The organism is Mesorhizobium sp. M1078, assembly GCF_040318615.1.
Taxonomy (GTDB): Bacteria; Pseudomonadota; Alphaproteobacteria; order Rhizobiales; family Rhizobiaceae; genus Mesorhizobium.
This window is the reverse complement of sequence record NZ_JAMYMP010000023.1, coordinates 1-57,671: the sequence shown is the minus strand read 5'-3', so window position 1 is coordinate 57,671 and position 57,671 is coordinate 1. Positions and strand designations below refer to the sequence as shown.

Annotated in this window: 45 protein-coding genes and 1 pseudogene (1 of these 46 running past the window's edge); 24 read left to right on the top strand and 22 right to left on the bottom strand. The window is 58.6% G+C overall.

Features of this window, described 5'->3' with window-relative positions:
* Nucleotides 1-1,563, top strand: the 3' portion of a protein-coding gene (locus NKH38_RS24220) for an MFS transporter (protein WP_023669205.1). Its footprint begins 36 nt before the window's first position; the window shows 1,563 of its 1,599 coding nt (coding positions 37-1,599); its start codon lies off the left edge, out of view; its stop codon occupies nucleotides 1,561-1,563.
* Between the two features lie 515 nt (nucleotides 1,564-2,078).
* Here the strand turns inward: NKH38_RS24220 and NKH38_RS24215 are convergent.
* From NKH38_RS24215 to NKH38_RS24185, 7 genes are all read right to left on the bottom strand, one after another.
* Nucleotides 2,079-2,882 (bottom strand): MIP/aquaporin family protein, encoded by an 804-nt coding sequence (locus NKH38_RS24215; RefSeq protein ID WP_352764793.1) that lies wholly within the window; start codon nucleotides 2,880-2,882, stop codon nucleotides 2,079-2,081.
* Nucleotides 2,883-2,975: 93 nt separating this feature from the next.
* Nucleotides 2,976-4,382: a class II fumarate hydratase gene (gene fumC, locus NKH38_RS24210; RefSeq protein ID WP_023706331.1), complete on the bottom strand. Its 1,407-nt coding sequence runs from the start codon at nucleotides 4,380-4,382 to the stop codon at nucleotides 2,976-2,978.
* 53 nt (nucleotides 4,383-4,435) lie between these two features.
* Nucleotides 4,436-5,398 (bottom strand): enoyl-CoA hydratase/isomerase family protein, encoded by a 963-nt coding sequence (locus NKH38_RS24205; protein WP_084624951.1) that lies wholly within the window; start codon nucleotides 5,396-5,398, stop codon nucleotides 4,436-4,438.
* Nucleotides 5,399-5,686: 288 nt separating this feature from the next.
* On the bottom strand, nucleotides 5,687-6,355 hold the full coding sequence (locus tag NKH38_RS24200; RefSeq protein WP_023669210.1) for a response regulator transcription factor: 669 nt from the start codon (nucleotides 6,353-6,355) through the stop codon (nucleotides 5,687-5,689).
* 42 nt (nucleotides 6,356-6,397) lie between these two features.
* On the bottom strand, nucleotides 6,398-6,772 hold the full coding sequence (locus NKH38_RS24195) for a response regulator (RefSeq protein WP_023669211.1): 375 nt from the start codon (nucleotides 6,770-6,772) through the stop codon (nucleotides 6,398-6,400).
* Complete coding sequence (locus NKH38_RS24190) at nucleotides 6,769-9,207, bottom strand: PAS domain-containing protein (protein ID WP_156940629.1); 2,439 nt, start codon at nucleotides 9,205-9,207, stop codon at nucleotides 6,769-6,771. The genes NKH38_RS24195 and NKH38_RS24190 overlap by 4 nt, the downstream gene beginning before the upstream one ends.
* Nucleotides 9,204-9,356, bottom strand: coding sequence for a hypothetical protein (locus NKH38_RS24185; RefSeq protein ID WP_023669213.1), 153 nt, complete (start codon nucleotides 9,354-9,356; stop codon nucleotides 9,204-9,206). The genes NKH38_RS24190 and NKH38_RS24185 overlap by 4 nt, the downstream gene beginning before the upstream one ends.
* Nucleotides 9,357-9,789: 433 nt before the next feature.
* Between NKH38_RS24185 and NKH38_RS24180 the strand changes: the two genes are divergently transcribed.
* From NKH38_RS24180 to NKH38_RS24170, 3 genes are all read left to right on the top strand, one after another.
* Complete coding sequence (locus NKH38_RS24180; RefSeq protein WP_023669214.1) at nucleotides 9,790-10,386, top strand: redoxin domain-containing protein; 597 nt, start codon at nucleotides 9,790-9,792, stop codon at nucleotides 10,384-10,386.
* 94 nt (nucleotides 10,387-10,480) lie between these two features.
* The gene (locus NKH38_RS24175) at nucleotides 10,481-10,861 is read left to right on the top strand and encodes a nuclear transport factor 2 family protein (protein ID WP_023669215.1); all 381 of its coding nucleotides are present in this window, start codon (nucleotides 10,481-10,483) and stop codon (nucleotides 10,859-10,861) included.
* Nucleotides 10,862-10,963: 102 nt separating this feature from the next.
* Nucleotides 10,964-11,377 carry a DNA-3-methyladenine glycosylase gene (locus NKH38_RS24170; RefSeq protein ID WP_245265681.1) on the top strand — a complete coding sequence of 138 codons (414 nt, stop codon included), beginning with the start codon at nucleotides 10,964-10,966 and terminating at the stop codon, nucleotides 11,375-11,377.
* 391 nt (nucleotides 11,378-11,768) lie between these two features.
* Here NKH38_RS24170 and NKH38_RS24165 read toward each other — a convergent pair whose 3' ends face one another.
* The 4 genes from NKH38_RS24165 to NKH38_RS24150 all read right to left on the bottom strand — a co-directional run bounded on the left by NKH38_RS24165 (nucleotide 11,769) and on the right by NKH38_RS24150 (nucleotide 23,531).
* Nucleotides 11,769-12,134: a response regulator transcription factor gene (locus tag NKH38_RS24165; RefSeq protein WP_023669218.1), complete on the bottom strand. Its 366-nt coding sequence runs from the start codon at nucleotides 12,132-12,134 to the stop codon at nucleotides 11,769-11,771.
* A gap of 42 nt (nucleotides 12,135-12,176) precedes the next feature.
* Nucleotides 12,177-14,948 carry a PAS domain-containing protein gene (locus NKH38_RS24160; RefSeq protein ID WP_352764790.1) on the bottom strand — a complete coding sequence of 924 codons (2,772 nt, stop codon included), beginning with the start codon at nucleotides 14,946-14,948 and terminating at the stop codon, nucleotides 12,177-12,179.
* Nucleotides 14,949-16,068: 1,120 nt separating this feature from the next.
* Nucleotides 16,069-17,367 carry an epoxide hydrolase family protein gene (locus tag NKH38_RS24155; RefSeq protein ID WP_023669221.1) on the bottom strand — a complete coding sequence of 433 codons (1,299 nt, stop codon included), beginning with the start codon at nucleotides 17,365-17,367 and terminating at the stop codon, nucleotides 16,069-16,071.
* A gap of 695 nt (nucleotides 17,368-18,062) precedes the next feature.
* Nucleotides 18,063-23,531: a trifunctional serine/threonine-protein kinase/ATP-binding protein/sensor histidine kinase gene (locus NKH38_RS24150; RefSeq protein ID WP_032995840.1), complete on the bottom strand. Its 5,469-nt coding sequence runs from the start codon at nucleotides 23,529-23,531 to the stop codon at nucleotides 18,063-18,065.
* Between the two features lie 489 nt (nucleotides 23,532-24,020).
* Between NKH38_RS24150 and NKH38_RS24145 the strand changes: the two are divergent.
* The 7 genes and pseudogenes from NKH38_RS24145 to NKH38_RS24115 all read left to right on the top strand — a co-directional run.
* Nucleotides 24,021-24,209: pseudogene (locus tag NKH38_RS24145) on the top strand (DoxX family protein); the annotation flags it as partial.
* A gap of 340 nt (nucleotides 24,210-24,549) precedes the next feature.
* Nucleotides 24,550-24,810, top strand: coding sequence for a hypothetical protein (locus NKH38_RS24140; RefSeq protein ID WP_023698557.1), 261 nt, complete (start codon nucleotides 24,550-24,552; stop codon nucleotides 24,808-24,810).
* 1,835 nt (nucleotides 24,811-26,645) lie between these two features.
* Nucleotides 26,646-26,945, top strand: a complete 300-nt coding sequence (locus NKH38_RS24135; protein ID WP_023669226.1) for a DUF1236 domain-containing protein — start codon at nucleotides 26,646-26,648, stop codon at nucleotides 26,943-26,945.
* 324 nt (nucleotides 26,946-27,269) lie between these two features.
* Nucleotides 27,270-27,563: a helix-turn-helix domain-containing protein gene (locus NKH38_RS24130; RefSeq protein WP_084630682.1), complete on the top strand. Its 294-nt coding sequence runs from the start codon at nucleotides 27,270-27,272 to the stop codon at nucleotides 27,561-27,563.
* A 279-nt stretch (nucleotides 27,564-27,842) separates the two neighbouring features.
* Nucleotides 27,843-29,174 carry an adenylate cyclase gene (locus NKH38_RS24125; RefSeq protein WP_352764787.1) on the top strand — a complete coding sequence of 444 codons (1,332 nt, stop codon included), beginning with the start codon at nucleotides 27,843-27,845 and terminating at the stop codon, nucleotides 29,172-29,174.
* Nucleotides 29,175-29,455: 281 nt separating this feature from the next.
* The gene (locus NKH38_RS24120) at nucleotides 29,456-30,289 is read left to right on the top strand and encodes a thermonuclease family protein (RefSeq protein WP_280940452.1); all 834 of its coding nucleotides are present in this window, start codon (nucleotides 29,456-29,458) and stop codon (nucleotides 30,287-30,289) included.
* Nucleotides 30,290-30,528: 239 nt separating this feature from the next.
* Nucleotides 30,529-31,221, top strand: a complete 693-nt coding sequence (locus NKH38_RS24115) for an SOS response-associated peptidase (protein ID WP_023698562.1) — start codon at nucleotides 30,529-30,531, stop codon at nucleotides 31,219-31,221.
* 202 nt (nucleotides 31,222-31,423) lie between these two features.
* Here NKH38_RS24115 and NKH38_RS24110 read toward each other — a convergent pair whose 3' ends face one another.
* A complete protein-coding gene (locus NKH38_RS24110; RefSeq protein WP_031198691.1) occupies nucleotides 31,424-32,266 on the bottom strand; it encodes a plasmid partitioning protein RepB C-terminal domain-containing protein in 843 nt (280 codons plus the stop codon).
* A complete protein-coding gene (locus NKH38_RS24105; protein ID WP_352764782.1) occupies nucleotides 32,260-33,864 on the bottom strand; it encodes a recombinase family protein in 1,605 nt (534 codons plus the stop codon). The genes NKH38_RS24110 and NKH38_RS24105 overlap by 7 nt, the downstream gene beginning before the upstream one ends.
* A 113-nt stretch (nucleotides 33,865-33,977) precedes the next feature.
* On the opposite strand from NKH38_RS24105, the gene NKH38_RS24100 reads away from it, so the two are divergent.
* From NKH38_RS24100 to NKH38_RS24090, 3 genes are all read left to right on the top strand, one after another.
* Entirely contained in the window at nucleotides 33,978-34,379 is a 402-nt protein-coding gene (locus tag NKH38_RS24100; protein WP_023669231.1) for a type II toxin-antitoxin system HicB family antitoxin, read from the top strand.
* Nucleotides 34,380-34,578: 199 nt separating this feature from the next.
* Nucleotides 34,579-34,896 carry a YMGG-like glycine zipper-containing protein gene (locus NKH38_RS24095; RefSeq protein WP_023669232.1) on the top strand — a complete coding sequence of 106 codons (318 nt, stop codon included), beginning with the start codon at nucleotides 34,579-34,581 and terminating at the stop codon, nucleotides 34,894-34,896.
* 522 nt (nucleotides 34,897-35,418) lie between these two features.
* On the top strand, nucleotides 35,419-35,586 hold the full coding sequence (locus NKH38_RS24090) for a hypothetical protein (protein ID WP_352764779.1): 168 nt from the start codon (nucleotides 35,419-35,421) through the stop codon (nucleotides 35,584-35,586).
* A gap of 217 nt (nucleotides 35,587-35,803) precedes the next feature.
* Here the strand turns inward: NKH38_RS24090 and NKH38_RS24085 are convergent, their stop codons facing one another.
* A complete protein-coding gene (locus NKH38_RS24085; RefSeq protein WP_352764776.1) occupies nucleotides 35,804-36,682 on the bottom strand; it encodes a YihY/virulence factor BrkB family protein in 879 nt (292 codons plus the stop codon).
* A 277-nt stretch (nucleotides 36,683-36,959) separates the two neighbouring features.
* On the bottom strand, nucleotides 36,960-37,169 hold the full coding sequence (locus NKH38_RS24080) for a hypothetical protein (protein WP_023669236.1): 210 nt from the start codon (nucleotides 37,167-37,169) through the stop codon (nucleotides 36,960-36,962).
* An 803-nt stretch (nucleotides 37,170-37,972) separates the two neighbouring features.
* On the opposite strand from NKH38_RS24080, the gene NKH38_RS33450 reads away from it, so the two are divergent.
* Complete coding sequence (locus tag NKH38_RS33450) at nucleotides 37,973-38,527, top strand: DUF982 domain-containing protein (RefSeq protein WP_156940630.1); 555 nt, start codon at nucleotides 37,973-37,975, stop codon at nucleotides 38,525-38,527.
* A 22-nt stretch (nucleotides 38,528-38,549) separates the two neighbouring features.
* On the opposite strand, the gene NKH38_RS24075 is transcribed toward NKH38_RS33450, so the two are convergent.
* On the bottom strand, nucleotides 38,550-39,260 hold the full coding sequence (locus tag NKH38_RS24075) for a hypothetical protein (protein WP_352580030.1): 711 nt from the start codon (nucleotides 39,258-39,260) through the stop codon (nucleotides 38,550-38,552).
* Nucleotides 39,261-39,802: 542 nt separating this feature from the next.
* On the opposite strand from NKH38_RS24075, the gene NKH38_RS24070 reads away from it, so the two are divergent.
* The gene (locus NKH38_RS24070; RefSeq protein WP_023822760.1) at nucleotides 39,803-40,240 is read left to right on the top strand and encodes a hypothetical protein; all 438 of its coding nucleotides are present in this window, start codon (nucleotides 39,803-39,805) and stop codon (nucleotides 40,238-40,240) included.
* Between the two features lie 103 nt (nucleotides 40,241-40,343).
* Here the strand turns inward: NKH38_RS24070 and NKH38_RS24065 are convergent, their stop codons facing one another.
* Nucleotides 40,344-40,550: an ATP-dependent DNA ligase gene (locus NKH38_RS24065; protein ID WP_023707304.1), complete on the bottom strand. Its 207-nt coding sequence runs from the start codon at nucleotides 40,548-40,550 to the stop codon at nucleotides 40,344-40,346.
* 1,592 nt (nucleotides 40,551-42,142) lie between these two features.
* Between NKH38_RS24065 and NKH38_RS24060 the strand changes: the two genes are divergently transcribed.
* Nucleotides 42,143-43,180 carry a UDP-glucuronic acid decarboxylase family protein gene (locus NKH38_RS24060; protein WP_023670638.1) on the top strand — a complete coding sequence of 346 codons (1,038 nt, stop codon included), beginning with the start codon at nucleotides 42,143-42,145 and terminating at the stop codon, nucleotides 43,178-43,180.
* Nucleotides 43,180-44,259, top strand: coding sequence for a UDP-glucose 4-epimerase GalE (gene galE / locus NKH38_RS24055; RefSeq protein WP_023670637.1), 1,080 nt, complete (start codon nucleotides 43,180-43,182; stop codon nucleotides 44,257-44,259). The genes NKH38_RS24060 and galE overlap by 1 nt, the downstream gene beginning before the upstream one ends.
* A 64-nt stretch (nucleotides 44,260-44,323) precedes the next feature.
* On the opposite strand, the gene NKH38_RS24050 is transcribed toward galE, so the two are convergent.
* From NKH38_RS24050 to NKH38_RS24040, 3 genes are all read right to left on the bottom strand, one after another.
* Nucleotides 44,324-44,893, bottom strand: coding sequence for a DUF995 domain-containing protein (locus NKH38_RS24050; protein WP_245260687.1), 570 nt, complete (start codon nucleotides 44,891-44,893; stop codon nucleotides 44,324-44,326).
* A 229-nt stretch (nucleotides 44,894-45,122) separates the two neighbouring features.
* Nucleotides 45,123-47,138: a sulfatase-like hydrolase/transferase gene (locus NKH38_RS24045; protein ID WP_198031448.1), complete on the bottom strand. Its 2,016-nt coding sequence runs from the start codon at nucleotides 47,136-47,138 to the stop codon at nucleotides 45,123-45,125.
* A gap of 746 nt (nucleotides 47,139-47,884) precedes the next feature.
* Nucleotides 47,885-48,403: a hypothetical protein gene (locus NKH38_RS24040; RefSeq protein WP_245276013.1), complete on the bottom strand. Its 519-nt coding sequence runs from the start codon at nucleotides 48,401-48,403 to the stop codon at nucleotides 47,885-47,887.
* 336 nt (nucleotides 48,404-48,739) lie between these two features.
* Here NKH38_RS24040 and NKH38_RS24035 point away from each other — a divergent pair, with 336 nt between their 5' ends.
* Both NKH38_RS24035 and NKH38_RS24030 read left to right on the top strand, forming a co-directional pair.
* Complete coding sequence (locus NKH38_RS24035; protein ID WP_198029278.1) at nucleotides 48,740-51,304, top strand: DUF6212 domain-containing protein; 2,565 nt, start codon at nucleotides 48,740-48,742, stop codon at nucleotides 51,302-51,304.
* Between the two features lie 201 nt (nucleotides 51,305-51,505).
* Complete coding sequence (locus NKH38_RS24030) at nucleotides 51,506-51,745, top strand: hypothetical protein (protein ID WP_023670631.1); 240 nt, start codon at nucleotides 51,506-51,508, stop codon at nucleotides 51,743-51,745.
* Between the two features lie 36 nt (nucleotides 51,746-51,781).
* Here the strand turns inward: NKH38_RS24030 and NKH38_RS24025 are convergent, their stop codons facing one another.
* Nucleotides 51,782-52,795, bottom strand: a complete 1,014-nt coding sequence (locus NKH38_RS24025; RefSeq protein ID WP_031214298.1) for a glycosyltransferase family 2 protein — start codon at nucleotides 52,793-52,795, stop codon at nucleotides 51,782-51,784.
* A gap of 128 nt (nucleotides 52,796-52,923) precedes the next feature.
* On the opposite strand from NKH38_RS24025, the gene NKH38_RS24020 reads away from it, so the two are divergent.
* The 4 genes from NKH38_RS24020 to NKH38_RS24005 all read left to right on the top strand — a co-directional run bounded on the left by NKH38_RS24020 (nucleotide 52,924) and on the right by NKH38_RS24005 (nucleotide 57,417).
* Nucleotides 52,924-56,226: a DUF6212 domain-containing protein gene (locus tag NKH38_RS24020; protein WP_352765438.1), complete on the top strand. Its 3,303-nt coding sequence runs from the start codon at nucleotides 52,924-52,926 to the stop codon at nucleotides 56,224-56,226.
* A gap of 84 nt (nucleotides 56,227-56,310) precedes the next feature.
* On the top strand, nucleotides 56,311-56,805 hold the full coding sequence (locus NKH38_RS24015; protein ID WP_023707298.1) for a hypothetical protein: 495 nt from the start codon (nucleotides 56,311-56,313) through the stop codon (nucleotides 56,803-56,805).
* Nucleotides 56,802-57,086 (top strand): OmpA family protein, encoded by a 285-nt coding sequence (locus tag NKH38_RS24010; RefSeq protein WP_023670627.1) that lies wholly within the window; start codon nucleotides 56,802-56,804, stop codon nucleotides 57,084-57,086. Before NKH38_RS24015 ends, NKH38_RS24010 begins: the two co-directional genes overlap by 4 nt.
* A gap of 40 nt (nucleotides 57,087-57,126) precedes the next feature.
* Complete coding sequence (locus NKH38_RS24005; RefSeq protein WP_023670626.1) at nucleotides 57,127-57,417, top strand: hypothetical protein; 291 nt, start codon at nucleotides 57,127-57,129, stop codon at nucleotides 57,415-57,417.
* Between the two features lie 94 nt (nucleotides 57,418-57,511).
* Here NKH38_RS24005 and NKH38_RS24000 read toward each other — a convergent pair.
* Nucleotides 57,512-57,671, bottom strand: a 160-nt coding sequence (locus NKH38_RS24000) for a M20/M25/M40 family metallo-hydrolase (protein ID WP_352904543.1), incomplete at its 5' end; no start/stop codon positions are given.

Below are 57,671 nucleotides of genomic sequence, written 5' to 3'. Positions count from 1 at the left end.
AAGCCCGAGGTGCTCGGCGCCGCGATGGTCTTGACCGGAGTTGTACTGACAGCCGTCATGGATTCGATCGCCAGCACGGCGCTCTCTATTGGGCGCTTGGATATGCTGGGCGACATACATGCCACGACCGACGAATTCGCGACTTTCGACATCGCATTTCTCGCGGCCAAGCTGACCGGCTTTTTGGTCGCGCCGCTGTTTGTTGCAGCGCTAAAGCCTACGCCCTGTTTGCGCGCCGGCACGGTCGCGCTTCTCTTGGCATCTGCCGCAATGATCTCTTCCGTCGATATTGCCTGGATTGACGTCTGCCGCATCGTTCAGGGTTTTGCCGGCGCGACCGTGCTCGTGGCAGGCCAGACACTGCTGTTCCTTCGTTTCCCGAGCCGTCAGCAACCGATTGTGCAAGCTCTCTTAGCCCTCGGCTCCGTCATGGCCCCAACGACATTGACACCAGCGCTCCAAGGTTGGGTTGTCGACCACCTTTCGTGGGACTGGATATTCCTGAGCAACGTGCCGATGGGCATTCTCGCCCTCGTCATGCTCGCGGCGGACCGCGGACAAACGGTCCGCCACAGAATCCGCATCCCCTACATCCAGATCGCGCTGGCTGGAATCGCCGCAGCCTCTTTGACCTATGTGTCGCAACAAGGCAGCAGGTTCAATTGGTTCGACGACGGGCACATCATCCTTCTCACCCTGACCGGTCTGCTGGCGGTCATCCTGCTGCTGCTGTGGGAGTTCCAATTTGCATCGGATCGTCTGATACTTCCCGCGTCGCCCTTAGGCGATCCCGACTATTGCTTCGCCCTTGTCGCCAGTCTGGTAGCCGGATTTGCCCTATCCGGCAGCGCCTTTCTCATCCCCGCCTTTGCCTTGAACGTCCTCAACTTCACAGCTACGGATGCTGGAACTCTTCTCCTGCCGAGTGGAGCAATGTTGGGCTGCTCGCTGGTAATTGCAGGAATCGGCGTAAAAAAAAGCGGAATAAGTCCGTTTGCTCTGGCTCCTGTCGGGATCGTGTTTTTCGCCTCGTCAATGTGGCTCATGTCGGGTTCGACAAGCGACAGCGGAGCTGTGGATTTGGAGTTTCCACTGCTCCTGCGCGGCTTTGGACTGGGTTTCCTGTTCGTGAGCTTGACGCTGATTGCGTTCATGCAACTTCCTGCGACAGCGCTGCCCTTCGGCATCGGTCTTTTCGATCTTGGCAAGCAGGTTGGTGGTCTGGCTGGCACGGCTCTCCTGCAGACTTATCTCGATCGACAACTTGCCTATAATCGGACGGTACTGGCATCGCACCTGGATGTTGGCGATGTTGTCCTCGAAGAGCGCCTGAAGGCAGTGGCGGGCCAACTTGGAGCTAGGGGGCTCGACGGTGTTGCTGCTGGTAAAGGCGCACTGCTGGTTCTGCGGCAGGCCGTGGACAGGCAAGCCGTCACCATTTCCTTCAACGAGGCCTTCTTGGCGATTGTGCTGTTGTTCTTGGTCGCGGCGCCTTGCCTTATCCTCTCCAGGAGGTTGCTTGGCCGTCGATCCTCAGTCCCGGTAGGTGGATCGAGGGTCTGATGCATGTCGCGCAAAAGTGCGCAGCGGTTTTGTGATGACGACATGCATGAAAACAGATCCTAAAGCGCGTCGCCTGAATCCGTTCAAACGTGACGCGCTCTTGGCCGCTATCGCTGCCAACCGTCGGGTCAATAGCTCTTACGCCTCAAGGAGGTTTCGCACTTAGAAAGCGGCCTGTGAGATACTACCTTGGTGCCGTGGCGGCGCGCTCCAGGCTGCCGGCTGGATTGGCCAAATCGACGAAAGCGAATTCAATGTTCGGTTTCGTGGTCGGAGTAATCCCGATTGCGGTCCACCGGCGAGGACGAACGGAATGGCGCCTCGAGGCCAGAAAGGTCTTTCTTGCCGAGTTATGCGTCTTCGCTAAGATCAATAGCTCCTTTGCGGACTGGATGGTGTTGGTCCGCAGAACGCGTTCTCCAGCGTGAGCACGTCAAGGGACCCAGATCTGCTCAAAGACCCTACGGGTTATGACATCCTATCCTCGACGGATGGCGCGAAGGTCCGCCGAATGCTCAGGCCTCACCCCGCGGCGTTCCCATTGCTGCCTGGGCTTCCTGAGCCGTGGCCGGGCCGCGGAGCACGTTGGCTACCAGAACGGCAACAATTGTGCCGGTCACCGGTCCCAAAACATAGACCCACCAGGTGGACAGATCGCCGCGGGCCAGGTCGGGACCGAAGGCGCGGGCGGGATTCATCGCGCCTCCTTCGTACGGGCCGCCCAACGTCCCGAGCGACATCACGTAAGCACCCACCGCAATGGGGATGAACTGGCCATTAAGCTTAGGGCCATTTGCCATCGAAAGCACCATCAAAACCATGCCAAACGTAAGGATGGCCTCGAAGAAAACCGCCTGCATGGCCTGCCCAGCTTGCGGGACGCTGGCTGCCAGGTTGCCTTCAATGCCAAAAAACGAGCGGGCAAGAAATGATCCGGCTGCGGCCGCGACTAACTGCACAACGACATAGGCCGCGCACATTGGCCAACCCATGTCGCCGCGCAATGCAAAGGCAAATGTCATGACAGGATTGAAGTGCGAACTGATATCACCGAGGAAATAGATGGCCACGACCAGCCAAAGCGCGGAAATCGCCGATAGGATAAATGCAGCGATGATGGGCTCAACCTTTATTCCGCCGTACAGTACGAGGATGGCAGCGCCAGCCGACAATACGAAGGTCAATCCTGCCGTGCCGATGAACTCGGACAGCAGGCGCCGAAATCGATGCTCGGAACTTTTCCAGTTGGCGTTGAATCGAGGTTGACCAATCTGCAACGCGAGTGCCGCCTCGCCGAACACGACAGGGGGGATGCTCATGGGTCCTCCTAGAAATCCTGGGTTGAAGTGATGACTGCCTCTGCCGAGGCCGGCAGCGGATCCGAATCCCGCGTCTGACGAACTGACGCGATCCTAGGCGCAGGTTGCGACGAAAGGTTTGACCATTTTCTCCGGGTCAACCACTCGGTCGAACAACGCTTCGGAAACGAAGCCGAGCTTCAGCGCGGCCGCCTTGAGCGTCATATCGTTGTCCATCGCATAGTGCGCGATCTTCGAAGCCTTATCATAGCCGACAACAGGCGAGAGCGCGGTCACGAGCATCAGCGACTCGCTCACATATTGGGCGATCTTGTCCTTGTTGGGCTGCGTGCCCTCGACCAGAAACTTGCGGAAATTCGTGCAACTGTCGGCCATGATCGTGATCGAATGAATGATGTTGTGGATGATCAGGGGCTTGTAGACGTTCATCTCGAGGTAGCCGCTCGCTCCGCCAAATCCGACCGCGACGTCATTGGCCATCACTTGCACAGCCACCATGGTTAGTGCTTCGGCCTGGGTGGGATTCACCTTGCCTGGCATGATGGACGAGCCCGGCTCGTTCGCCGGTATTATGAGTTCGGCGAAGCCGGCCCGCGGTCCGCACGACATGAGACGGACGTCGTTGCCGATCTTGTACAGGGAAATTGCCAGCGTGCGCATCGTGCCAGAAAACTGCACAAGCGCATCGTGAGCGCCCTGAACGGCGAACTTGTTCGGCGCCGTTACGAAGGGAAGCCCGGTCAGCCTCGCGATTTCCGCTGCGGCCGCTTCTGCGAAACCTGGTGCCGAATTGATCCCCGTGCCCACCGCGGTACCGCCAAGGGCGAGGCGATAGACGCCATCCAGCGAAGTCTCGAGCCGATCCAGATCGTCGGCGAGCATTTCGGCATATCCCGACCATTCCTGGCCCAAGGTCAGCGGCGTCGCATCCTGCATGTGGGTGCGGCCGATCTTGACGATGTCCTTCCATTCCTCCGATTTGCAGCGGAGAGCTTCGTAGAGCTGCTTGACCGCCGGCATCAGTCGCTGTTTGGCATTGCTCGCCGTAGCGATGTACATCGCGGAAGGGAATGAATCGTTCGACGACTGCGCCATGTTGACATGGTCGTTCGGATGTACCGGTGTCTTGCTGCCAAGGACCGTCCCGACCAGCTGGCAGCACCGGTTAGAAATCACTTCATTGACATTCATATTGAACTGGGTGCCGCTACCCGTCATCCAGACATGCAGGGGAAACATGTCTTGATGTCGCCCGGCAAGGATCTCGTCACATGTCTGGACGATCAGTCGATGGACCTGATCATCGAGTCGCCCACCAGTGTAGTTTGCATTGGCAGCGCCTTTCTTAAGGACGGCATAAGCCGCGATCATCTCGCGAGGGATCAAATCCTTCCCTATGGAAAAGTACTCGAGAGACCTTTGCGTTTGGGCTCCCCAGAGCCTATCGGCTGGCACATCCACCTCGCCCAGACTATCAGTCTCCTTGCGCATTTGAATCATGATCAGTCCTTTTCACACGCCTCACGTCGCTCCATCGAATTCCACGTTGCAAATTACTCCTGATACTTGGCGGTATATTGCTCCAGGTTCTTCTCGACATCCCCAGGCTGCTGCAGCCCTTCATCGACAAGGACCTTCACACGCGCCTGAGCCGCAGGTCGTTGTACAGAAGTGATGAATGCGTCCCAGCCCGGCTGCATTTCGGAGTCCGGGGGCAAACTGGCCTGGTTGATCAGGTTCTTGGTGTCGGCAATCGCCTGCCCATCGAACGAAGCAATGCGCGTCGCCAAGGCGTCGACAAAACCGTCCAATTCTGAATCGGGCAGCGCCCGGTTCACATAGCCGTAACGCTCGGCAAGTTCGCCATCAAAGCCCTCGGCACCGATTAACATTTCTATAGCGCGGCCGCGGCCGACCAACCGAGGCAGTCGCGCCATAGGGCCGCCCCCAGGGACGAAGCCGGCGCCAACTTCAAACTGCGACACGACCGCCTTTTCCCGACTTGCAAAGCGCATGTCTGCCGCTAGCGCAAGCTCGCTCCCGATGCCACTCGCCCGTCCGCGAATTGAAACAATCGTCACCGCCCTCAGGCGGCTGAGGCGCACCATGATATCCGGCACGGGATGCATGCCCGTTGGCCCCGGCTTCATACCGCTGGAGTCCTTAAGAGGACTCAAAAGGTCGTAATGAGCGATGAAATAGTCCGGCACCGCGCTGTCAAACACCACGACCTTGACCCTCGGATCCGCTTCGATCTGGCCCACAATTTTTGCAAGCTCGCGGACTTCGGACGGGCCAACTATATTGAGCGGCGGATTATCGAAAGTGACTTCCCAGTAGGCCTCACTCTTCCGCGTCAGGCGGATCTTCGCCGTCTTCGTAGTTGGCGTCGTTGCAAGCAGCGTGCTATAATCACTGGATTGCTTTGAATTCTGCCCGAACACACTAATTGAGAAGCATAACAATGCAATAATGGAAAACAGTATCACTGGTTTTCTAGGTTTAGAGTTGTCCATTGCTATCTCCACCTCATTGGTCGTCGAGATCGACACCGTTGAAAGAGATTAACTTTCGACACCGATATTTAACAATGCCAAACACCATCTCTCTCGAAAATACTGACGAACACCCCCCTGCCTCGCCAGCCGGTCTGCCAACAATTCCACATTACTTCGAAACTATGGATATAGGTGCAGGAACATTGTCGCCAAAGCGATAGGACGATGGTGTCGCCAATACCTTGGCATTGATGAGACTTCTCACCGCGATGGCGATTGCACGATAGTTCGCGCGCGGAGAAACCTCTACTCAGTGATGCGCAGTCGGGCCGCCATGTTCACCAATTCGGCCAGCGAGCGGGCCTGCATCTTCCGCATAGCCTGGCCACGGTGTGCCTTGACTGTGATTTCGCTGATGCCAAGCTCAAAGCCGACCTGCTTGTTCAAGAGACCACGCACGACCAGCGTCATAACCTCTTGCTCGCGTCGGCTGAGCGATACATAACGATCCCTAAGGACGTGCAACTCAGAGTCCAGAGCAAGTGCGGTCTTACTTCTTTCGAGTGCCAGCTTGATCGCACCCAAAAGTTCCTCGTCGTTGAATGGTTTGGTGAGAAACTCGGCAGCCCCAGCTTTCATCGCTTTTACCGTCATCGGTACGTCGCCATAGCCGGTTATGAAGATGATGGGCATGTCGGTACGGTCGACAGATATGAGCTTCTGCAGGTCGAGCCCACTCAGATCAGGAAGATTCACGTCGAGGATCAGACAGTTCGCAACCAGCGAACGTGACCGCTCGAGGAATGCCTTTGCTGAGGCGAACGTCTCTGGTCGCCAGCCCACAGAGCAGATGAGTAGTTCCAACGATTCGCGTACCGAAACGTCGTCGTCGACAATGAATACGACAGGTGTTTCGTCCGACATGGTTGACGATCTCGCCGCACCGTCTCGTTGAACCGCCAGATAAGAGTACATCGCAAATTATCCTCCTGAGATGGCATTAACAATCTACCAGGTTCAAGGATCACGGAGCGCCGAAATAAGCGCGTCCTGAAGAACCTGATCGCTGAACGGCTTGAACAGACACTCCACTGCACCCTGTTCGATGAGACGCTGGCGGATCGTGCTATCCCTTTGCGCGGTGATATAGATGATCGGGATCATCTTGCTGCGACGTGCCAGCTCGACTTGCAGCTCGGGTCCCGTCATGCCAGGCATGGCAACATCGAGAATGAGGCACTTGGTCTTATCGACGGCATCAGATGCGAGGAACTCCTTCCCTGAAGAGAATGCCTTCACGCTAAAGCCGAACTCCTGCAGCAAATCTGGTAGGGACTCACGTACGGATTGATCGTCATCGACCACCGACACGAGTGCATGCGTAAGCTTCATCTAACCCCCACACTGACCTTTGAGCGTCGCCGACCTCGGACACCCGCGCTTAGAGCCACGTCCCCTGCTGACAACTGGCACTTGGAATACTCGGGTACGGAAAACGTAAACGTAGCCCCCGGGCCGTCATTCGCTGCCGCCCACAGGCGCCCGCAATGGTTATCGATAATGGAGCGGCTGACGGACAAACCTATCCCCATGCCTTCATTCTTGGTTGTGTAGAAAGCCTCGAATACCCGCTCCGGACCATCGGCGCCGAACCCCGTACCTGCATCTTCTACCGAGAGACGCACAGAATCCTCTCCGTCGGGTTCAGTTTTAATCACCAACCGCTTGGGCCGATCTTCGACGCCGCTCATCGCATCCGCAGCATTTCGCAACAGGTTCATAATCACTTGCTGAAGTTGAACACGGTCGCCTGCGACGAGGGGAAGCCCCTCAGGGAATTGGGAGGTCAGAACCACGCGACTTCTCTGAAGGTCGCCCGCCGACAATGCTATTACCTCGCGTGCAGCCTCGTTCAAATCTACCGGCTCGATCGTAGGGGCTTGTTTGCTGAAGAGCGCACGCAGTCGCGCGATCACATCGGCGGCAAGGTTGCCGTCGCGTATCGTGCGACGTGCCGTCACACGTGCGCCGTCAACATTTGGCGGATCGGCGGCCAACATCCGAAGGCAGGTGCTCGCGTTGGTGATGATGCCCGACAGCGGCTGATTGACTTCATGTGCTATCGAGGCGGTCAACGCTCCGAGACTCGTAACCCTGGTGACATGTGCGAGTTCAGACCGAGCCTTGCCAAGGGCTTCTTCCGCCTGCCGGCGCTCTGTGACGTCCTGAACTGCAGTAAGGCATTCCATCCGGCCATCCTGATGACGGATGACCCGGCCGAAAGTGCGGAGATACTTTACCCTGTTGTCCGACATCCGTAGCCGAATCTCGTAGCCCAGATAGCTCTGACCGCTGCGAATCCGGGTCATTTGCGTAGTTAGTGACGGAATGTCGTCCGCGTGGATTCGCCCACTGATGTGGTCGAGCGTCACAGGGACATTCGGGTCAAATTCAAAGATACGATAAAGTTCCTCGGAAAATGCGATCTCGTCTGTGTCCAAGCGCCACGAGAACGCACCAGTTGAACTCAGACGTTGAGCTTCCGAGAGCAAAGTTTCGGTCCGCTTAAGCGCTGCTTCGGTCAGGGAACGCTCGATAGCGATGCTGGCGATCTGCGTTGCGTGCGCAATGAGATCCTGGTGGTGCGGCGATGGGGCCGCTGGCTTTCGTTGGACGATGCAAAAGGTGGCTAACACCCGCCCTTCCCTGGAACAGACCGGCGTACTCCAGACCGATCTGTATCCGTGCTGCAGAACATGGGACCGAACAGGCGACGTATACCAGCGCGGATCGGATTCGATGTCCACCGCTACCACCTGTATCTTTTGAGAAGCCGCTATGCCACATGGCAAAAGCTCACCGCTGACGGGCATCCCCGCAATCGGGTCGCTGTAGGCGGAAGGCAGAGAAGGAGCCACGGCATATTCAAATGTCGAGTTGCTCCAATTGATCAGGTGAACATCACATACGCAATCAGGCGCGGCCCCTTCAATAAATTCGCACAATGCGCTTAGAACATCGCGAAGCAAACTGCCCGATGCGATCATCTCCAGCAGTTGCTTTTCGCCCGCGAGGAACGCTTCCGCCTGCTTTCGACCCTCAATATCATGGCTCATGCCGTACCAGCGGGTCACTTTACCGGCGTCGTCGTGGAGCGGCACGCGACGGGCCATGTGCCAGCGATACGTACCATCGACCGCTCGCACTCGGTATTCATGTTCGAACGGTTCTCCAGCCGTGACACATGCGCGCCATTTGCTCTCTTCAAGTCCGATGTCATCTGGGTGGATTGCGCCTCTCCACCTACCATTCGTCACATCCTCAGCAGAGAGCCCCGTGAACTCGCGTCCCCGCCTGTTGATAGAAATTCGCGAGCCATCCGCGTTATAGGTCGCAACCAGCGCCGGTATGCCGTCGATAGTCCGTTGTAGCTCGCCCTCAGCTTCGATGGCCTTGTCCTCAGCCCGCTTCCGCTCATCGATGTCAGTGTTCGCCCCATACCATTTGACGATGTTGCCAGTCTCATCCCGCAACGGGTTAACGCGGATAAGAAACCACCGATAACTTCCATCAAATCGGCGCAATCGCGCTTCGGTCTCCCCGGCCTTACCCGAGGCTATGATTGTCTGCCATATGGTGATCAGCCCATCCAGGTCGTCAGAATGGACCGCGGCCGTCCAGCCCCAACCCCTCGCCTGCTCAATGGATTGACCCGTGTACTCAAGATAGGGATGGCTTAGAAACTCAATGGGGCCGTCGGGCCGAGCTGACCACGCCATCGCAGGAATGGTATCGATGATGAGTTTAAAATTGTGCTGACTTGTCACGACCACTTCTTCGCTTTTGCACAGTGCTTCTTCTGTTCTGCGGCAATCACGCGAAACGCCTCGTCATCGCCGTTGAAGAAAGCACGGCCATGACGCGCTCCGCCGAGTTCATATCCGGCGAAGGAAGCGGATGCGTCGGTTTTCTCCATGGCCGTTGTCGCCTAACAGAACGGGTCTACGTCGTGGCGGACCATGCCCCCGGACAACACGAACGTCTATTATGCCTTGGTGTCGATTTTGGTGACGGAGATCGAAACGCGCGATGGGAAAAAGCCAACTCAAACGCTTCAAGGCAATGACGGGCAATGTCTGCGACCCGCGATGCATTCACCATCAAGTGGAGCAAACCCTGAACAAGCCGGCGGCCGGCGCCGAACCTTTGGCTTGGCAAGCGGTGCATTGTGCTAAGACTCAGCAACCTCAGCCTTAGCCTAGCGACCTATATTCGATGCTGGAGTAACCATTATTCCATGGTATCGGCGACACCATCGGATAATGGATTTTGATACCTCTTCCGGCTTTTCATTGGTCCGTCCGGCCAAAATGGTTCTCAACCTCCGGGACACTCAGTGAGGCTTTCAGATGCGTTCCGACATCATTCCAGGATCGATTTTTCCGGATTATGAGTTACCGGATCATGGCGCCGTGCGACGAAGGCTTTCCGAATTGCAGGGGGAAGACCCCATGGTCCTGGTTCTCGGCAGAGGTGGGTACTGTCCTAGGGACCGACGGCAGGCGGAAGGGCTTGTTCAGCTCTATCACGAAATGGCGGTGGGTTATTGCCGGCTCGTCACCATCACCACGGATAATCTCCTAGAGACAAACGAGTATCGATTGAGCGCTGGCGCTCATTGGCCTTTTCTTTCCGACTCGCGGCGCGTGATCCAGAAGGACCTCGACATCGCCGAGTACACGGATCCCGCGCACAACCCCATGATCCCTCACGTTATCGTCATGGAACCCGGCCTCATCGTCTCCAAGGTCTACAATGGGTATTGGTTTTTCGGGCGACCCACCGTGGAGGAACTGCGGCAGGACATGCGAGCGGTGACCGTGAAATGCCGACCGGATTGGGACATCACCAGCCCGGAACTCAAGGCTGCGTGGCAGACGGGTCGTAAGGAGCTCTTCTATCCCTATGGAAAGACGCGCGCTCAAACACTTCGCGAAATGAAATGAATTCGAAGATTGTCGGGGCGCGAGAGCGGGCTGGCAAGGTGACGAGCTTTAGTCGCTGTGCGAGGTTAGGCCTTAGGGGGTAAGAAGATCTGATATGGAAGACCGGGAGATACGAGCGGCTCTGGATCGCCACTGGGCCGCCTCCGATGCGAACGATCTCGAGGCGGAACATCAGGTTTATCGGGAGGACGCGGTGCTCGATTATCCGCAATCGGGCGAGCGCATTCGCGGATTGCGATGCATTCAGTCGTCCCGCGCCGCGCAGCCGAACAAGAAACGCTTCACGGTGCGGCGCATCATCGGCACGGGCGACCTCTGGGTCACGGAATTTGTCCTGACCTATGACGGGCGGCCGTCCTACGCAGTGAGCATCATGGAGTTTCTCGATGGCAAGGTGGCTCGCGAGACCCAGTATTTCGGCGATCCGTTCGAGCCGGGGCCTTCGCGTGCGGAATGGGTCGAGCGGATTCCCTGAACCCTGGCCGCCATAAAGGATGGTCATCCGCCGCCCACTCGCCCGCCCCCGGAGCTGCCGAACGATACGGCCGCCCTCGCCCGCTATCTCATTGGCAAGTTAGTGGTTCGCGAGTTGCCGGAAGGCGTCGCCAGCGGTCGCATCCTCGAGACCGAAGCCTATGTCATCGGCGACGCCGCCGGCCACGGCTATCGCGGGATGACGCCGCGCAACCGCTCGCTGTTCCTCGAGCGCGGGCATGCCTATGTCTATCTCGCCTACGGCACCTTCTATGCTCAACGTCTCGAACGAGACGCCGGGCACCGGCATCGGCGTCCTGATCACGGCGTTCGAGCCGCTCGAACGCATCGAGATCATCCGGGCAAATGTCGAAGCATTGAGCGCTTGCGCGACTTGGCGCGAGGACCGGGAAGGCTCGCCCAAGCGCTGCGGATTGATCGTTCGCTCGACGGGCTCGATCTTTGCCGGAAGGCCTCGATGACTTGGACGCGATCACCACGGCATCGCATGCGGTAGCCATGAACCCGGTGAAATTGGGCAGAGCAACGCGATCGGCATTTTGAAGGATGCGAGCGCCTGCCGCGATTTTTGTGTCAGGGAGAGTCCGTTCGTCAGCGACCCAGGAGTACGGGGGAAAAGACGGCCGCCCGTGCTTCCCAAAACGAAAAGCCGGCTTGAAATTCCCATGGCCCGAAGGCGAACCCTCTCACTAAATGAAATCCTTGGCTGCACAATGCTTCAGTGCCATCCCGCCGAGTAGGATCGGTCATCGCGAGGCGCAGAACGACATGTCCGCGGCCATTCTCCGCGTCAACAATCATGACGGCGAAGACTTCGCGAAAGTTTCGGAGGTACTTGGGCAGCGGTTAGAGCACGGGTCTGCGACGTCCGCAACATCCTGAACCGGTCAGTGGAGAACAGCGTTGAGAGCATCAAGCAGCGCAGTGTCAGTAAACGGTTTTAGCAGACATTCGACTGTCCCGCTCTGACGCAGACGCTGACAGACCCGGTCATCACCATGTGCTGTGATAAAAACGATCGGAATCTGCCGACCTTGGAGCGCCAGCTCGCGTTGGAGCTCGATGCCGGACATACCAGGCATTGCGATGTCAAGAACCAAACACTTAGTTTGATCGACCCGTTTAGAAGCCAGGAATTCCTCCGCCGAGGAGAATGCCTCGGCCTCATGCCCAAAGACACCGATTAGATCCGGCAGAGACTCGCGAACGGACTCATCATCGTCAACAACAGCGATGTAGGCTCGTGGTATCATTGTGCATTTCCAGAATTATCGCCCAAACTCGGCGGAACGTGTTTAAGAATTGGTGACGGATATTCCCGCAATCAGAGAAGGAACGGAGAAGTAGAATGCGGAGCCAAGGTCATCATTACGTTCGGCCCAAACACGCCCCTGATGATTCTCGATTATGGTTTTGCTAACCGACAAGCCGATGCCCATTCCGTTGCTTTTGGTCGTATAGAACGAGCCGAAGAGCTTCTCGGCTACAGCAGGATCGAAACCGCCGCCCGCGTCCTTGACCGAAACCCTAACATGGCCCGTTCGTTCCAGCTCCGTCGAGACCAACAATTCTCTCGGCCGATCCATTACTTCATCCATCGCTTCGGCGCCATTCAGTATGAAGTTTAGGATTACTTGCTGCAGCTGAACGCGGTCACCCATAACGTGTGGCAGATTTTGGGTAAAATTGACGCGAAGGCTTACATTGCGTTTATGTAATTCGTTCGATGATAGTGCAACTACCTCTTGTGCGGCGGTATTCAGATCTACGACCTCAGAAATCGTGGTTCTTTTGGTGAAGAGGGCCCGTAGCCGAGAGATTACCTCCGATGCGCGCTGAGCATCTCTGATTGTTCTCGTTGCGGTTTCACGAGCTCCGTCGACGTTCGGCGGATCGGCGGTCAGCATGCGCAGGGCCGTACCGGCGTTCGTCATGATGCCGGCCAAAGGCTGATTTAGCTCGTGGGCAATCGATGCTGTAAGCTGACTCATGGTCATCACGCGCGTTAAGTGAGCGAGCGCCGCCTGGGTCTCGCGGAGTTCGTCTTGCGCCTCTTTCCAATCATGCATGTCGACACATACGCCATGCCACTTGAGGATACGCCCTTCTTCATCACGCAGCGGCAGGCCTGTGGTTAGACACCAGCGAAACGAACAGTCGGCAGCGTGGACGAGGCGCGCTTCCACCTGATATGGCGTTCCAGTCTCGATACTCGTGGACCACGCGCGCGCAGTTTGGGCGAGATCATCGGCATGAACGACACTTTTCCAACCGTCGCCCGTGATTTTGCCGGCAGCCAATCCGGTATAGTCGAGCAAACGCGTGTTGCAGTAGTCAATCGCCCCGTCAGGTCTGGCGCTCCATAGCATCTGAGGAATGGTCTCCGTGAGATGACGCAGATTCCATTCGCTGGCGCGCAACCTTTCCTCTGCACGCTTCAATTCCTCGATATCTATCGTAACTCCGAACCACTTGACGGCTCCCGCTCCATCCCGAAGCGGATTTGCCCGAAACAAAAACCAACGGTACTCCCCATCGAAACGACGGAACCGGGCTTGTACTTCACCAGCGCGCCCCGAAACCAACAAGTCCTTCCAAACACCGGCGCTTGCCTCACGATCGTCCGGATGGACCACAGCCGACCAGGGCCAGTCCTGCATCTGATCCCGCCCAACTCCGAGATATTCGAGATAGCCGCTACTGAGAAAATCGGTGCTACCATCGGCACTAGCCGACCAAACGTAGACCGGAATCGTATCGATGATTTGTGCGAGGGTCCGCTCGCTCGCTGCAATAGCTGATTCAGCCTCCTTTCGATCATGGATGTCGATACAACTACCGTACCATCGCAGGATTCGACCGAAGTCGTCATGGAGTGGCAACGCATTGGTCAAGACCCAGCGATAACTGCCGTCGGCAGCATGAAACGTCCGCACTTCGACCTGATAGGGCGCACCATTCTCAATGCAAGCAAGCCACACTTTGCGGGCCCGTTCGACATCGTCGGCGTGTAGCATTTTGGTCCAACCACCGCCGATGATTTCATCGACCGAGAACCCGGTGTAATCCAACAAACGCGCATTGCAGTAGTCAATGGATCCATCCGGCGTAGCGCTCCACAGCATCTGAGGGATGGTTTCGGTTAGCTGACGAAGGTTCCACTCCCCGGCGCGCAACGCTTCCTCGGTCTTTTTGCGATCTTCGATGTCGACGTTGACACCAAACCATTTGACAAGGCCGCCGGCCTCGTCGTGCAGAGGATTTGTGCGAAACAGAAACCAGCGGTACTCCCCGTCGAAGCGCTTGAGCCGAGCCTCCGCTTCGCCCGCCTGACGTGAAGCCAACATTGCATGCCAACTCGCAATCAACCCCTCTAGATCCTCCGGATGAACTGCCTTCACCCAGCCCGCCCCAAGCGCCTCGTCGACCGTAAGCCCAACGTAGTCGAGGTAGTGCTGGTTGAAGAACTCGGCCGAGCCGTCGATCCGGGCCGACCACGCTAGACCGGGAATCGTGTTTAGGAATTGTGCAAGATTACGTTCGTTTGCAGCGAGCGCTTGCTCTGCATGGGCAAAGCGTTTCTGTTCGCTAATTTGTAAAGCCGCCTGCAAGCCGATCGTCGCCTGGGCGGCCGCGACTCTCAGGAGAACTGTCTCGGTGTCGCGCGGGAAATCCTCCCGCCGCGATCCCGTCACCAGCAGCCCGAACTCTCCAAGCACGCCGAGGCGCATAGGCAGGATCGTAAGAACACTGCCGCCAGCCGTAAGTCGTTGCGGCGCCTCGGCGGTCGTCAAGGGCGCGAGCATCGCCCCGAAATTCTCCGATGTGGCCACGCTGCGCGCCCATTGTGACAGCCGCGTTACCTTTAGTGGCGAGTCGTTGCTGGCGCTCTTCAAGTGTAAGTGTGCGAAGTCGAGGTCCAACATGCCGAGGACTAACTCGAGGAATTGACCGGCGATCAGGGATGACTCGCCGCCAACCCAGTCGCTGGACAGCGCCATAACACTGCCCAAGTCCCTGAGACAGCGCTGAAGCCGTTTATTCTCGGCGAGAACATCGGTATACATGATCAGCTTGCGGTTCGGTGCGAGAGCGCTTTGTCGGTACCGCGTTGCAGAAGTCCTTGAAGAAACTCCTGCGTGGTGGCTAAGAACGGATTTTGCTCAACGATATCGAACTGACCGACGCATCGGTCGGCGCCAGCAGCTGTGCGAGGAGTCAACTCGTCAATGCGCTCCGTCGACATGGCGTCGATCCCGTCGGGATCCCATTGGCAACTAAGGTGACCAGGACCACAAAGACCCGCCATCTGAACCACTCGATGGTCGCGGTCAAAGCGATTCTTTATCCATGGCATGAAAACGCGATACCCTTGGTCCCCGCATTGAAGAATACACAAACACTAGCCACTCGATACAGTTGAGCGCCCTAAAAGCACCATAGGCTACGCTGACGTACCCACGCAACTCCACAAGCACTGGACTTTAATGCGCCAATGCTAACGCTGGCCCCTGCTATTCCGAAAATCCATAGCACCTTGGTATTGGTCTGGGGTTTTTTGTCGGTCGACGGGCAAACGCTCGATCAAAAAGGATGCAAAAACGTTCGCGTCCTCTCTCCCACTCTTTAGGAGATGATTTCCTTGAGACGCAGCATTTCCGCTGTTCCCGTTTCAAACGCATCAATCGGAGCCAACGAAATTGCCAAATATGGCAACGTTCGAAAATCCGGCCGAGGAGGCCAAGCACCTTCAGGGATCGATGAGAGATCTTCTCAATCTCACAGCGCTTAGCCTCGCACATTCGCTGGAAGGACCCTTCGGCCAGGCGAGATTTGGCACTGGCGTCGTCCGGGCGCCCGAAGGCTTGTTATACAGTGACCGGCTGTCGGACGTATCGACGTTGGCGACGCAGAGTTCTCGATCGCGACAGTGCACAATGGGGGAGCGAGCATCTCATTTGCCATTCCTTACATCGGGAACAAATCCGCATGAAACCGCTGCATACGCAAAACCCGGCTACCCAGTCACACCTTTAGAGGACAGCGCCGTTGACCAACCATCCGCCGATGACGATTCATCGACGATGACGTCATGAAGCAGAGGCCGCCGCCCCGCCTACAGGACGGCGGGCCGCCGCGCACATCTCCCTTACCTGGGCCCGAGGCAGGTCTGCAGCGGCGCACTGGTCAGGCGCTACGCAACGACCCGAACGCGGCCCGAAGCTCGCTGGCGAAAACCTGCGGCTGTTCCCAGGCCGCGAAATGACCTCCCTTCGGGAGACGGTTGTAGTAGATCAGCTTGGGATACGCCTTCTCGGTCCAGCTCCGCGGCGCCGTGTAGATCTCGTCTGGAAACGCACTCACGGCGGTGGGCAGGGGTACGCCTTTCGGCGCGAAGAAGGCGAGCTTGCTTTCCCAGTAAAGGCGCGCCGATGAGACCGCGGTGTTGGTCAGCCAGTAGAGTGCGATGTTGTCGACGACGTCTTCCTTGGACAGACCCTCGGACTTTCCGTCGAAGACGCGGGCAATCAGGTCATAGCTGCGTGCATCGTGGTCGAGCATCCAGGCTGCCAGCCCGATAGGTGAATCGGCCAGCGCGTACAGCGTCTGTGGCCGGTTCGCCATCTCTTGGGCGTAGGCCAGCCCATGCTTCCAAAAGAAGTCAAGCTGATCCCAGGCATAGCGTTCGTCGGCCGATAACCCCGACGGCGCGAGGCCACCCGCAGCAAGCGCACTCGATACTTCATCGGGCAAGGTGGCCGGCATATTCGTGTGGATGCCGACAAGACCCGGCGGCGTCTGCAAGGCCATCTGCTCGGTGACGGCATTTCCCCAATCGCCGCCCTGCGCCACATATCGCGTGTACCCTAGGCGCGTCATTAGTTGGCCCCAGGCTCGCGCGACCCGGATTGGGTCCCAGCCCGCCGCCGTCGGCTTCCCCGAGAAGCCGTGACCCGGCAGCGAAGGGATGACCACGTCGAAGGCGTCGGCGGCGCTGCCCCCGTGGGCCGTCGGATCGGTCAGGGGGCCGATGATCTTCAGCTGCTCGATGATCGAGCCGGGCCACCCATGGGTAACGATGATCGGCAATGCGTTGGTATGCTTGGAGCGGACGTGGATGAAGTGGATGTCCAGCCCGTCGATTTCGGTAACGAATTGCGGCAGCCCGTTCAGATAGGCCTCGCATTTGCGCCAGTCGTATTCGGTCTCCCAATAATGCGTAAGCGCCTGCATCGTCGCGAGCCGAACGCCTTGGGTGGTGTCGTTCACCGTCTCGCGCTCGGGCCAACGCGTGGCTTTGAGACGCCGCTTGAGGTCGACGAGATCGGCGTCCGCAACATGGATACGGAACGGGCGGATGGCGGCAGATCCGCCACTCGTCGAAATCGTCCCGGCGACACCCGCCGAGGCAATCATTGCAATAGCCCCTGCGGCGGATGCTACGAGAACTTCCCGGCGCGTGGACATTGAAGATAATGGTGACATCTGTACCTCCTCATAATTTGGCGAAAGCTGCTCGCGTCGAGCCAGCATCAACCCATGAGGCCAGTAAGTGCCGGTCGGCTCTATTGGACGTTGGTATCGCCGATACCTTGGTATGCTCCCGCGTCAAGCGCATCTCACCGCACCCCGAGGCTCCGCCACGTGACCTCTGGACTGATGCCTGAGGCGCTTGCGGCACGACAGCGCCAAGGGCGGGCGCATCCACGCCGTCCTCGTCGGTACAAATGTATCGGCGATACCTGGGGTCCAATGGATGCGTGTCTGGCGGCGCGCGAGGCCAAACGTTGTGCGCTCGCATGGCCGAGTGGTCACCTGAATGCTGGTTCTGTCAGCTTCTGTCACGGATTGTAGAGCCGAGCCATTGCGCCATCGAGCTGGCGCGCTGGCATAGGCACGGAATATATGCGGCGGCACGGTTGCCGTACGGGTAGCCCCCGGCCTCCAATGAAAACGTATGGCCTCTATCTGCAACTGGAGCTGTGCTTACGCACTGTCGTCATCGCCCCGGCAACCTGTCATCGGTTTGAGGAAAGGGCTTTTCTGGAATCGTGAGGTCGCTGGCCGTAGTCAGAGCGTTACAGCTGGCGCGAATTCCAACTAGCACGCCGCTGATTTCGGTAGTTTCGGCGGCCCAACCAGTTGCGTTCGCCTTTAGCGGCCCTAGCCGCAGATGGGTTCTAAGCCGATTCTTTTCCGATTGGCAGCATCACGCAAAACACGGCGCCACGAGGTTTGTTAGGCGTTGCCCAGAGACGGCCGCCATGCGCTTCCACGATCGAGCGGCAGATCGGCAATCCCATCCCTAAACCGCTGGACTTGGTCGTGTAGAACGCCTCGAAGATGCTATCGGGATTGGCCTGAGACAGACCCGGACCCGTATCGCTTACCGCGACCAGCACTCCGTCTGGCTCAGCCTTGCTGGTCCTGATCGACAATTCGCGCAGTCCCTGCCCAACCTCGCTCATCGCTTCGATGGCGTTCATGATCAAGTTCAGGATCACTTGCTGCAATTGGACTCTGTCCCCCAAAATGTGCGGCAGGCCCTCTGCCAGTTGCATCTTCTGCAAGACCCCTCTCTCTGACATTGGGATGCGGGCTAGGGCCGCAATTTCCAAAATTGCTTCGTTGACATCCAAGTCTTCCTTTCGTGCCGGCGCATTCCTGGAGAAGTCACGAATCCGGCTCACAATATCAGCGGTTCGCTTTCCGTCCCTGATAATCCGGTCGATCGCGTACTTGGCCCCTTCCAAATTTGGCGGCTGACGGTCGAGCAAGCGCATCGCGGTTCCAGCATTCATAAGCGTAGCAGCAATAGGTTGATTGACTTCGTGGACGATGGACGCGGCGAGTTGGCCCATCGTTGCCACGCGGTTGGCGTGCACCACCTCTGCCTCGGCGCGTTTTCGCTCCGTCAGGTCCAAAACGAAGGCCACGCCCTGATGTCGGAGTTCGTCGAAGGTCGCCCCACCCACAAGCACGGGCACGAGGCTGTTGTCTTTCCGAACAAGGTCCTTTTCGTAAGGTCTGCAGGTGCCAGTAGAAGCCATATCCGCCAAGGCTCGTTCGTCTGCTCCCCTCCATTCGGCCGGAGTCAAGGAGCTCCAGCTCAGGCTGCCCGAAATAACAACTTCGCGGTTATATCCCACGAGCTGAAGAAAGGCCTCGTTGGCCTCCAGGATGGGGCCGTCAAGATCAAAGATGCATATCCCAATTATATTGGAGTCGACAAGGCGTCGAACCTTCGCCTCCCGTTCTTGGAGATCGCTATAGAGGCGTGTGTTCTCGAGCGAGATCGCCGCTTGCGCCGCCAGCATTTCCAACACAGTAATTCGTGCCGGTGTGAACGCGTGTGAAGTCAGCGCATTTTCAAGGAGAAGAATTCCGGTCAACTCTCCTTGTTTGATGAGCGGCACGCAGAGGATAGACTTCGATTGTCGTTTACGCAGATAGTCATCAACGGAGAACAGGTTGGGTTTGGAGGCATCATCGAGAATCACGCTTTCGCGTGTACGGATGACGTATCGGACGAGCGATTCTGGACAGGTGATCGGTGTGATCGGTTCTTGACGCATCATGACGTCGATCTGATCTGCGCTCGCTCGCGCCTCCGCTTGGATCAGATATTCATCCCCTGATGGCAGAATCAACAGGCCGCGATCCGCGCCTGCATTCTCGATTAAGGTCTTCATCAGCCGCTCGATCAAACGGGGCAACTCGATCTCACTGGACAAAGCCTGAGAGGCTATTACGACACTCGCAGCATCCAGATGTTGAACCGGCGAGCCAACGATTGCGGCATCATGTTGTCCTTCTGGGGCGGCCAGGTGTGGATAAAGCCGATCGAGCTGCGCCGTCTTGCCGTGGGCGCCCCAGCGGAGATAACAACGCCGGGCCTTGTGCAGATGGGCATTGGCGGATGTCTCGGAGCCGCGCGCGTTGTAAAACCCGGCCGCCAACTCATAGGCCAGCCCCTCGTTCTGTACGAAACCTTGGTCGCGCGCCGAGGAAATAGCCCGCTCGTAAAGGTGCATGGCCGCGGCGTCCCGTCCTTCAATACGGGCGATCTCCGCAGCCAGCAGTGCATGCCTGTCACCGAACGTTGGTGGGTATATTTCGGCCCACTCTCTCAGTTGCTCCAGATGCACCGCCAGGAGATCATCCCATGTTCGCTTCTCGCCGGCGGAAGCGTTCTCATACAATGATGCCATCGCCAGCGCGCTGTAATAGAAGTAGTCGAGCCGCTGGAAATGAACGGGTGCGGCCCAAAGCAGTTCTTTCGCCCGCTCGGCTGACGCTAGCGCCTCGACGCAGTCGCCCGACAGAAACCGGGATTGTAACTTGAGGACCCAGTATAGGCACGCCGCGGTCGCCGTTGCGTCAGCCGCGATCTGCGTTTCGAAGTCCGCTTCGTCAAACTGCGCATCACTGAAGGTGGAGAAGGTGAAGGTACGGCCCTGCATAGTAGCAATGAAGCGTTGCTGGGCCACGATAACGGTAGCGACGTCGTGGAACCGAGCTTTCCGGACAAAGTCCAGGGCCATTTCCGACTCACGCCACACCGCGTCGAGCGGATCGTTCCGCATCAGAGAATTGGTGACGGACTTGTCCATGCAGTAGCAGGCGACGGTCAGGTCACCGGTGTCGGTCGCTATGCGAAAGGCCGTTCGCAGAAAATCTATCGAGGTTGAGATCGGTTGCGTCCAGACGGCGACTACACCTTTCGCGTGGTAGGCCTTTCCACGGTACGCCGCGAAGTTGTGTCTATCAACGATGTGGCAGGCGAGCTCCGCGAATCGATAACCCTCGCTGTAACGGCGAAATACTGGTCCAAGGATTTGACCGAGATCCGCAAAGCCATGGGCAGATGCGCCGCTTGTGCCGTGCTCCATGGTCACCTTCGCTATCCGGCACGCGAGTAAACACCACAAATGGAAGTCAGTATGGTTAGCTGGGGAGAGGAGCACTGAGAGCACGTCCATCGCGGCCAGCATTTCTGGATCCGTCATCAGTGGCAGATCAAGCAAGCTTTCGATCGGGCGTCCGCCGAGGGTCTGCCAGACCATCTCGTATTCGGCCTGGACCTGCGCCGGGGTTGGGTGCGCCGCGACGTCAATGCCGAACAGCCGCAAACACGAGAGTGCGCTCTCGACTGCTTGGGCGTTTTCCGATTTCAGAGTGTGGAGAAGGACTTTCAGACGGTAGGTGATCGCAAGATCGACTTTCGACGCCGCGCGTTGCGAAAATTCTACTAACAATTGCTCGGCTTCTTCGAAATCGCCGATCAAAAAATTGCACTCCGCACGTTCGAGCCAGAGGCTGAACGTCAGCTCGTACAGGCTGTCCCAGCTTTTTTCGTCAAGCATGGCCAGTCCGGCTGCAAGATACACGCCCGCAGACGCATAGGCAGCCGACGCTTTGGCCTTTCTCCCGGCGCGCAGGTTGAGTGTCGCCAGTTGGGCTTTCTCCCGCGAGTCGGTCAGCACTGCAGCGCCCCGATTGAGCTGAGCAACGACATTGAACAGATGGTCGGCGAGTTGATCACCCGACATGTTCGCCAGCAGCTTGCGGCCGATGAGTAGGTGGGTGTCAACGCGGTGCTCGTCGGGAATGAGCGAATAAACCGCCTGTTGAATTCGATCATGCAGGAACCTGTACGCGCCATCCAGCTGATCGATAAGACCAGTATAGACAGCCTCCCGGAGTGTCGCGTGCATTGCTTCCTCTGGTCCATTCTGTACCAGAGTCAGGGTGGCGGTGTCGGCGACGTGGCCTAAACAAGCGAGTTGTTTCAGCACTTCCAGGGTAGGCGGAGAAAGACGCTTCAGCTTTTCCACCATGAGATCCACCACGTTGTCAGTATAACCCTTTGCGTGGATGCGATCGAGTTCCCAACGCCAAGCTTGCGCGACGGGGTCAAACATCAGCAGACCCTCATCAGCCAACTCGGCCATGAATTGGATTGCAAAGAATGGATTTCCGCCAGTCTTTTCCTGAACGAGCTGCGACAACGGCCGTGCCCGCTCGATGTCACACTGCATCGCACTCGCGATAAGCTGATCGACGTCTTTTAGACCGAGGGGAGCCAAGATTATCTCACCCACCCTCGCATCTGTTTTTTTGATTGCAACCAGTGTTCGCAAAAGAAGGTGTGCGGGACCGACCTCGTCATCCCGATAGGCGCCAACCAGTAGAAGGTGGCGCACTTCCGAATGCGTGATCAAATGCTCGATGAGGTCGAGCGTGGCCGTATCCAGCCATTGCAGATCATCGAGGAACAAGACGAGCGGATGATCCGGCTTGGCGAACACGCAAAGGAAGCGGCGGAACACCACCTTAAATCGATTCTGCGCTTCTTGGGGTGGCAGGTCGGAAACGGCCGGTTGTTTGCCGATGAGGAACTCGACTTCGGGAACGAGGTTGACGATCAGCTGTCCGTACGATCCAACCGCCTCAGCCAAGGCACGCCGCCATTGGTCCACTTCCGATTCGCTTTTGACGAGAATCTGCCGGACCAGATTCTGGAAGGCCTGTGCGAGGGTCGAGTATGGGATGTCGCGCTTGAACTGGTCGAACTTGCCTGCTGCGAAAAGTCCGCGCGACGGGACAAGGACCTTATGCAATTCGCTCACCACGGAGGATTTGCCGACGCCGGAATAGCCCGATATCAGGACGAGTTCCGAGACTCCTTCGGCCACGACCCGATCAAAGGACGCGATCAAGGAATTGATTTCACGTTCCCGCCCATAGAGCTGCTCCGGGATCATCAACTGGTCCGACATGTCGTGCGCGGCGAGCGAGAATGGTTCGATGCGACCATGCAGCTGCCATTCCATCAAACAGCGACGCAGGTCAGCCTCGACACCCCCGGCGGTCTGATAGCGTTCCTCTGCGGTCTTCAGGAGAAGCTTCATCACGATTGACGAAAGCACCTGTGGAATTTGGCTTATCCTCTCACTGGGCGAGTCGGCGCGCCTCGCAATGTGGCAATGAACCCACTCCATCGGATCTGAAGCGGTGAACGGGAGCCGGCTGGTCAAGACTTCGTACAGCGTGACACCCAGAGAATAGAGATCACTCCGAGAATCGATAGAACGGTTCATCCGCCCGGTCTGTTCGGGAGCCATATATGGGAGTGATCCAGCGATAAATTCGGGCGCCTCGGGCGCCTGACGCTGGCGGGGGACCCGCGACGCGACCCCAAAACCGGTGAGCCACACGCGACCAAAGTCGTCCACAAGTGCGTTCGCCGGCCTAATGTCCCTATGGATGAGGCCTTGCCGGTGGACTTGACCAAGCGCGGCTGCCAGGCCGATGGCTACATGCAGGCAGCGGACCAGGTCGATCGGGTGTCCCTTGTGCTGCTCAACTGTCTGATCCAGGGGTTTACCACCTGGGTCCTCAAGAATGAGGAGCATTCGGCCTTGAAGACGAATCATTCCGAGGGGCAGAGCCGCCCACGCTGAATCGAGTTCGCTCGCCAACGAGTATTCGTGTTCGAGCCGCCGGAGATTCTGAATCGACGGCTGCTCACCAGCTACCGTTACCGCCAAGATCGGCATGTGGTTGCCATGCTCTCTTCCGCGGTAAAGCGTGAACTCCGCGCCTTCTCGAAGCAACTCTAACGCGTACTTCGAACCCTCAGGCATCACGATTCTTCTTGCTATGGGATGAGCCGTTGTCCACACAGTGAACTCGGCCGCGCAAATTCGCAAATCCCGTGTGGAGCTTCAGCCAATCTGGCGAAGCGATCAACCGTGAAATTCTGCGAAGAGTAGGCGTAATCAGGCTTTAAGTCTTTCAGGACTTAGGTCCATTTGGAGGTTCGGCGGAAAGGCTACCATGATCGCCGCGACCGCAACAGCGAACAAGGTCAATGCCTTGGCGTACGTTCCCGTTGTCGCCCTGTCGAAGTGCCCGCCAGTCACCAGAGCTACGGCGGAAGCCCGCCCTCGCCTGTACCCTAGGAGGGGCTGGCCCAGGGTTTCGCTCAGGACGCAGCCGACGGCCGGCGGCCCGATCCCCCGGCGGGCAAGGGGCGCGCTAAGTTGCCGCGGCCAACCTGCCGCAGAGCCTCGCCCGAGGCATAGCCGACGAGCCCGCCAGAACCGGGATCCCCAGCACGGTCCCGATCACACCATTTCGAAAAGGATCTCGCCATAGCGGGCGGCATGTTCGTCCTGGCCATAGCCGGCGCCGGCGCGATATCTCTCGACAGGGTGCTGAACGGCCTCGTGAAGCGCCGGCAACAGGACAGAGAGACGGTTGCGGCGCTGATAGCGGCCGGTAGGCCTCTCTCGGTCGGCGAAATCAAGCTTCCATTCTAAACCGGCCAACACGCCGGCATCATACAACCCGACCGCCGATCGGCACCCAAGTACACTGCCTTGTGACGTCACCTCAGGGCATACCTTGATGTTATCAGCGATTACCCGTCGGCCAAGGCACCGGTTTTGAAATTCGCTTGATGGCGTCCCTGCCCTTGCCCTTCAACTCCGTCGAGTCCTTGTGTGTCAATTTGTTGCGACGAGAGCTAGTCCCTGTCGTGCTGGTCCGTCTCGTCTCATCTCCTGGCTCTGCAAAAACCGTAGCAGCATGTTCGCAACCTGTTCACCCATGTTGATTTCACGAGTTTCCGAGTGTCGGCATATAAGAGGGAGAGGTCCGATGGATTTCAAGTTGATGGTGAACATTGCCGGCGGCATCCTTCTGGCCATCGCGATCCCCTCGGTGTGTCTCGGCGATGGCTGTTTTGCCGTTCCGGATCGGAACGATTTGAAAGGCGAAAGCTGTGACAATGAAAAGCCCGCCACCGTGCCAGACCAGAAAACTCATATTTTAGCACCTGCGAAACAAAGCTCGTTATTCCGCGTTGAGGCTCGTCGAACAACGGAGCTTCACGAATGGATCCGGCAACTGCAGCTGTGATGATTTTGCTTTCTTGCAGTCCCGCCCAGAGAGTCTGCAAGCCACTCGACACATCACCGTCCATGTTCGGATCGCTTGACAGATGCCAGTTGGCGTTAGCCGTGAGGCTCGAGGGCGCTCCCAACGGGGAGATCGTGGGGCGATGCAGTTCGATCGATCCCTCCGCTACAGGTTCCGTTCCAGCCGGGTATAGCACGATTGTCGTCACGCGGGGCACAGGGGCGGGTGCGGTGAGCAGTCGCTACATCGTGCCACACAAAAACTGAAGCCAGCCACGGTGAGGCAGCGGGCTGCTCATTCTCGACCGGAAAGTTATAGGCCTTGCCCTCCCTCTATGAACCCAGGGCAATCATAATCGGCATCGTCGGCTTCGGGCTCGTCGTCGCCTTCCCTGTCATCGGTGCCGACGACTTCGATGCCACCGGACAGATACGGTTCAAGATCCGTGTCGGGGCTCTACGAAGTCGAGCAGTGAGATCAGGCGTTCAATCTCATCTTCCATCGAGCGACGGACCGCCATGTCCGAAAGGCGAAGGTTCGTGGCTGGATAACGAAGAAGCGCACACGCCTTCCCTTCATTCGCATGGTTCGCAGAGATTAGCATGATCACATACTCTCATCTGATCCGGCGTCGTCTCCCTCAAAGCAGCGCCGGTAAGGCTCGGCGCCCTTCTTGGTCTGTCCCCGTGTGTCAGAAGGAGGTCGCCGGGCCTACCCGGCCCGTTGCTCATCGTTTGCGGGGTGCTCCTGATGGCTGCGCTTGGCCCCGCGGCCTAACGGCCAGAATCAAGCTTCCGAAAACCTTTCGCTGCATAAGAGCATCGTCAGACCGCTCCTGGCGCACCACAGCGACACCCCAAGAGCACAGCGACACCCCAAGAGCTGTACGTCAGGCCCACCGGCCCTGCTGATGAGTGCCCTTGGACAGATGGATTGCGTTTGTCACCAAAAGGAATCGTACCGGCCCGTTCTCAGCACGTTAGCCGGAACGGGCCATGGGGAGAACAGCCAACTCGCTAAAATCGCAAGACGACCGAAGGACCACGTCGGCGATAGCACCGGACCCGACGGCGCCCGTGTCGCCAGTAACTACGGCAGACTCTTCTCCAGCCCCGCCGGCGGCGGCGGCGCCGGTGGTAGTAATCTGGGTCGTAGTCTGGGTCGTAATCTTGGTCGTAGTAGCGCCGATGGTTGACCGGCTCCACTTCCGCGTGAGTACCTTCGTTGTCGAAGGCGTCTGGCGCGTCGAGTTCTTCGAGAATACCGCTTTTGGCCGCTGGAACACCGGCCAATGCGTTGATAGGCCGGACCGCGCTTGCAAAGGCTGCTGCCCCGGCAACGCCACATATCGCTGTCAAAAAGGATCGCCGATCCATAGTAAACCTCCCAAGTTACATGAGATGAACGAAGCGCCCCGCCTGCTGAAGGAGCAGGCCTAGCGCACTTAAAATAGAGGATTCGCCAGCCGCTCAAGCAACTCGCGAATCCTATCAGCGCAGGAAGGGACCTGGCTGCGCCGATCCAAGACATGTCAGCTAAGGACGACCGCCATTACCAGAAAGGTAACGGCTGTTGCAAAAATCGGTGCGAGCAACCAAAGCGCCTGGCCAACACTTTGATCCATTTGTTCTCTCCCGTTGTGGAGAACCAACAACCTGAAGCCCTAATCCGTTCCGCCTAGTCCAAAGGTAAGACCATTGCGTTGTACGGTCGGACTTTAGACCATTCGGATTAGACAAAGGTGCGTAGGCGGGAACGTTTACCCCGGTTCAAAGTTGGTTGCCGGGCAGTGCGGACGATGATCGTCGTGTGCCGGTCCTTGCAGGAGAGAAGATATGAAGATGCACTTTGTGAACACCGCCGCAGCCATGTTGCTCTTGGCGGGGATCGGCTCCGCCGCCGCTGACGACATTATCATCCAGCCGGAACAGGACACGGTCATCCGTGAGTATGTCAAGAAGCAGCCCTTGGCTTCGGTGAACCTTCCCGGCGTGGAATTGAACGTCGGGACAGCTCTGCCGGAAACTGTGGAGATCCACGAGGTCCCGAACGTCAAATACCGTTACGTGGTGGTCGACAACCGCACGGTCCTGGTCGATCCGGGCACCCGCAAGATCGTGAAAGTTTACGACTGAGATTTCGAACGAACCCACGCTCGCCACCCTTGGGTGGCGAATGTGTGCATTCAAACGCTACTCAGCCGGACAAATTCAAATTGCCACTCAGCTGGACAATGAACATGACGAACCCTGAACTCGAGAGGACGCAAGCCCTGGTTGCCCGCTTGGCTGATCTCCAAGCAAGAATGCAGGCAGCACGTCTTGTTGGAGCCGAGGTAACAACCGTCCGAAAGGTTGCAGCTACAATCAATGACGGCTTGCGACAGGCCGGCCTCACACCGTTAGAAATCGCAGAGGGTCAAGAGGAACAGTTTAGCGATACTAAATGTTCGACTTGCTATGGAACGCCGAACTCTCCTCTCAGCAGATCAAGTCAGAGCGGCACGAGCCCTACTGAACTGGCCGCGTGTGCGACTTGCCGCCAAGGCCAATCTTAGCGAGATGGTGATCAGCGATCTTGAGAACGGATACAGGAAACCGCGTCCCCACAACATGGCCGCCATCCGCAAAGCGTTTGAGGATGCCGGAATCGTTTTCACCGTCCAAGGCACTCCATCGTTAACCCGCTCAGAAGGTGATAGCGGCCTAGCCGCCGATAATAGACGGTGGCGCGGCCGGGAGAAAAAAGGATAAAGGGGAAAAGCCCGTGTACCCTCTGCACCCGATCTCTAAAGCGGCCTCTAACAAGGGCGGTTGTTCACTGACTTTGTGCTGGCGCTCACCTTTCTGAGGTGCCGCTCGAATATGGCCAGCTTCTCTTCGTAGCCGAGCCGCACTCTGGACCTGCAACTATCGCATTTGAAACCGGCAATCGTTTTCAGCCAGGATCCCCTTCTCACCATTGGCTCGAACAGGAGGGGCATTGGAATTCTATAGGTACGTCGCGCAGTTCATTTGATAGAGGCACTGTGCATGTTCGCCTCAGCGGCACGGCCACTGCAACAAAGTAGAAGGAGAAATGTTTCCGGCTACGGCCATTTGCGCGGAGCAATCAGACGTAAGTCCTGGCCGGGAACCGCCGTTGAGGAAGGCAACCTTACGGTCCAAATAGCGACACTGAGAAAGGCACTCGGTCCGGCTGACAACGGCGGCGAGTGGATCGCCACGGTGCCTCGCGTCGGCTACCGCTTCACCGGGACTGTCGAGCCGGTGGCGAGCGCATCCCGCAGACCGATACCAGGGTCCGGCAAGCCGTCGATTGCGGTCCTGCCTTTTGCCAATTTGAGCGGCGATCAGGACCAGCAGTATCTCAGCGATGGCATAACCGAGGACATAATTACGGAGCTGGCCAGGATCCGCTCCCTCCTTGTCATCGCGCGGAATTCATCTTTTCAGTTTCGCTATCCGGCATTGGACATTGCCGAAGTCCATCGCAAACTCGGAGTTCGCTACCTCGTCGAAGGCAGCATACGAAAGCTCGGTGATCGCATTCGGATCACCACACAGTTGATTGACGCTTCCACCGGTACCCACCTGTGGGCCCAACGCTACGACAGGGCCCTCGACGACATCTTCGCATTGCAAGACGAGGTTGCGGTTCTCATCGCCTCGATGGTCGAAGGCCAGGCGGAGGCCGATTCGACGAGCAGGACCAGACGCAAGCCTCCGGCCGATTGGGATGCATACGACTGCTACCTGCAGGGGCGCGCACAGTTCTACCGGTATGAACTGGACATGGCCGAGCCCCTATTCGTCCGGTGTGTCGAGCTCGATGCGACGTTCGCTCGAGGCCACGCCTTCCTCGCGCAGGCGCTCGTCGGCAGATTTTGGTACGACAACGATCCGCGGACGCTACAGAACGCCTGGGACTCGGCACGAACGGCGCTCGCTCTCGACAGGAGCGATGGCGTCTGTCACCAGAGCATGGGCCTGGTGCTTACGCACATGCGCCAGCACAGCGACGCGGGAGTGCATTTCGAGCAAGCGCGCTCATTAAACCCGTTGGACGTGAACATAGCGGGGGACTACGCAAGCTGGCTCAACTACGGCGGCCGGGCCGAGAGCGCGCTGAACGTGCTTGAATCTGCGCTGCTGCGCGACCCGTTACCTCCAATATGGTTCTGGGAGGTGAAGGGCAGCTCCCTCTTCCTGCTAAGAAGGTACTCGGAGGCCGTCGGTTCGTATCAGAAGGCCGGCGACCAATTCTTCATTCATGTCTTTCTCGCAGCGGCGTACGCTCATTTGGGGGAGACGCAGAAGGCGCGTGCTGAAGTTCAGGAAGCACAGATGAGGAACACGACCTGACTATCCGGCTAATTTCACGTCTCCCGTTCGCCCACCAAGTCGACCTCGAGCTTTTCACGTCAGGCTTCAGAAAGGCCGGTTTTCCCGCGTGAACGCACCTTCGGCGCGCGCCGGTCAGGCCCGACAGCCGAATGCACCCCAACAGGTCATCGAACCCCCTTAACCGAGATCGAAGTCGAGGGGGGCGTCGGCACGCATCGGCTTCGGGGCTAGCATTCCGCGCGTCTCGTCTTCTGGACTCTTCGTTGAAACAGTCGCATCCTCTCTGCGGGGATGAGGGCGTGGACAAATACCGATACGACAATCGATCTGATCGCTGGCGAAAGCGAACCGGTGCCAAGCATAGCCGTGCGCACCGATGGGCGAATGTGCCGCGGCGCCTGATTTTGGTGACTGCGGTAGCGGCTGGCGCTCTGGTCGCGCAAACCGCCATCCAGCACAGCGAAAGTTTGCCAGAGATCAATGCCTCGAATTGGTTCGGCTCGAAGCCGGCGCCGATCGCCGGTGTCGCGTCTGTGATCGACGGCGACACGATCGAGATCCACGGACAGCGCATCCGCTTCAACGGCATCGATGCGCCCGAGAGTAAGCAATATTGCGAAGACGCTAAGGGCTTCGAATACGCCTGCGGGCGCCATGCTGCCCAAGCCTTGGACGAGTTCCTGGCTGCATCGCGTCCGTTGCATTGCAGCTTTGTTAACCGAGACCGGTACGGCCGGCTTGTTGGGGATTGCGATCGCGCCGACGGTCGCAACGTCCAGAGCTGGCTTGTCGAGCGGGGCTTGGCACTAGATTGGCCGCGCTACAGCCACGGAGCCTACGCAAGACAGCAGGCGAAGGCCCAGGCGGCGAAGGTCGGTCTGTGGGCTGGAGCGTTTCAGGCGCCATGGGATTGGCGCGCAGAGCATGCGAACGGCACCACCAGGCCGTCAGCAAAACAACCACTCGGTATCATGCGTAATGGGCAGGTGGCGCAGAGCTATTCTTGTCAGCCACAGCGAACCTGTCCCCAGATCAGCTCATGCAACGAGGCGAACTGGTATTTGGCCAACTGCTCTTGGGGCGGCAAGCTCGACCGCGACAAGGACGGCATTCCTTGCGAGAGCCTTTGCTAAGTCCGCAGTGAGAGGGACATGGCATGATCGTCGTCGACTTTGCCCTTTTTGCCTCCACGGCGCACACCAAGGGGAACTCTGTGGTCGCCCAGAGCCTTCCGCAAGGCTACTGGCGAAGGCAATCAATCGGTCACCGCCGCCAAGATACGCGGCGTCTGGCGCCGCAGCGACGAGTATAGGAGAATTCCGACCTTGGCCCGCTCAGCGTGCCTGAACTCCTGCGCAACTGAGGCAGAGCGATGTGCGGACGTTACACCAAATATCTGTCGTGGTCGGAAATCCACCGGCTCTACCGCCTGACTGCGCCGGCGGAGACGGGCCGCAACGACGAGCCCCGGTACAACATCGCGCCGACTCAGGATGTCCCATTCGTCACTGCCGGTGAGGATGGCAACCACAGGCTCCGTGAAGGGCGCTGGTGGCTGGTCCCTTTCTGGGCAAAGGAAATGCCCAAGGCGGCTATGTTCAATGCGAGGATTGAGGGCATCGATACAGCGCCCGCCTTCCGCGACGCCTACAAGTCCAAGCGCTGCCTGATCCCTGCCGATGGCTTCTACGAGTGGACGATATCGCCAGCCGACGGCAAGAAAGACCCTTGGCACATCTACCAGCCAGGCCACGCGCCTTTCTCGTTCGCCGGGCTTTGGGCTTACAATTCCAATCTCAACATAACCAGCTGCACCATCATCACCGAGCCTGCCGCAGAACCGATGAAGCAGTTGCATGATCGGCAGCCTCTCATTCTCGACCCGGCCTACTATGACGCCTGGCTGGACCCGGCGACGCCCAAGGACAGCCTCAAGGACATTCTCAGCCACGACATCGACGGTCAGCTGCAGTTCAATCGCGTTGGGCGTGAGGTGAACACCAGCGCCGTCAACAAGTTGCCCAACGACCATCCCGGCCTCGTTGGGCCGATCAACCCGCTATGAGCAACGAACCGGGTCGGCTTGCCGAAGACATGACAGCGATTCCGCGCGGCCGAGAGCCGATCGAAAATCGCTTTGCGAGCATTCTGGCTGCGGCAAGCTCGGCGGGTTTGGCTTTTCGAGGCCTGGACAGAAGTCACATTGGTTCTGTTGTTTGCATCCCGGCGACGGCGATCGGTTTGTATAGGAGTTGACGTCCGACCATCTAGCGCCCCTGTTCGAGGCATGGCATCGAGAAGCTGTGAAACTCTTCAAAATGCCCCGGAAAGGTCCGGGCGAGATACCGCACCACTCTGGAATTATCCATCAACCGGTCGAAAAAGCGGTTGGCTGCGACAAGCTCCAGGCCCACCTGGCCATGACGTTCCGCGGCGCTGAGAACCGCAAGGCTTAGCGCGCCGACATCGAGCACCATCGCGCCGCGCTGGTCTTCCGCCTGTGTGGTGATCGTTGAGAGATTAAAACCCTCGACCAGCAGGGCTTGCGGTGTCAGAGCGACGAGTAGTCTCGCGTAGGTGATCCTGACCCGGTCCATCGCCACCATCAGCCGGGCAATCTCCAATTGCCTGGCTGGCAGCACCTTCTGGAGCAACCCGAAGATTTTTGTTTTCACCGGCGCGTCCCGAAGCAGGTCGAGGACATCAGGGCAAATTCCGTTAACGGCTTTCCGGTTCTCGCCTGTCTCGGAAGCGGGTTTTCCGGGAGAGCAGAACATTTGCGGCTCGCGGGTCGCGCCACGCAACCTATGTGCCAGTAGGCTTGGCATTGTCCTGAAGCCCTCGGACACCAGCGTGGCGCAGAATTGCTTGTCGCGCATCATCAGGTGGAGCGCCGCTACTATCCGGTCTAGGCTCTGTTCAGACTTAGCCGCTTGCGTGACGAAATCGCGCATGCGTTTGCATTCCGTATCGTAGGTCGCCAAAAATTCGTGTGAACGAAGCCTCTTCTTGGACCCTAATGCGCCAGCAACAATATTGCTCGCATGTCTGTCGCCACCCTTTTCCAACGCACGGTAGGCGGCGTCCTTGGGTAAGCGCTTGACTACCAAGCCACGCCCCCCACAGGCTCTCGCTCTGCCAGCCTGACAATGGGATTGAGCGTGGGAAAAATATAGCTGTCCAGCGGTATCCCATTGATGGCATGCAGTTCCGATTTGCCAGCGATCTCATGCGCAGGCGCAATCAAATAATCCCGGACGGTCAGGTCGCCGGGATTCATACGGATCAGGACGAAAATGTCGGGTAGTGGCCGTTTATCGGCCTTGGAAAACCAGCGTGGATAGCCGAAGCCGGAAACCCTGCATCGGCCCATTGTAATCGCCACCGTGATCTCCTCGTTTATCCGCAGGAGGTCCATCGCCATGTCATGGGCAGCAACCCCGCCCTGCTTATCAATCGCGCCCACAAGATCCCGGATAATCTGCAGCCTCATTGATTCCAGGTGCCGGTTCACGCCGATGAAGCGGTAGTTTTTGGATGGCTCGTATCCGATCAGTTCATAGGCTTTGACAATGGTTCCAAAACGCCACTGGTAGCGTTGGGCCGGCGGGCACCCCGGATCGGCGTCGATCATGGCCAACGACAAGGCGCCACGGCGAGCCAGAAGTGCCCTAAGAGCAGCCAGCATCTCGTCGTTGGTCATGTGGCGATAGATGGTCTTGAGCACGATCTGCGCCCGGTCGAACAGTTTGCGGTCGACGATCGGCTCCAGGACGTTTTCCACCCGCACCCACTGTTCGGGGGGATTACGGACTTGATGGCTTCTCAGCCGGGCCGAATGCTTGTTCCAGACGCTGTTGCCAATGTAATTTTCGTTGGTCAGCACCGAGTGGACGGATTCCCGCGTCCATGGTCGCCGCAAATCGCTGAGCACGCCGCGCTTGTTGAGCAGTCTTGCCATCTCCAGCTCTGTCTTGCGTGTTCTGACAAAGTGACTGAAGATCCACTTCACTGTCGCAATCTCGTCAGGTGGGCCGAGCACCAGAACTATTCGATCCGTCTGCTGGCTCTTGTATTCGTGGGATGAAAGGATGCCTTTTGAACGGCCGTGTTGATCGACAAGCAGGCGCCGCAGGCCAAAGGCGGCCTTCCCGCCCTGCCGGAAGCCCAGCCGGATCAACCTCGCCTGGCCGATGAAGACTTTTTGCGAGAGCATTCTGCTCTGCTCGGCAGCCATGCTCCGTTTGATTGCTTTGAGGACGTCTGACCCGATGCTGCCGTCGTTTGCGAATTGCTCGGCGCAAAATTCGATACGGACGCCGGCCATCTGGCATCGGTATTCGTAGGCTGCGCTTTCATCAATGTTCTGAAAACGCCCCCAACGGCTTACATCATAGACCACAACCGTCTCAAAATCGGCTCGCCCACTTTCGACATCGGCCAACAGCTTCTGAAGACCGGGGCGCCCTCCAAGGTTAAAACCGCTGCGACCGAGGTCCTCGTAAGTGGCGACAATGTCGTAAGCCATGATGTCGGCATAGTCGCGAATGGCATCCGCTTGGTTGTCGATCGAGTAGGTCTGGTGTTCCGTCGACATGCGCACGTACTGCGCGGCGCGAACTCTAGGCACAGTCTGGTTCCCGCCATCTAACTTTGGCACTTTCCCCACACTCTCGACCGTTGCCCAGGCAATGTCTGCCTGGGGCATGCCCAACCTACTAGGCAGCTTCCTACGGTCCCATTAGGAATACCTCGACAGTTTGTGTCGAATGGCTCGATAGTCTGATCGAGCCTCGAAGCCGCTCCTTGGGGAACCGACCCGTGCGTCACTATATCGGACTGATCCACAAGCAAGCGGACAGCGACTTCGGCGTATCCTTTCCCGATTTTCCGGGCGTGGTCACCGCCGGCACCAGCCTGGACGACGCCCGCGCCATGGCCGAAGAGGCCCTGGCCTTCCATCTCGAAGGCCTTGTCGAGGATGGCGAAGCCATTCCCGAGCCATCGTCCCTGGAAGATGTCGTGTCGAACAATGACAATCTCAACCGGGCCGCCGTCCTGGTTGCCCTGAAAGCCGAGGCGAAGAAGGTCGTGCGCGTCAACGTCACCATCCCGGAAGATGTCCTCAACCACATCGATCAATATGCGGAACGGCATGGCTGCAGCCGATCTGGATTCCTGATCGCCGCCGCGCAAAAGGCGATGCGCAACGAGGCAGCGTAGCTGCTCCTCAAGCGGATTCAAACCGATGCGCTATTGACCTGTTCGCGCAGGCCGTTTCCGCTTTGGCAACCATTGTCTTCAAGGCCCGAGAAACCACGTCTCATTTCGTGAGCGGGCGTGCCGCCGTTTGGCCGCAATGCGCCAGCAACTGGCAACCATTCGCCCCGATCCGCGTTTGGGGCTCCAAAGGAGTTCCAAGATGATCATCAGACAAACCATTGCCGCCGTGCTCATGACTGCAGCACTTGCAGGCTGCGCGACTCAAACCGAACAGCAGCAGAGGGCAACCACAGGCGCACTCATTGGCGGCGGTGTCGGCGCCCTCGCCGGCCAGGCACTGGGCGGCAACACCGAAAGCACGGTCGTGGGTGCCGCCGGCGGCGCCTTGCTCGGCGCCGTCATCGGCCAGTCGACCACGCCGCAGCGCCGCGGCGAAGAGCTTTGCCGTTACCAGGACCGCCGCGGCCGGATCTACACGGCGCCTTGCGATGATCGCTATTACAACAACGACTATTGATCCAGCCTCCCTGGAAGTGCGGCTCTCTGACGTTTGCTGCCGCCCTTCCAGGGACCCGGGATCCGTTCGGCGTTTCACAATATGAGAACGCCCGCTAAGTCCATTACACCCTCTGCCTGATGAGCTTGCGCTTGGTGCTTGCAAGGATCCCATTTCGCGGAAGCAACGTGAAGAGCTGATTTCTTGGCGCCAACAATGACATCGCATTGCCGCAGCTGAAATTGCCGACAGCGACTATCGGCTGCGGCTGAAGAGCAGGGGTGACGGTCACGGTGCCAAGCATCAAGGCGCCAAGCGCGCCTTGGCCAAGCCGAACGGCTTGCGCTGCATGCACAAAACGTGGGATAATTTGTTTGGTGGAGATTCTCGCTCACACCATCCAAAGGCCTCCTTCCGAGGCCTTTTTCATGTCATGGTAGCTGGCAACTGAGTGCCACAACCAATGGGTGACAGTCCCTGCCTAGGCGATGCCGCCAAGGTCCTTCGACCGCTTTCACGTCGTAAGCTTGGAGAACAATCCCGATGCTCAACAGCATTGCGGGCTGGCTCGATGCTGCAACTGCAATTGCCATTATTCGGCTCGTGATTGACCTCATGAACCTGTACCGCTCCGCTGCCGCCAAGAAGGCGCCGGACGGCAGGCGCGCGAGATCAAAGCCGATACGCAAGCGCCGTCCGCGTCGCCGCTGAACCGCGTCTTCCCAACCAACTCAAACTGTGACCGCGATGGTTTGACCCACCAGCGACCCGTGCACTCATCATATGGCGTCGACCGTATCCAGCTCGCGTGCCCTGCTCGGTGATGCGGTCGGCGCCGACGGGTGATGATGCGGGTGGCGTCGCGAAGGCGGCCAGCCGGCGCGCCGCGCGCCTAGTCGATTTCATCGTTAGTGGCGTATGTTGCAAGTCAAGCACTGTGAAGCACAGCGTCCAGATCGGACCTGCTGCCGTGTCGAATGGAATAGGCGCGAGTGATTTCCGCACCGAAAAGAAAAATTTCCGCCGAGTAGTAAGCCCACAGCAGGATGACGAGCAGCCCACCGGCGGCCCCATATGAGGCCGCGACCGCGCTGGAGCCTATATACCAACCGATAAGCGATTTCCCGAGCGTGAACAGGGCAGCGGTTACAACAGCGCCAATCCAGACATCCCGCCATTCCAGGGTTCGATCAGGCAAGATCTTGAAGATAGCGGCGAAAATAGCTGCGAGGAGGACAAAAGAAACGATCGCGTTGATAACGGCCAGTACAAGTGTCCCGAACGGCAACTGTGCGTTGATGAGGTTGCCTAGGGCCGAAATCGCCGCGCTCGCGACTAGAGAGACGAGCAACATGAAGCCAAGTGCGGTGACCAGTCCCAGACTTACCGCACGTGCGCGCACCAGGCGCGACAACGAACTGCCCTGCGCTTCGACCTTCCATATCATGTTCAAAGACTGCTGTATTTCGCCGAAGACCCCGGAAGCGCTCACAAGCAAGGTGATGATGCCAATCACCGCCGCCCAGGTGCCGCCGGATGGCTTTTCGGATGCGCTCTTCAATGCGGTTTGCAGGATATTTGCGCTTTCTGTACCCATCATCCCTGTGATTTGGGCGGACAATGCCGCTTGGGCTGCCTCGTGACCGAATGCGAGACCCGCAATTGCAACCACGATGAGCAGAATTGGCGCCAACGATGTTGTGGCATAAAAAGCGATTGCCGCGCCATGGCTGAGAGCATTGTCGTTGACGAACCCAACGATGGCTTCTCGCACCATTGCCCATGCATTTGTGATCGCGCGATGCATTTTGCGCCCCAGTCGAATTGGCGTTCACTAGCAATGCACCAGCACATGTGATGTTCCGGTTGCGGGCTACTAACGCCCTCAGGGGGAGCAGGCAACGTCAGTGGTTATGCGCCGCGGTTGATGCTCTCGAGCACCAGCACTCTTTTTCCGGTCAAATCGCTGGGCTACGAAGCGAGCGGCCTTCTAGCCGGGGACCTCGATCTGAGCGTAGGCGAGCAGCCCGAACCGGTTTGCGGCAATAAGGTTCCCGGACCTGTCTCACCGTCTGCCCTGGCGGCTAATCCTTTTGCGCATCCGCGACGCTATTGTCGTCGCGATGACGTTGACGAAGGCGCTCCAGCAGTTCGCGTGAAACTTGAATCGCCCTGCGCGATTGATCCATGTTCTGGCGAAATGTGGCGCGTTCCTCCATGGACTTCTGCCACTTCAGCAAGGTGGCCGTATTCGCAGTGGCCGCTTGAGCGATATCTATGGGCGTTGCAACCATCGCATCCTCCCAAAAAGGCAATGGTAAACACCATCTTTATAGGCCCGCCGAGACCCTTTCTTCAATCAAAACGACCGTACGGATTCGTACGGCAAAATGGCTATTCGTGGGGGCGCTCGACGGCGGCTTCGTCGACCTCGGCTTCCATCTCGTCGTTGACGGTCTGAGTGATTCCCCTACTGCCCGGTAGGGTCCGTTTCCTGGCAGCGCTCCCTTCGTTCTTCATGGAACAGCTTGGTGTGCTCGTCCCACTCAAGAGGCGCTGTTCCGCGCTCTTGAACGAACTTTCCAAACTGCTTGCGCAGGTCGGCAAGGTCCAAAGCCCAAAGATGCTCACTGCTACCGGGGTGCGACATCGCGTTCACCAATCCGCCCATTCTCTCGAACTAAGTTGGCTTCGCGGTTGAGCCTTCAAGATGGCAATGCGAGATAATTTGCTCGGTTGCTAATATGCCTATATCTTAAGCAGCGCGGGGGGCCTCATATCTTCCCGCAGTGGCCGGTGCGGTTAAGCCCCCACAAGCTGCCCAACTGCACCGGCCATTCCTACGGCTGGGTAGGGTGTTCGCGCTCGGCAATCTTTTCCAAGAGCTTCCGTGAGGCCTCTAGGATGCGGCGCGTCTCTTGGATGGTCGATTGTAGGGATTCCAGTTCTCTCTCCGCCCAGCGCTGGCTACGGCGGGCGCCTTCGATGAACTGGTGGTCGGATTCCACTGGTCTTTCATGCGACTTAGCCTCTCTTCCAGGTGGCGCATGTTTCCGTCGTCACGGCTACATCCGAGGAATCGATCGCTTAGGTAGAAATGTGTGGTCGTCGCCACGGTTCCATACAATTTTTGGAAGCCATTCCCCTACGGCTGGGTCCCAACCCGCAGTGGCCAAATAAGGAAGCGGCGGCCTATAGAAATGCGTGCCGATTAATTGCGGAGGCCAAGGATGGAAGCTGCAGTCCGGCCGTAGCATTTGCGGCGTTCAAGGCCGCCGCTATCGACCAGCGCTTGCTGCAGACGGCCAAGACCGAGTCTGGCGCTCGGCATGGCGGACAACGTGCCATAAACCATCGTGATGATGAACCGCCGTCCCCTAGTATCAAATATGGACCGACACATGGGATCTCGCTTGGTCGCGCGACGATGGGCTCGCACCGTACCGGGGCAGGTGTGATGCGAGCCCGGCCGAGTCTTGCGGGACCTCGACCAGCAGCGAACACCCACTCGCTGCCGTTCTATCAACAAGCCCCCAAATTTCAGGTTCCGCTTATGTACAAAAAAGCCGGTGAACGGAGCTTGGCTCATCGCTGCGTAACGCTTTCCCTGAGGGGTTCCGTAGAGCCACCAAAAGCCGCCGGGGGGGTGTGACCCGGCGGCTTGAACGTTCGGCTTACGGTGTTGGCTCAGGAGCCTGTTTGGCAGCCATCTCGTCGATCTTCTCGGCAAGCACGCCGTTGGCCCATTCGGTGACCTCGGCGTCTACCGGCTTGTTGGCCATATCGGCGAGCGCGTCATCCAGCGATGGGACGGCGGCAGCAGCATCGGTAGCCGCTATATTGGCGGCATCGAGCGCCGCCTGCGCTGCGTCAATCTGCTCCTGGGTCGGGACTTGGTCGGCCGGAGTATTCGGGTCGTTCAATTTGGCGTTCAACGCGTCGACTTCGGCTTGGGCGGCATCTACCGCGGCTTGGGCGCCCTTGGCGGCCGCCGACCCTGTCACATAAGCCTGAATGCCGGCGAATTTTTTGCTCTTGGAGTTCATATAGGCGTTGATGTTGCGCTGCAGCGAGTTCAGCCGGCCAAGCTTGGCGTGAATGTTCTTGTCCTTAGGCGTCGCGGCGACCTCAATGTCGTCGACGGCGACCTGGTCGTCGCCCGAGGTCTTCTTTCCGGCGTGAGCCGATGCCGACTTGCCGTGCGAAGCGCTGTTGCCGGACTTGCCGCCATTGCCGTGACCACCACCATTGCCGTGACCACCACCATTGCCGTGACCACCACCATTGCCGTGACCACCACCGTTTCCACCCGCGCCAGCGAAAGCAGGAGCGGTCACTAGCGCAAGCGCGGCAAGCGCTGCCAACAGCGTTTTTCGGGACGTCATGGTACCTCCTCGGCGAATAGCCACCTCGCCGATTCGTTATAGAGCGGCTTATAAGTGTTTCCTAATTCGAATGAATGAACTTTAGATAAATGCTCATTGCAATGGGCGACTAACGACCGCGAGGCTCTTTGTAACAGTGTGAAATGTAACAACTATTCGGAATCGTACAGCGTATCGGCCCTCTTCGCGACTGAAGTCCTATACCGATCGGACCTTGGTCGGGCGATGCACAACCTGCGGAGTGCCTGCGCCATTTCGGAGTATGGCATCACATGACTGAACATTGCTAGACAACTCGCCGGGCGAAGACCCCAACTACCTCGAGCCCGGCGAGCCTACACCTGATCAGAGTACGCGATCAGGACCGGGGATCAGCCGGCGAAAGATGTGGATGCAATATGGGTGCCAAACATATTCGTCCCAAATTGGGACCATGCTGGGGCCGGCAAGCTGTTCCTAGGCCTCACCAGCGGCCTAGGCTTTGGCTTTGGATCGCGCTGGCCGGTTAGCGTAGATCTGCGCCCCGGCGATGCGCCGCGTGAATGCCGCTCGACTCCAACAACAGCCTCATCTTTCGTTTCGACTGTTCCGTGCGCGCCGCCGTCATGGCAGGTCCAGAACCAAGTGCCTGCGGCTGGGCCGTGCATCGTCTTCATGATGCGGCCGACCTTTTCCTGCTGGAACGCTGCGGCGAAATCGAAGGGCGCCGTCTGCCCTCCTATGATGGTCCGCGACCATGCCAGCCAAACGCGAGCACCTCGGCCGAGCACGAACTTGAACGCCTCGTCCTGTTTCTCGAACGTCTGGAGGATCGCGCTTCCGTCGAGGACCTGAAAGCCGCGTTGATAGGCGAAGCGGACGGTAGGGCGATCTGCTGCTGGCATGGCTCCGATATAGCGTTCAATCTTCCTCGCGGAAATCCTGCAGTGAGGCATGACGCAGGCCATCCTCGCCGCGCAGGTGCTTCACGCGTCCAATGAGGCCCGGCTTTACCCATTGCGTCGCCGGCCGCTTCATGATGCCCTTGGGCGCCGCCTGAGTGCTCCTGGACGCGTTTCCATAGCCTCTCGCGCATTTCCCGGTTCAAGGTGACGAATGCGCTTCCGACATAACGCCGGTGCGGCGCTCAGCCATCAGAGCGAAAGCCGGCCTGCCAGCTTCACGCTCGACGCCGAGCAAATCGTATTCTTCAACCATATAGCTCTTGATCTTCACCCAGGCGGTCGACCGGCCGCTGCGGTATTTGCTGTCGCGGCGCTTCGAGAAAAGCATGCCAACAAGACCGCGCATCTCGTCATGTGCCACGATACGGGTTTCAGCAGGGCCGTCATTTACCCGAGAGGCGACGCGGGTGCTGAGGGTCACCACGTTCGGGGATGTCTTCCCGAAAACATCACAATCGCGCTCGTAATCTTCCGGTCAAGTAAATCCGAGAATGTGTCACTGCGGGCGTGGTGGCGCTCCTGCACGACCTTAAGAATGGTGCAGTCCTTAGTGGTCAATTGGCAACGATCGAAAGTGGGCACGGCACGTTTCCAGCCGGCCTCTGAAACAATCCGGCGTCAAGCAGTTGAGCGGGCGTGGAAACCTACCCTGCGCCGGGCAAGGACACCCGGCACAGGGTTACACTCCCGCGAGCGCCGGCAACAGGACAGGGAGACGGTTGCGGCGCTCATAGCGGCCGATTCCATTCTAAATCGCCAAGACGCCGGGTCTCATATCAACCCGCCCGCCCGATCCGAACGCTACAAACGCCTCGGGCGACCCCTGATGACGAAAGCCGTTCATGGCGGGTTGTTTATCGACGTCCGCTTATCGGCACGGATAGGAACGCCCTATCGGCCGATATGAGGCGCATTCCCGCCAGGCAGCTTTTGGGGCCGCAAGCTGCCGCGATCAATAGGGATCAGCCGCGGTAAGCTCGGCAGAGCACATATCCTGGCATCTCCACGCTCGCTGCCGGCCACAGTCATCCTGAGACAGCCGTTCGACAGAAGGGACGACGACCGTTTTCGCGCGGCTTCGACTGGATCTCTGCTTCCGACATCCGCAAACCATACGCGGATCGCTTCAGAATGGACCGGGTTATTGGGGTATGCTGCATCTGCCAACGAAGGCTACGACTGCGGAGAGCGGTTGTGTGCGTCAATCCCGGGCCGACGGTGAAAGAGGTAGGCGTCCGGGGCTATCGGTCGCGATCACCCCCGCTCGTCGCGCAAGATCTCGTCGGGCAGTTGAGGGCTGAACTGGCGGGGATTTCGGCACGCTTCGGGAACCAACCGCATTGGCTTGTAAGATTTTATTGACAAGGTCGCATCTACGAATATTTTCGATATTTTCAAATGCTACACCTCTCTCAATATAAAGTTTGCTAACGTAAGTATTAGTCTTACATCTGCCTATTTTTTGCAGAGGTGAGAGTGTCTTGATGATCAACTTTCCGGCGATCGCCCCTCGAAAGATCAGAAAAATGGTCTTTATATTACTGTGGTACTTTCAAGTTTATAGCCCAACCCTCAGATTTATGTGGCTGCGCTGCCGCCCCGCGATTAACCACTCCCGAATGAACACGGTTAACGATTCGCTAATTTAGTTGACTATGTTTTGCACAGGTATATTTTCGAAACGTTGGGATGTGCAATTTGGGCGAGCAATGGGCGATGGTGGCATCAGGCGCGTGACCGCGGTTTCGGGGCGTATCGGATGCTGAACGGCAGCTAATAGCCGAGTAGCACCGCCCAGCAACTCAAAAAGCAATCGACAGACATCAGGAGTGGACGATTCCGCGGGAGCGGAAGGTTTGTGACGTTCTCAGGAACGTCGCCCGGCAACGCTATGGCCGGCAGTAGTGTGCGCAGAGCGTAAGGGCGAAGGGGTGGAGTATGGGTAGAACTGTCAATGTTCTGAAACTCGGGGCCGGGAACAGCCGAAGGGGCGCGAATTCCAATCAGGGTCGCGCGCTGGTTGCCGGTGGGGCAGGATTTCTGGGTTCGCATCTGTGCGAGCGTCTTTTGCGGGATGGATACGACGTTCTCGCGCTGGACAATTTCCACACCGGCAAAAGATACAATCTCAATCCCCTCGTGCGCGATCCGCGATTTACGTGCATCGAGCACGACATTGTCGACCCTCTGCCCGTGGATCTCCAGGTCGATGAAATCTACAATCTCGCCTGTCCGGCGTCCCCGCCGCATTACCAGGCGAATCCGATCCATACGTTCAAGACAAGCGTGCTTGGTTCGCTGAACCTGCTCGAACTCGCGCGGCGGAACAATGCGAAGATATTTCAGGCTTCGACGTCCGAAGTCTACGGCGACCCCCTGGTACATCCGCAGCCGGAAGGCTACTTCGGCAACGTCAACCCGCACGGTCCGCGATCCTGCTATGATGAGGGCAAGCGTTCGGCCGAGACGCTGTTCTTCGACTATTCGAGAACGTATAGCCTCGATGTCCGCGTCGCACGGATCTTCAACACCTATGGCCGCCGCATGCAACCAGACGATGGCCGCGTCGTCTCGAACTTCATCGTCCAGGCATTGCACGGTGACGACCTGACCGTCTACGGCAGCGGCCGGCAGACCCGTTCATTCTGCTACGCGGACGACCTCATCGAAGGTTTTATCCAGTTGATGAACGCACCGAGCGCACCGCAGCACCCGGTCAATCTCGGCAACCCTGCCGAATTCACCATTCTGGAACTGGCGACACAGGTGCTCGAATACACCAACTCACGTTCGAAGATCGTGCATCGGCCGCTGCCGGTCGACGATCCCAAGCAGCGTCGGCCGGACATCTCATTTGCCCGGGAAAATCTTGGCTGGGAGCCAAAGATCAGCCTGAGCCAGGGGCTCGCGCATACCACGGCGTATTTTGACGCCCTTCTCTACCCGAACCGGCGCGTCAAAGAAGCTGCGATGTAATGAGCCGCCCGGCAATCCTGGTGACGGGTGGGGCCGGTTACATCGGCAGCCACACCTGCAAGCTGTTGTCAGCTGCCGGCTACCTGCCCGTCGTTTTTGACAATCTGAGCCGTGGCAACGAGAGATCCGTTGCCTGGGGGCCGCTTGTTGTCGGCGATATCCGGGACCGGGAGGCGCTACAGCAGGCGATCAGCACCTACCAGCCGCAAGCGATCATCCACTTTGCTGCGCTGGCCTATGTGGGCGAGTCTGTTCACGAGCCCGCAGAGTACTATTCGACCAATGTGTCGGGTACCATCGCGGTGCTTGACGCGGCACGCTCGAGTTCTATCGAAAACATTATCTTTTCAAGCAGCTGCGCGACATACGGCGTTCCCGAAACACTGCCCATTCGAGAGACCTTGGCGCAAAATCCAATCAGCCCCTATGGGCGAACCAAGCTGATGGGCGAGCAGATCATCAGCGACTATGCCAGCGCCTACGGAATGAAATATGCGATCCTGCGTTATTTCAACGCCTGCGGCGCCGATCCCGACGGCGAGCTCGGTGAGTGGCACTCGCCTGAAACGCACCTGATCCCGCGCGTGCTCATGGCCGCATCAGGCACAATCGACGAGATCGAGGTTTTCGGCACAGACTACGACACGTCGGATGGCACCTGCGTGCGCGATTACATCCATGTCAGCGATCTGGCCCGCGCGCATCTGAGGGCTCTCATGCATCTGGAGGCGGGTGGCGAAAACCTGTCGGTCAATCTCGGCACCGGGCGCGGGGTTTCGATCAAGGAGATTCTCCAGGCGGTCACCCGGATGACGTCCAAATCGGTTCCGGTTGTCTTCCGGCCCGGGCGCCCGGGAGACCCGGCGGAGCTCTATGCGGACCCGATCAAAGCGCGCGAACACCTGGGCTTCGTGCCGGAACTTTCCGACATCGATACCATCGTCAGGACAGCCGCCCCGTTCTTCGGGCTGGAGGCCACCGCGTTCACAATTCCGATGCCGACAGCGAGGCGCCGCCGGTCAACTTCGCCAGGAATACCAAATGCATCGGAGGACATCACCAGCTCGCAAAGCTTGTAGTCGTCCCTGTTTGTCGTTGTCGGGGACGTGGGCTCATTGAGGTGGGTGAGCTTCTCGGCGAGCCTCAACTTTTGGAATCGATCGAGGTACGGATCTTGTCGAACTGCGCGCCCTTTGTATCGCCTTCCTCGAACTTTCGTTGCTCGTCGGAAGGGTCTCCCGGAGAGTGCCGGAAACTGTACCAGACACCGTCCGGATCCTTGCGCTGTTCGAGGGTCCCACTCCGGAAGCGGTGGCTGAAACACGTGCGGATCGGCGCTGCGGCGTAGGTCTTGGACCGCCAGACGAGATCCATGCACATCTTGCCATCGTTGCTCAGATGCCATCTGCCTTCGCCGACAGAAGCCGTGTCTTGCTCGGAGGTCCAGGCCCGGACCGGTCGATCCTTCTGTCCGAAATAGGCCGCTCCGTTATCCCATATCCACGTGCGGTCAGCATAAACAAGCTGAAGTTGGAAAGCCGTGGGAACGGCAACGGCATCTGCAGGGCCGCTGTCTTTGGGACCAGCTGCGTGCGCGGCTCCGCAAAGCGCCATCTGGCACCAAATGGCCAGGACGGGCGCAAACGAGATGGCAAGTCGATGTCGCCTCGCCCGGCTCGCTGACTCAAATGGCAATCCGGTCCTGTTCGTCATGCTGAGCGGTCGCATTCAATGTTCGCTTCCCAAGCGGGCGTCGACCAGCCGAGCATACCGCAAGAACGGGCCCGGTCCGTCCTGCGCTGACAAGTGGCTCCACGCTGCAACCGTCAGTGTTTCGCATGCTAGTGAGTACCCCTCGAAGATGTCAACCGGTAGGACGGTCAGTGTCTGCCGCGGCGCGCACGGGCTGCAAATCGAGGACGACGGTCTGCCACGCGGCACGCTATACACATCCCTCGACGAACGGGCCGCTAACCCATAGCGAGCCGTTGCTGTACATGGCGGTCCCGTTGTCGTCGGTGTAGCCGTGCGATTGCTCGTCGACACGCAGTCTGGTGTTTGGCACCAACTGACCGTTCACCTTGACGCTCTTGATGAACAGATTGCGATCACCTGCCTTGCCGTCTCCGCCCCACAGGTCGTTGGTGTAGCGAAGCTCGATCGTCTTCGGGTTAGGCACGCTGCTGAGATCGATGTGGAACGGCTTGGCCAGGGTTGACGCCTGCATCAGCTCCGCCATGGCGGCTTCCGGCGTCGATGCGACGCTTTCCTTGCCCGGGACGTCGATCTCGGCTGTGGTCTTTCCGTCGACCACGACATCGAACCGAGGCGCGCCCCGGAGATTAATGCCGGCAGCGTCGACCTCCAGACTGGTGATGGCGCAACGTCCTGTCTCTTTCGCCGCGGCGGCCACCAGGTCGGCCACGCGCTCTCTCTGCGATTGCACCCATCCGGCGATGGGCTGCAGCAGCGCGTTTCGATCCCCGGTATCAGTGAAGAGGTTGGTTCGCTCATCGGAATCGGCCTTGAGGTCGTATTCCTCCACCTTGCCGGTGGTCGCGTTGAAGATGACCTTTCGATCGTTTTCGCGATAGCCGAACAGGAAACCGGCCCAGGGATTGAAGAAGAAGGTCTTGTTTGGCCGTTGCTCGCTGAACAAAGTGCGCCCCTGCCACTGCTTGGGCAGCGCAAGTCCGAGTATGTCGAAGATCGTCGGGGCGATATCGACGATTCCGCCGACCGGGTGAGCAACTTCATCATGAAAGAGATGCTTGTTGATCATGATGAGCGGGATGTGGATGTTTTCCTCGTAAATCGCGCTGGCATGAATGTAGTCGCCATGCTCCCCGAACGCTTCGCCGTGATCGCCCAATATGACCACCAGCGTCGAATCGAGCTTGCCAGACTGCTTGAGCGATTCAAGGATCTCGCCAAGGGCCGTATCGCCGACCTTCAGGGCGTTGAGATAGGCATTGAATTTCTGGTCGTCCGAGTAGTGGACCAGCGTGTTGCCATCGGAGGAAGGCGCCATCTTCGAAAACATCGGGCTGTCGGTGATGTAGGGATAATGGGTCATCGCCGTGAACATGATGCCGAAGAAAGGTTTTGCCTCGTCCTTGTTCATCCAGTCGATGATCGACTGCGCCGTGCAAAGGTCACTGTTGTAGTCCATGTTTTTCCACTGCTCGGAGCTGAGCTTGAAGGTCGGGGTGCCGCATTTCTGCCCCCGGTAGTCCTGGATCACATCCAGTCCCTTGTTGAGGAAAAACTCATCGACCCGTTGGAATCGGGAATCCGCGCTCCAGAAAAACCCTGTGCGGAAATTGTTCTTGGACAAGGTGTTGGAGATCGAGTCCAGCGGCAGATAGGGGTACCTTGCCGTCATGCCGTAATATGAAATGTCGTTGTACATCGAGGTGAGCAGAGAAAATATCGAGTAATGCGTGGACGGTGCGTGCGCATATATGTTGTCGAATCGTATCGAGTCCTTTGCATACCTCTTCATATTCGGCGTGACCGGATACTTGCCGCCAAACGTCTCGATGTATTTGGATGGCACCGACTCCATCATGAAAATCAGCACGTTCTTGATCGGGTTCGGCGTCGGCGCCTTGAAGGTCGACGTTTCCGGCGGTCGCTCGCCGACGCTGGCGACATCCGGGTCATTGGTGCTGGCATTCATCGTCAGCACGACCGGCGTTGGATTGAGCAGGGCCGATTTAACAAAATACAGGATCGGATTGTCGATCTCGGCCGCCGGCAGCGCTTCCGCACGTACGTGGTGTCCACTACCGGCGATGGCAGCGCCGACACACACAACGAGCACGCCCAGGAAGGCCCCGTAGCCAGCGGCGCTCAGCCGCTGGCACAAACTGGCCGCGGCATAGCCAAGAATGAGCACCAGGATGACGGACCCGGAAAGGGTAGCGAAGTCCTTGATGTTGAGCGCGTCGCCCATCGCGTTCCTGGCATCGGCATTCTGCAGGAAGTCGCCATAGACCAGCCACTGGAACGTGAACGGTTCGCCCAGCATTTTGACGAGATTGATGTTGGCAAATCCCCAGCCCAGAGAGACCACGATAGCAACATAGAAGAGCAAGACGACGATTGCTGAGCCGAGACGGCTCGCCTTTGCCAGGAACAGCAGGACCAAAGTCGTCACAGTCAGGGACGTAACGACAATCAGGTCATAGTAGCTCGATGCCAATCCCTTGGGGACGGCCGCCAAAAGGCCTGATACCGTGGTTTGCGGATCAATGATTGCGCCGCGGTAGACACCCAAAAGCAGCCACGACAACAGGCCCGTGCAGATGACCCGCAGGCTCCTGCGCCGGAAGCGCACATTCTTCGCCGAAGCGGTCCCCGCCTTCGACTGCGTAAGGCCGCTCTCAGGTCGGCTCGCCGACCCCCTACTGCCGCCGATGCTCATACAAACTACCCGCCGCCAGTTTGCGCTTCGGCCCCAAACAATGGCCGACAGCCTTCAAACCCCCACCCGCAGAATCGGCTTGCGCTAAAAAAGAGTCAATGAAATGGAGCTTGCGTTAACCACGCCTCTTGAGAACTGGTTAATCCACGCGATAATCGGCGAGGCGTTGTTCCCAGGTGAGCTGTTCCATCAACTGGGCACCCGCCATATGAATTGACGAACGGCGGGCGCCGTCGACCACCCGCCGTCATGACGTTTCAGTACTGCGCAGGCAATCAGCCGCCGCGCAGACGCGTTGGGCTCAGGCTCGCGACGGTCATGCCCTGCTGTTGGGAAGGACACGTCGGCAGAAAGCGGCTCGCATCCGCGTATGTCATGGTCGCGATGGAGCTCTTTAGCCCCCCACGCTTGGCGATCCAGCCGCGAACCCAGCCAGGGTAGTTTTTCATCATGAAATTCGCGGCCACCTGATTGCCGCGCGCAGAAACGCCATACGGCAGGTGAAAGCCGAACGACGCGCTCTGCGTAATGCACACCTTGCTCTTGGGCATCGACAGATAAAGCGTGCAGGCCGAGTCGCACGAACCGTTGAACCGCACAAAAGTGCCACTGCGACGCATTTTTAGCGCACGAATGGCATAGTCGATCACATAGCCGCCGCGATCGCCACTGATGGTCTTGACGTTGGCCGTACCAAGGCTGATGCGCGGACGCAGCAATTCTCCTGCGGAGCTTGCCGAGACCAGTGCGCCGATCAAACCGACCGCACCGAGAAACTTCATTGTCGTTTTCATTTGCGCCTCCTGCTATTCCGTCAATGACTAGCTGGGAGGCGTAAAAATTGAATATTCTGTGTCGCTAAATTTGAATCAGTCGATCGATTATGCAGTCGTTTTAGAACTTGATTGACGATTTGGTTTACCAATGACGCAGAAGCATGATCACTGAAAAGTAAACCTGTCGCAGGCATCATTGCAGATGACTGTGCTGCGTAGCGCAATCGGCGGATTTGGATCAGAGGAAGTCGGATGGCCGTTGGTGGCAAGGAGCAGAGGAGGTCAAAGGAAGGCAAGCCTCGCCGGGTCTGCGTCGTGACGAATGCAATCGACCATGGCGGCGAAGATGGCGCCATGGTCGAGTTGGCCAGGCTTTTTGCCGAAGAGGGGGACGACGTCACCCTGCTATGGGTTCCAGGCAGGGATGCTCCAACGGAGGAGGCCGCGCGCCACCGCGAGCTGGAGGCGGCATCGGTGCGGCTGGTGATTCTCGACAAGTCCGATCAGCTGCTTCCTTCGCTGACGACACCCGAGAGCCGGTCCGCCGCTGTGCTGCATTATCTCGAACGGTCCGGCCACGATTTGGTCTACGCGCCCCTTGAGGGCGGGCTGCTTTACTACACGCTGCTGGCTGTCGAGACTGCGGCTTTTGCCGCGCCGCCGATCGTGGTCGTCGCTCACGCTCCGGAAGAATGGGAACATGAAGCCGACAAGGCGTTCTTCGACAGCACCGAGGTGATTGCCGTCGCATTTATGGAGAAATACTGCGCCGAGATGGCGAACCGGACGATCTGTGTGTCCGCAGCCTTGCGACACTGGATGTTGTCGAAGGGTTGGAAGGTGAAGAAGGCGATCGTGACGCCGATGTTGCCGTTGCAGGATCGTCTCGCTCCAGCCGGTGCGCGATCGTCGACGGGCGGAGAACTTGCCGTCTTGGCCGGATGGCGCTTCCGCGATGGCCTGACGCTGCTTTGCGACGCGCTCGACATCATCGCGCCAATGGCGCCAAAAGGGCTGACGGTCACCGCATTCGGTCCATTTGGAAAGATCATGGGCGAGCACAGCGGTGGACTGCTGCTGAGACGCGCCGAGCGGTGGCCGTTCAAGGTCAACCTGTTGGCGCACGCAAGCCCCGCCGCAAAGCTCGACTACGTCGCGCGGGCCGGCGCGATTGCCGTCATCCCCGCCCGCGCCGCATCGACGGGCGGCACCGTTGCCGCATGCATCGAGGCGGGATTGCCTTTCGTTGCGACCAATGTGGACGCGAACGCCGAGCGCTGGTGTGCGCAGGCGAGGCAGCCGCGGCTGGTCGATCCTGATGCCGCCACGTTGGCGCAGGCCATTTCGGCGGCGCTCGATGACCCGCCTCGCCCACTGCCTGTCGACAGCCTGAGCCAATGTCGGCAGTCCTGGCTGGATACGCGCAACTTGCCGACGCCAACTAGGCGCTGGCGCGTCGACAAAAGTGCCGGGTCGTCACCCTTGGTCTCTATTGTCATGGCCCATCGCAACCGGCCGCTCTATCTGAAACAGGCAATCGCTGCGATCGAAGCGCAAACCTATGATCACCTGGAACTGGTTCTGGTCGACGACGGAAGCGACCTGGATGAAGTCAGGCGATTGCTGGATACGCTGGAACCTACCTTCCGTCAGCGCGGGTGGAAGATTCTGCGCCGACCGCACAAGCACCTCGGTGCGGCGCGAAATGCCGGCATCCGCGCTTCGCATGGCGAGCTGATCCTGTTCGTCGACGACGACAACGCGCTGTTTGCGGAGGCCGTCGATCATTTCGTGCGTGCGATGGCTACATCGGATGCCGACATCTGCACTGCGTTCCAACTGATCTTCTACGAGGATTTCGTGCCCGAACATCGCGCCGACGGGCTGATCCAGTACCTGCCTCTGGGTGGTCCCGACGCGCTCGGCCTGATCCATAACGTCTACGGTGACGCGAATGCGATTATGCGCCGGTCTGTCTTCTCGCGGATCGGGTTCTTGATCGAAAAGCCGGGCTACGCCATGCACGACTGGGAATTCTTTGCCCGAGCCTCTCTCGCCGGTCTCAAGATCAGGACGATTCCAAAGCCGCTATACTGGTATCGCTCGAAACCGGATGGCATGTTTCGGACGTCGAACTGGTACGACAACCGGCTTCCCATCCTGGAGGCGTTCAGGTCGAGCCTGCCCGATGGCGCCCGCCTGCTGCATCATTTGGCCATTGCCCAGAACGCGCACCGGTCTGAAATTGAAAGTGCCCGTGAAAACCTGAAATATACCCCCGGCAATCGGAAATATCTGGAGCTTTGCGGCATCGAGCCGAACAGCGATGCGGCCATAGAGAAGCTTGCCAGCATTGCTGGGTCGATCGGCCGCCCCGATACGGCTGCCACTTTGCTTGGGCGCCCCGCCACAGACCACAATGCCGCCGACCGTCCTGATGTCGGCGGCGGTTCTATCATTCTCGACTACGACATGCTGCGGAGTGCGCGGTTGCTTACACCCCGCGTCTCGGCTCTCCCGCTGCTGCTTGTCGCACCGGACGACGGCGGGGTGTTCTTGCGTCCGCATGCGGACGGCCCGGTCGCTGCATCGCTTGATCATCATTTTCCAGCCTTCTTCCGGAAGGTTGAAGCATCCGTCGAAATCGCTCATGCCGATGCGCCGGCGATGGATTTTGCTCTCGCCCTTGCTCGACCCGACCAGCCCATAGATTGGCAACAGGACATCGGCAAGCAAACGATCGCCTTCTCAGGCTGGATGAGCATCGAAGACAGATTTGTGCGTCATCACTTGGTGGCAACGCTTCGCACACGAAGGAAGATGCTGCTTTCAATCGTTCTCGCCGTTCGTTTCACCGCAACGTCCAACGGTTTTCCCACGAATGCGTTCTTCCGCACGCTGACACTGTTCAGCGACTAAACGTCGATCCAACCAGGCAAGGGAGATCCGAGCGCAAGCCAGGCCCGTTCATCGGTCGTGCGCGTTAACCACGTTGGTGGAACCTTCCAAGAATGGTTGACAAAACGTTAACAGACGCTAATGTTTCAGTGGGTTGAGTAGGTGGGGTGCGTTATGCGTAGGATTCATTCTCTACTGTTGGGTGGACTTAGTCTGCTGGGGTTGAGCGTCGCTTTTTCTGACGCGGCGCAGGCGAAGACCGAAGTTGGCGTCAAGGAAGCCGAGCTTGCCTGCGAGCAGGCCCTTAAAACCGGCACCATCGAGGCACTTGAGGATTATCTGCACCGGTACCCGAACGCTCCGACAGCCTGCAAGGCGCTTGCTCTCAACAGTTTGGGCCAGTTTGCGGGCGGTGAAGAGGGCAAAGGCCACGGTGAAGGTGGCGGCCGCTACGGCGGATAAGCATCAGCCGGATTTTCCCTCAGTAGTTCGAGCACATCAGGTGGCGTAGTCGCTGCGCTGGTGTTGCATGGTCAGGGTCGAAACGAAACCGGCGAAGGGCTCCGAGGTCGTCATCCAGCCGAGTTCGACGAGTTGCGCGCCGTCACCCCGATAGCAGACGGAGCTTTGGTTCCGAAGCGCGAGTTTCGGATTGCGCTCCAAGGCCTCCATGTAGGCAGCGCGCTCCTCAAGCGTCTTTTCCTTGAGCTGCGCATTTTCACTCAGAGACGACGCTGATTTCTGGCGGAATCCCCAGACGAATTTGAAGTGCAGCAATGCGACGCGCAGTTCGCTGAATCGGACCTTGCTGATCGTGTGCTGTGCGACGTGATAACGCGTGCCGCGCCCCCATTTCACGATCGGCACCTTTGTCAGGCACGGGGGAAAAGTTTGCTTGAACCGGCCGTGCCAGAAGACCCGTTCCCTCACGCCACCGAACATCTGCTCGGGTGGGTACATACCGTCGCGCGGGCGCAGCCATCCCGGCTCCGGGTCGAAGTAGGGTGAAGCTTCAACAAGCGGGATCTTGCCATCATAGCTGTATTCGGCCAACGGGCCATCGGCGTACATGTCGATCATGGAGCCTATGACAGCGTCGACGCCGGTCGAATCGAGGTAGCTGCAAAGCTGCTGGAGATTTGCCCGCTCAAAATCGGGATAGACGAGAAGTTCGTCGGCGTCGATCGAAAGGCACCAATGGCCGGTGCCGAACACATTCATGAGCGTGTTGATCCATCGCGGCGGATCGATGTTTTCAGCGAAATGCGATCCTTCCGTGTGGAAGCAGTGGCTGTCCGGCTGCTCCAGGATCAATTCGCGGGTCCCATCCGTGGAGCCATTGTCCAGGAAGAAGAACCGATCGACGCCCAGGCCGCGGTAGTGGTCGAGAAGTTGCCGCAGCAATTGGGATTCGTTGCGCAGTCCGACAAAGCACAAGATCTCGCCATCGGTCACGTCAATGCGCCGGTCGTCCAGTCGCGCGAGATGTTTTGGGGATCGAAGTTCAACCATCCGAGGTCATCAACCAGTTTACGCGAAAGGCAGGTACGCTGCTGAGAGTCCCGCGAAACGATTATCAAAGTGTTATCCAACTGTTGGCAAGACTGTTTCGAACGAAGCGGCCTGACAAGGGGGGGTCATTGAGCATTGGTTCCAAGGCAGGCGCCATGCCCACGGGCAAGCGACAGGCAAGCCATAAGCCTCGCAATGTGTGTGTCGTTTCGGAGGTTGAGTTCGGCTCGACGGCGACTGGCGATCACGGGTCGGTAACCTACGCGCTGGCGCAGCATCTGGCCGGAACCGGCGATACCGTGACGCTGCTTTGGGCGCCGAGCCCGCTCGGCAGCCAGCCCGATGATCAGGAAATAGTCAGGCTGGGCAAATGGTGCTTCGACAATTTCCTGGTGCGGCTCGAATTGTTGCCGCCCTCGCCCGAGTTGCTGCGCGGCACGGAGTCCTGCGACAAGAACTCATTGGCCGCCTACCACTACCTCAAGCAGAATGCATTCGACGTCGTCTATTTTGCGCTTGAAGGCGGACTGGCGCATTTCTCCACCCTTGCGAAGCGCACAGGTGTCTTTCCCGATCCTCCTACGATCATCGTGCTCGCACATGAGCCCCTTGTGTGGAAGCTGGAAGCCAATTCACGGGCGGTCGAACGCAAGGAGCAGATGACCGTCGCGCACATGGAAAAGAGGTCGGCCGAGACGTGCGACCATCTTGTCATCGCTGGCCAGTCGCTGCTCGACTGGATGGCCAAGGCGGGATGGAAGTTGCCCACCAGCCATCACATTGCTGCGCCCCTCGAGCCGGAGGAGTGGCGTTCCAACTTCGCTGTCGATCACTACAGGCCGCGGGATCGGCCAACCGCCGAAGTGATTCATTTTTCAGGCACAGAGGCGCGCGATGGGCTGACGCTGTTCTGCGATGCGCTCGATCGTCTGGCCGACAGCGGCGTCACCGATCTGACAGTGACGGTAGTCGGCGCGTTTGGTCATGTCCTGGGCGAGCATTCGGGTGGCATGATCGTTCGGCGTGCGCGGCAATGGCCGTTCAAATTGAAGCTCCTGCCCATTCGAGATGAGCCTGACATCTATAGATACCTGCGGCAGAGTCATGCTCTGGTGGCGATGACGCACTCAGCGGCTCAGCTGCCGCTGGAAGTGATGACGTGCCTTAACGAAGAGATCCCGTTCATTGCGACAGATGTCGGCAGCATTCGTGACGTGCTCCATCCGAAGTCGGCCGATGCCGTCCTGATGGATGCGTCGGCCTCCGCCATCGCGGCCAAAATAGCGTCTGTGCTGGAAAGCCGATCGTTTCGTCCGGCAAAGCCCCTGCAAAAGCGGGAAGCGCTCGAGAAAGCCTGGAGCGGGCTGCACGCGAAATTCTCCCGCGAACCCGGCAAGGTCTCCAGTCGCAGGCGGAGCCAACGGCCGCTCGTTTCGATCATCACTGCGCACTACAACCGGGTGCACCTGTTGCCGCAGGCGATTGCCTCGGTTCGACGCCAGGACTATCCCAACATCGAATTGATTGTCGTCGATGACGGCAGCACCGATCCCGATGCAATCAACCTGTTGGCGGAACTCGAACCGGAGTTCGAGCAGCGAGGATGGCGGATCATCCAGCAGAAGAACGGCTTCCTCGGCAAGGCGCGCAACACCGGTATCCGCGCCGCCAGGGGTTCGCTGATCCTGTTCCTGGACGACGACAACGTGCTGTTCCCAAACGCCGTCAGTACGTTCGTCGCCGGCATGCAAAATTCCGGCGCCGATATCTGCACGACCTTCGCCAAGTGGCTCAACGAGCCCTTCGTGCCGCCGGACACCAGGAGCGGCTATGTGCTCTACTTCCCGGTCGGCGGGCCGACGGACATCGCCATGCTCAACAATCCGTATGGCGATGCCAATGCGATGTTCCGGCGTGAGGTGTTCGACAAGATAGGTTACCTCAACGAAGAGCGGGGGTTTTCCGCAAGCGACTGGGAGTTTTTCCTTCGCGCGGATCTGGCAGGCCTGGAGATCGTCCCCGTCCCGGAGCCGCTCTATTGGTACCGGTCGGCACCGACGGGCATGAACCGAAATGCCGAGTGGCTGAGGAATCGCAAGCCGATCATCGCTGTCTTTCGAAAGCATCGATTCGCGAAAACAGAAATGTTCGTGCAACTCGCCATCAGCTCGAACACCGATAATCATGAGAAGGAGCTCAACCTCTGGAATCTGGAGCTGCGGGTTAACGACGAGCGGTATCTCAGGTTGAGTACAGGTCCCGCCAATACCGCGGACGCTATGCAGTTGCTGGCCGAGATCGCGGCACGCGAAGGCAGGGCGGATACCGCAATTTCGCTTCTCGCCCGTGCAGGACGAAGCGACTTTGCTGTGGGTGTGGTTGAAATACTCAACGCGGCGACCGGAGAGACGGTGCCCGAGTTGAATTCCTCGCTGTACAGCGAGCAGTATCTTTCCGCCGAGCCCATGCGCCTAGCTCATGTCGGTTCGTATCCGGATGCCGATCCGGACCTGCTGAGCTATGTCGAACTGTCTCCAGACCAGTTGTTCCTCGAAGCCAGGGGCAGCAATGTCACCATGGCTTTGCTGAAGGGAGTCTGCCCGCCGGGCACCGTAGGCGCGACGTGTTGGGTTTACCTCGACGAGGAACTGACGGGCTCTGCGCAGTTTCAGCTCGCGATCGTAGACGCAGAAAACCAGACCTTCAGCAATTTCGCCCGGCTGCTTGAGGATGGCAGCGGGAGCGGTTGGGCTGATGTCAGCCGACGGCACGAAGCGCGTGAGATAGGGGCGATGGTCAGTTCGCCGGCTACCGGCCGACGCGATTTGTTGTTGGCAGTCAAATGCGGCGGCAGCCGCCCGGAGGCGCGCGTCCTCGGCGGCTTTTCAAGCGTCCATATCCGCCATGTCGTTTCGAACGATGCCAGGCGCCCGCGCCTCAACGCACCCCAACTGCGCCAACGCACCCGCCGAATGACCAATGATGACCTGAAGCGTGCGGCGCTTGTGACGGATTATCCCTCCGAGCTGCCGACGCTGCTCATCGCCGGCGACAATGGCGGTATATTCCTGCGGCCGAATACGCACGGTCCGGTTGTTGCCGCCCTCAATTCGGCCTTCCCGGCCTTTGCCAGAAGTGTCATCGCGACAGTGGAGATCGCCCACGATGAAGCATCCCCATTCGAGTTCGCCATGGCGCTCGGCAGGCAGGAAGAAAAACTCGTGTGGAAACACGATGCACCTGTCGGCGCGCTGTCATTCTCGGGATGGACGCGCGTCTCGAGACCGTTCGAACTGCATGACCTGAAAGTTTCGACCCGGGAGGTCGATCGCAAGTGGCTGACGATCTATCTGGCAATCCGGCTGCCATTCGGCTCGAAGCCGATGCCGTCCAATGCTTTCTGGCGCAAGCTGTTGCTGGTGTGGGACTGAGGGGCGCGGGTTGTCGGGACGCGTCGCGCCTTGTCGACTTTTAAGTGCGGTAGTAGATTAAGTCCGCGTGGAGGCGCCAAGACAATGAAGAAATCACTCGGCCTTGTTCTGGCATTTATTGTCATTACCGGATGCGCAATGTCTTTCGGCGCGGCCGCCCAGGAACGCGACGTGGGGTCTAAATGCACGCAGTGGAATGCACATCGCGTCCTCTTCAAAAAAGGTGAAGGCAAGATATCCGAGGAATCCGCGAAGGCCCTGGCGGCTTTCGTCAAGGATGCTGGGCATGATTGCGGCTACCGGCTCTACGCAACGGCGAGCAAGGAAGGCAACTACAACAAAGCCTACGACATCGCTGGTCTCAGGCTCGATGCAACCGGCGATTTTCTCAAGGCGCAAGGCGTCAAGCCCGAAATGGTGCTGGTGCTTTCGCATTGGGTTGACGACGGCGCCGCCGACACCAATACGGCGCGGAGCGCGATACTGTACACGCTGCCAAAGCAAGGCATATCTTGCCGGCAATATGAGAAGCGCAGCCCTGTGCAGGTCGACCTGTTTTCTATAGCCAGTCCTATGTGATTTCACCGCGGGTCAAGGCCGACCTCGAGAAGTTCGCCGCCAGCATCCGAGACTCACGTTGCAATGTCGAACTGACGGCTCTCGCGGCCATGGAACTCACCGGCGCCGACGCTGCAAAGACAAACAAGGAACTGGCCAAGCAGCGCCTGAAGGCGGTCGAGGATATCTTGACCGCAGCCGGGATCGACAGCGATCGTCTGGTAGACACGAAAGTCGAGTACGTTGGCGACCAGAAGCCGAACGGCGTTCGCAGTCGTCTGGCGACCGCGTCCCTGATGTAACAGCTTGCCAGATTGGCTGACCCGCGACGGACCCGCAACGATGTGGGGCTACGGCGCACCACACCTGACGCTGGACGGCTGGAAGGCACACCTCGACCAGTTACTCGCGATCGGCACGGGCAAGGTCCATGGCGGGCGTGGGGATTCCCTGCCGGTGGCCGAGGCGGCCCAGCAGATCGCTATGTCGACAAGCCGACGAGATCGTCACCGCCTTATCAACCACGGCGTCAATGACGGCCCAGGGATCTGGTGGGCTTTTCTGCTGGGGCAGGTGTTGAATGTGGGCCGATCATACGTCCGCGATCAATCCGCCGCAGCTCGGCGGCCTTGACCACCCGTTGCAGCCCGCCGACGTCACGAAATGACGGACGGGCACCTCCACAGGTTGCCTCTTCACGCCAGCACGCCTGTGCCACCGTCGCTGCCTAAGAGGCGGCGACGGTGGCCGCTTGAAGCAGAACCCGCGCGCCGGTAACCGCGTAGGCAGGCTCCACATATTCCGCCTCGTTGTGGCTCAGCCCGTCACGGCACGGCACAAAGATCATCACGGCAGGCGCCACCCGGGCGAGGAACAGCGCGTCATGG

Coding starts and splice junctions, on each gene's coding strand:
- NKH38_RS24070 (WP_023822760.1), top strand. CDS start 39,803: ATGCCGCTCGACTCCAACAACAGCCTCATCTTTCGTTTCGACTGTTCC.
- NKH38_RS24180 (WP_023669214.1), top strand. CDS start 9,790: ATGCGTTCCGACATCATTCCAGGATCGATTTTTCCGGATTATGAGTTA.
- NKH38_RS24165 (WP_023669218.1), bottom strand. CDS start 12,134: ATGATACCACGAGCCTACATCGCTGTTGTTGACGATGATGAGTCCGTT.
- NKH38_RS24135 (WP_023669226.1), top strand. CDS start 26,646: ATGAAGATGCACTTTGTGAACACCGCCGCAGCCATGTTGCTCTTGGCG.
- NKH38_RS24045 (WP_198031448.1), bottom strand. CDS start 47,138: ATGGGCGACGCGCTCAACATCAAGGACTTCGCTACCCTTTCCGGGTCC.
- NKH38_RS24125 (WP_352764787.1), top strand. CDS start 27,843: ATGTTCGCCTCAGCGGCACGGCCACTGCAACAAAGTAGAAGGAGAAAT.
- NKH38_RS24215 (WP_352764793.1), bottom strand. CDS start 2,882: ATGAGCATCCCCCCTGTCGTGTTCGGCGAGGCGGCACTCGCGTTGCAG.
- NKH38_RS24130 (WP_084630682.1), top strand. CDS start 27,270: ATGGAACGCCGAACTCTCCTCTCAGCAGATCAAGTCAGAGCGGCACGA.
- NKH38_RS24115 (WP_023698562.1), top strand. CDS start 30,529: ATGTGCGGACGTTACACCAAATATCTGTCGTGGTCGGAAATCCACCGG.
- NKH38_RS24200 (WP_023669210.1), bottom strand. CDS start 6,355: ATGTACTCTTATCTGGCGGTTCAACGAGACGGTGCGGCGAGATCGTCA.
- galE (WP_023670637.1), top strand. CDS start 43,180: ATGAGCCGCCCGGCAATCCTGGTGACGGGTGGGGCCGGTTACATCGGC.
- NKH38_RS24075 (WP_352580030.1), bottom strand. CDS start 39,260: ATGACGTCCCGAAAAACGCTGTTGGCAGCGCTTGCCGCGCTTGCGCTA.
- NKH38_RS24160 (WP_352764790.1), bottom strand. CDS start 14,948: ATGTATACCGATGTTCTCGCCGAGAATAAACGGCTTCAGCGCTGTCTC.
- NKH38_RS24065 (WP_023707304.1), bottom strand. CDS start 40,550: ATGCGCGGTCTTGTTGGCATGCTTTTCTCGAAGCGCCGCGACAGCAAA.
- NKH38_RS33450 (WP_156940630.1), top strand. CDS start 37,973: ATGTGTGGTCGTCGCCACGGTTCCATACAATTTTTGGAAGCCATTCCC.
- NKH38_RS24040 (WP_245276013.1), bottom strand. CDS start 48,403: ATGAAAACGACAATGAAGTTTCTCGGTGCGGTCGGTTTGATCGGCGCA.
- NKH38_RS24140 (WP_023698557.1), top strand. CDS start 24,550: ATGGATTTCAAGTTGATGGTGAACATTGCCGGCGGCATCCTTCTGGCC.
- NKH38_RS24205 (WP_084624951.1), bottom strand. CDS start 5,398: ATGGACAACTCTAAACCTAGAAAACCAGTGATACTGTTTTCCATTATT.
- NKH38_RS24035 (WP_198029278.1), top strand. CDS start 48,740: ATGGTCGAGTTGGCCAGGCTTTTTGCCGAAGAGGGGGACGACGTCACC.
- NKH38_RS24195 (WP_023669211.1), bottom strand. CDS start 6,772: ATGAAGCTTACGCATGCACTCGTGTCGGTGGTCGATGACGATCAATCC.
- NKH38_RS24175 (WP_023669215.1), top strand. CDS start 10,481: ATGGAAGACCGGGAGATACGAGCGGCTCTGGATCGCCACTGGGCCGCC.
- NKH38_RS24095 (WP_023669232.1), top strand. CDS start 34,579: ATGATCATCAGACAAACCATTGCCGCCGTGCTCATGACTGCAGCACTT.
- NKH38_RS24005 (WP_023670626.1), top strand. CDS start 57,127: ATGTGGGGCTACGGCGCACCACACCTGACGCTGGACGGCTGGAAGGCA.
- NKH38_RS24185 (WP_023669213.1), bottom strand. CDS start 9,356: ATGGAGAAAACCGACGCATCCGCTTCCTTCGCCGGATATGAACTCGGC.
- NKH38_RS24060 (WP_023670638.1), top strand. CDS start 42,143: ATGGGTAGAACTGTCAATGTTCTGAAACTCGGGGCCGGGAACAGCCGA.
- NKH38_RS24155 (WP_023669221.1), bottom strand. CDS start 17,367: ATGTCACCATTATCTTCAATGTCCACGCGCCGGGAAGTTCTCGTAGCA.
- NKH38_RS24080 (WP_023669236.1), bottom strand. CDS start 37,169: ATGGTTGCAACGCCCATAGATATCGCTCAAGCGGCCACTGCGAATACG.
- NKH38_RS24150 (WP_032995840.1), bottom strand. CDS start 23,531: ATGCCTGAGGGTTCGAAGTACGCGTTAGAGTTGCTTCGAGAAGGCGCG.
- NKH38_RS24090 (WP_352764779.1), top strand. CDS start 35,419: ATGCTCAACAGCATTGCGGGCTGGCTCGATGCTGCAACTGCAATTGCC.
- NKH38_RS24015 (WP_023707298.1), top strand. CDS start 56,311: ATGAAGAAATCACTCGGCCTTGTTCTGGCATTTATTGTCATTACCGGA.
- fumC (WP_023706331.1), bottom strand. CDS start 4,382: ATGATTCAAATGCGCAAGGAGACTGATAGTCTGGGCGAGGTGGATGTG.
- NKH38_RS24085 (WP_352764776.1), bottom strand. CDS start 36,682: ATGCATCGCGCGATCACAAATGCATGGGCAATGGTGCGAGAAGCCATC.
- NKH38_RS24105 (WP_352764782.1), bottom strand. CDS start 33,864: ATGCCCCAGGCAGACATTGCCTGGGCAACGGTCGAGAGTGTGGGGAAA.
- NKH38_RS24050 (WP_245260687.1), bottom strand. CDS start 44,893: ATGACGAACAGGACCGGATTGCCATTTGAGTCAGCGAGCCGGGCGAGG.
- NKH38_RS24025 (WP_031214298.1), bottom strand. CDS start 52,795: ATGGTTGAACTTCGATCCCCAAAACATCTCGCGCGACTGGACGACCGG.